Origin of the sequence: Clostridioides sp. ZZV15-6597 (genome assembly GCF_020657815.1) — a bacterium.
Lineage (GTDB): Bacteria > Bacillota > Clostridia > Peptostreptococcales > Peptostreptococcaceae > Clostridioides.
Window position 1 is genome coordinate 1 of record NZ_JAGWCT010000019.1, and the last position, 53,444, is coordinate 53,444.

The following is a 53,444-nucleotide window of genomic DNA, read 5'->3' on the forward strand; positions in this document are numbered from 1 at the left end:
TCTGTAAAGATAATATTTAGTTTTTCAATGTAATTATCACTATTTTTATTAGAGTATTCAATTCGCCTTATCAATAAATCCCATTCTGATTTTGTAATATATTCTATTATTTCTCGTTTTGATTTGAAGTAATTATATACTGTACCTGCACTTATACCACACCTTTGAGCTATTTTTCTTATACTAATATTTGAGTAATCTTCTTCCAAAATCATATCTCGAGACACTTTTAGTATATCTTCCTTTACGTTTTCTAAAATCTTAGGCATATGACCACCTCTTCTATTAAAATTATTATGAACACTGTTTATTATAAACCTTTAAAATTTATTAATCAATATGAAAGCTATAATGTATAATATTAATATATAGATATGGTGTAAAATAAATGTCTTATTATATAAGTATTTAATCTAATTAAATTTATATTTTTTATATTTAAACAGGAATATGTACTAAAATTATGTAATATTAGATTTTTCTTTTTAATAAGTTAATAATATTATTATATGATAAGGAGAGTAAAATGATGGAAAAGAAGTATGTAATGGCACTAGACCAAGGAACAACTAGTTCAAGAGCTATATTATTTAATAAAAAAGGTGAAATAGTAAAAATTGCGCAAAAGGAATTTAAACAGATTTATCCAAAAGCTGGCTGGGTAGAACATGACCCTATGGAAATATGGGGTTCACAAAGTGGGGTAATGAGAGAGGTCATAGAAACAGCAGGTATAAGACCAGAAGAAATTGCTTCAATAGGTATAACTAATCAAAGAGAGACTACCATTGTTTGGAGTAGGTATACTGGGAAACCGATTTATAACGCAATAGTATGGCAATGTAGAAGAACATCAGAAATCTGTGATGTACTCAAAAGTAAAGGATTAGAGGAATCGATAAAGGAAAAAACGGGTCTTTTGATAGATGCATACTTTTCAGCAACAAAGATAAAGTGGATACTAGATAATGTAGAAGGTGCTAGAGAAAAAGCAGAACAAGGCGAATTATTATTTGGTACTATAGATACATGGTTAATATGGAACTTAACGCGTGGAAAAGTACATATAACAGATTATTCAAATGCATCTAGAACGATGATGTACAATATAAATAACTTAGAGTGGGATAAAGACATACTACGAGAACTAGATATACCAATAAGTATGTTACCAGTAGTAAAACCTTCTAGCTATGTCTATGGTCATACAGATGAACGTATGCTATCAGGAGCTAAAATACCTATTGCTGGATGCGCAGGAGACCAACAAGCAGCCTTGTTTGGTCAAAATTGTATTGAAGAAGGTACTGCAAAAAATACTTATGGAACAGGTTGCTTTCTACTTATGAACACAGGTAACAATATAGTTAAATCTAAACATGGTTTGCTTACAACAATTGCTTGGGGTGTTGATGGAAAAGTAACTTATGCATTAGAAGGAAGTATATTTATTGGAGGGGCATCTATCCAATGGCTTAGAGATGAACTTAAAATGATTGAATCTGCAAGCGATAGTGAAATTTATGCAAATAGAGTAGAAGATACTAATGGTGTGTATGTAGTACCTGCATTTACAGGTCTTGGTGCTCCATATTGGGATATGTATGCTAGAGGGTCAATATTGGGTATTACAAGAGGTGCAAAAAAAGAGCATATAATTAGAGCAACATTGGAATCAATTGCGTACCAAACAAAAGATGTATTAGAAGCAATGCAACACGATTCAAAATTAAAATTAAAGTCATTAAAGGTTGATGGAGGAGCAAGTAATAATAATTTCTTAATGCAATTCCAGTCAGATATACTAAATGTAGATATAGATAGACCTAAAATAGTAGAAACTACAGCTTTGGGAGCTGCTTATTTAGCAGGATTGTGTGTAGGATTCTATATTGGAAGAAATGAAATTACATCAAAATGGTCAGTCGAAAAAGAGTTTAATCCAAATATGAGTGAAGAGAAGAGAAGTAGATTATATAAAGGTTGGAAGAAAGCTGTGTCAAGAGCTTTAAGTTGGGAAAAAGAAGATGAGCAAGACCTTTAAAGGTTAGATGCATTTGAATTTAAAAGTAGGGCTTTTGTAAAGCTCTACTTTTTTATTTTTACTTTTTTATTCTCAAATTTATATTTTTGTATAGTTGTAACCAAGTAGTATAATCTATTTTTCATTTTCGTATAAAAACATTGGTATAGAATTATAAATATGCTGGTCCCCAACAACCAAAAGAATATCTCCCTCTAAAAATTCAATATATGGACCAGGAGAGATTATAAGTTCCTCACCTCTTTTAATTGCAACGATTGTAGCCCCTGTATTTTGCCAAAACTTAGTTTGTGCAGCTGTTTGGCCAATGTACTTACAATTAGAATTTATTGTGAACTGAACGGGCACTAAGGGGTTTATTATTTCGAGTCTATTAGAATAATCTATAATTTTATTTATAGTATCTAAGATTTCATTTTCTAGATTTGATTTAGTATCTATTAAATTGTAAAGTGTTGATTTATATGATGATATATTTGTAATGTCTCTATATTTTTTTATAAAAGAAGAAGCTTTGCCTGGTGATAATACAATAACACCTTTACCTTTTATGCTTTTAACAACACCAATATCTTCTAAAATTTTAACAGCTCTCCTTATAGTTTCTGGTGATACGTTGTATTTACCAGCCAAAACAGAGCGTCCAAACAATACTGAATCTTCCTGTATTTCACCTGTATATATTTTATTTGCAATATCCAAAGCTATCTTTTGGTATATTGGCATAGTATAGTTTTTTTCCATTGTTTTTCCTCCAATATAAAATTTATGTTAAAAAATATATAATCTTAATAATACTATTGTATAATTTATAAATTTATATGTCTACATTATGTACAAATATTGTCGTTTTTTTAAAATAATATTTTAACATGCATTTAGTATACATATTTTTATTTTGCTCTTCAAAGTATGTAATGAAGTATTTAAGGGAATTTAAAGACATTCTATGGAGAAAAATAAATAATTATATAGATGAAATAAACAAATGAATGAAAAAAAACACTTCTGTCTTGCATATAAAGTTATTAAAATTGAAAAATGCTTTAAAAATGAAAGTCAAAAGCTATAATTTATCTATAAATAATTAATTATTAACTAAAAAATAGGAAAAATGTTTTTTGAAAAAGAACTACAAATGAATGTCGATTTAAAATAATTGCAAAAAAATTCCTTAAATGGTAAAATTATATTAATTAAATGTATTGAAATAGTTGGAAAAATAAAAATGCATACAAGTAATAAAATATTTCATGCAATATATATAATAAACAAAATTTAAAAATTAAAACTACTTATTCTATCAAAATGTTAGCAAGGGGGGTCATAAATTGTATAAAGTAGATTTAAATAGCGATTTAGGAGAAAGTTTTGGAACATATAAGATTGGTTTAGATGAAGAAGTCTTAAAATATATTTCATCAGCTAATATAGCCTGTGGATTTCATGCAGGAGATCCTAGTCACATGGATAAAACAGTAAAACTTGCCAAAGAAAATGGAGTTAAAATAGGAGCACATCCAGGTTTTTTAGATTTAATAGGATTTGGAAGACGTGAGATAAAAATAACAAAACAAGAAGCTAAAGATTATACAAAGTATCAATTGGGAGCATTAATGGCATTTGCAAGTTCAAATGGATGTAATATACAGCATGTAAAGCCACATGGAGCTTTATATAATATGGCTGCAAAAGACAAAAATTTGGCCATGGCTATTTGTGAAGCTATATATGAAGTTAATAAAGATATTACTTTGTTAGGGCTATATAATAGTGAAATGATAAGTTCAGCTAAAGAGATTGGACTTAAGTTTGCAAATGAAGTATTTGCAGATAGAGCCTATGATAGCAACGGTTTTTTGGTTCCAAGAAATGTAGAAGGAGCCGTTATACATGATACAGAAACTGCAATAGATAGAGTTGTTAAGATGGTAAAAGAAGGAACAGTGGAAACCATAACTGGTGAAATTATACATATTAAAGCAGACTCTATATGTGTGCATGGAGACAATCCAAAAGCAATAGAGTTTGTTAAAGAAATAAGAAAACGTTTTGAATTAGAAAGTATAGAAGTTTGTCCATTAGAAAATATGGAAGTTTGTTCATCAGAGGACATATTGTAAGGTTGATAATATGAGGGGGAAATAAAATATGAGTACAAAAAATATTACTGATAACGAAAAAGGTAAAAAAGACGTTGGGGCACTTATAGGAGCCGCATTTATAATGGCAACATCAGCAATTGGGCCAGGGTTTTTAACTCAGACAGCACAGTTTACTCAAGATTTTGGGCCAAGTTTTTCATTTGTAGTATTAATTACAACTATCCTTTTTATAGGAGCTCAAGTAAATGTATGGAGAGTAATTGGTGTATCAGGGCTTAGAGGTCAAGATATAGCAAATAAAATAGTACCTGGATTGGGTTACTTTGTAGCTTTTTTAGTAGGTCTTGGTGGATTAGCTTTTAATATAGGAAATGTTGGTGGAGCTGCACTTGGTATGAATGTAATGTTTAATATGAATATGACATTAGGAACTATATTAAGTGGATTAATAGCAATATTTGTATTTATGTCAAAGAATTCAAATTCTTTAGTAGATAAGATAACTAAGTTTTTAGCATTAGGCATGATAATTATAGTTGGATATGTAGCAATATCAAATCATCCTCCTGTTGGAGAAGCAGTTTATAGAATGGTAAAACCAGAAAATCCAAAGATATTGATATTTCCAATAATAACTCTACTTGGAGGAAGTGTTGGAGGATATATAACATTTGCTGGAGGACATAGATTAATAGATGCTGGAATAACAGGTGAAGAAAATATAAAAGAAATAACTAAATCATCTCTTTTAGGGATATTAGTTGCAACTATGATGAGGGTACTTCTATTTTTAGCAATATTAGCAGTAGTTTCAAAAGGGCTTCAACTTGACCCAGAAAATCCAGCAGCTTCAGCTTTCAAGTTTAGTGCAGGAGCGATAGGATATAAATTCTTTGGGCTTGTATTATGGTCTGCTGCAATTACATCAGTTATAGGAGCTGCTTATACATCAGTTTCTTTCTTAAAGACGCTAAATCCTTTTATAGCAAAAAATGAAAAGTACTTTATAATAGCATTTATAGCTATATCAACACTTATAATGGCATTTATAGGTAAACCAGCAACTTTATTAATTTTAGCAGGTGCTTTAAATGGTTTAATACTTCCAATAACTTTAGGAATAATGCTTATAGCATCTAAGAGAAAAGATATTGTTGGTGATTATAAACATCCTACATGGCTTTTGATATTTGGATTAATAGTAGTTTTAATATCTGCTTATGCAGGAATAACTTCTCTTAGTAGTCTAAGTACTTTATTTGCTTAATTTAGAAGAGGTGACATTTATGGAAATTAGATACTTGCTATCAGGAGACAAAGCAGTAGTTGCTGAATTTGGAAATGAGATATCAGAAGATATAAATAAAAAAGTAATTTCGTTTATGAGAGCGATAGAAATATCCAATCTTAAAGGTATTGTCACAGAAATGGTGCCAACATACAGGTCACTTATGATAAGTTACAATCCCTTGAAAATAGATTTTGATAGTTTAATTGAGAGTTTAAAAAAAATAGAAAATAATTTAGAAAGTATAGAGCTACCAAAACCTAAAATACATGAAATTCCAGTATGTTATGATAAGGTATTTGGTATAGATATTGAAACTGTTGCAAGCTACAATAATCTGACTGTAGATGAAGTCATAAATATACACACAGGCAGAGAGTATTTAATATATATGTTAGGATTTACTCCTGGATTTCCATATCTAGGTGGAATGGATGAAAGAATAGCTACACCTAGATTAGAAGTACCAAGAACTAAAATTTACGGTGGAAGTGTGGGAATAGCTGGTTCTCAGACAGGCGTATATCCTATAGATAGCCCTGGTGGATGGCAAATAATTGGTAGAACACCTTTAAAACTATATGATGAAAATAGAGAAGAGCAAATTTTACTTCGAGCTGGAGATTTTATAAAGTTTGTTCCAATAACTTTAGATGAATTTATAGAAATTGAAAAAAATAATTTAAGTGTTTAAAAATAGTGATAATGCAGGGAGTGGTATATATGGGATTTAAAGTAGAATTAGGAGGTTTCCAAACATTAATACAAGACAGAGGTAGAGTTGGATATGGACAATATGGTGTATCTGGGTGTGGAGCAATGGACGAATATGCACATAGAGTAGGAAATATATTAGTTGGAAATTCTGAAGATGAAGCTTCTTTGGAGGTTCTAATGTTAGGTCCTACAATTACCTTTGATGAATATACACAAATAGCAGTAACTGGCGGAGATTTAGGAGCTAGAATAAATGGAAAAGAGATTCAAAATTGGAGGTCATATCAAATAAATCCTGGTGACATATTATCATTTAGAGGTGTAAAATCAGGAGCTAGAGCATATGTATCAATAGCTGGTGGAATAGATGTGCCGCTTGCAATGGGAAGTAAATCAACTTATACAAGAGCTAAGATTGGTGGATTTGAAGGTAGAGCACTTAAAAAAGGTGATTATATAAATACTTTTGCTCAGGAAAAAGATTTTACAATAAATAAAAAATTAAATTCAAAATATATTCCAAATTATAGTTCAGAAATAGTACTGAGAATTGTAAAAGGTCCTCAATTTGATGCTTTTTCTAAAGATGAAGTAGAAAAATTCTTATCAAATGAATACAAAGTTACAAATGAAATAGATAGAATGGGTTGTAGACTAGATGGAGAGAGTATAAAGCACCTTAATGGAGCAGATATTATCTCTGATGGTATTTCTTATGGAGCTATACAAGTACCTGGACATGGGAAACCTATTATAATGCTATCAGATAGACAGACTAGTGGTGGATATACTAAAATAGGGAATGTTATAAGTGTAGATTTATATAAGTTGGCACAAGCAAAACCAAATGATGTAGTAAAGTTTGAATTTGTAGATATATATGAAGCTCATAGATTATTGAGAGAACAAGAAGATAAGATTCAAGATATATATAAAAGTATGAAAAATATAAGAGTTGTTAAAGCCAAAGTATTAAATGATATAGCGGTTTAATTTAAATTTAATTAATATTAATTTTTGTTACAATTTAAAATACAATTTAGAAATAGCTATTTACTATTTGCCATTATTAAAATGGTTTGAATTAGTCAAATAGCTATTTTTGTTTGAGTAGATACATTAATTTTAAAAGAGCTTACGTTTTGGTTTTATGTATTAAACATTTTAAGTATTAAACAATTGTATTATAGATATTTACTTGGACTTTATCGGCCAAATGGGAGGTGATATAACACCATATCCACGAGCTATTGTATCTTTACTTGGATTGATGATTTTATGAGGTACATTGGCTTTTATAAATGTTGAGTCTCCTGGATTTAATCTTACTATCTTTTCACCCATACAAATATCAACCACACCACTTGTTACTACCATGATTTCCTCTGATGCATGATAGATACAATCTTTAGCATCTTCACTTTCTGGATTAAGTTCAAATTCTACAAGTAAAATTGAAGGTGCAAAATCAGCTGTTGGCATTGGAGATACTATCTCATAAAACATTTCACTTTTTGGAAACTTCATCATAACTCTATCTTCTTTTCTGATGACTAAATCATCAGTATTATTATCATCCATAAACATATATAAAGGAGTATCTAAAACTTCAGCGATTTTTCTTAATGAAGACAAGGATGGTTCGATAGCATCTCTTTCGATTTGAGATATATAACTTATAGATAAGTCTGTCAATTTGGAAACATCACTTAGTGTTTTTTTCTTGTTTTTTCTTATATTTCTCATCTTTTCCCCTAGCATAAGAACCTCCAAATAATAAAATTTATACAAAATATTCGATTAAAACAAAGTAATTATAGCATAACATAGAAGTAGTAGCAAGAAAGATGTATTGAAGATTTTAAGAATTAGCAATTAGTGAGATGCAAATAAAATCTTATAAAAATAAATTATTGATGAATTAATATAATGCAGAAGAATTTAATATATGATTATTAATTTAAAGGGTGTTATTGTAGAATATTTTAGAAAAAAGTAAATTTTCAGTAAATTATATTGACAGAAGTATTGAAGTAATAATATAATTTAAAGTATAAAAGTAAAAAAATTAAATTATTACTTCAAAAATAAGGAGGTTAACATGAAAATAACAGATATTAAATTTGAGAAATTAAGAATCAAATTAAGAAAGCCTGTTGTAGTTTCGTTTGGAACAATTGAATATGGAGAGAGCATAATCTTAAAAATTGAGACTGATGAAGGTTACTATGGATTTGGAGAAGCTGCTCCTCTTGCAGCAGTTACAGGTGAAGTTTTAGATACTGTACTTTCTATATTAATTATGTTTAAGAAGGAACTTATAGGTAAAGACCCATTAGATATTGAAACTATACATACAATTATGGATGGAATCATAATAGGTAATACTTCTGCTAAAGCAGCAATTGATATAGCTTTGTATGACCTTAAAGGTAAAATTATGAATGTACCTCTTTATAAGGTTCTTGGAGGATATGATAACAAAGTTCAAACAGATGTAACTATAGGTATAGATAAACCAGAGAAAATGGCAGAAGAAGCACTGGGAAGAGTTAGAGAAGGTTTTAGAATATTGAAGCTTAAAGCTGGAATAAGACCTGAAGAAGATATTGAAGCCGTAAAATTAATTAGAGAAGCTGTTGGAGATAATATAAGAATTAGAATAGATGCAAATCAAGGTTGGAATGTAAATAGTAGTATAAATACTATCAAAAAACTAGAAGAATTTGGTGTTGATGCGATTGAACAAGCACTTCCACATTGGGATTTAGATGGAACTTCCTACATAAGAAATAAGAGTAATACCAAGATTATGATAGATGAGTCATTGCATTCACCAATAGATGCAATTAAAGCTATAAAGAAAAATGCAGTTGATACATTTAATATCAAGTTAATGAAATCTGGCGGAATTTATCCTGCAATAAAAATCAACAATATAGCTGAAGCAAGTGGGGTTAATTGTATGTTAGGATGTATGCTTGAAACAAGGATTGGTATAACAGCAGCAGCAAATTTAATAGCATCTAAGAAGAATATAACAGAAGCTGACCTTGATAGTTTTATGTTTTGTGAAGAATTAGAAAGTATATCTGGAGGATTTGAAATGGATGGAGATATTATGAATCTTGTCAATAAACCAGGTTTAGGAATAGAAGTGAACTTATGATGAAATTAGGGGGGTAAATATGAATACACTTTTTTCAAGTACAGGCAGTATACTTGCAATAATGACAGCTATGATTGCATTTGGACTTTACTTACAAAAATATAAAGTAACTAAAAGTTTAGGGCCAGCACTTACAATAATCATAATGGGAATAATACTTTCAAATTTAAAAGTAGTTCCAGTAAGTACAGAATTATATGGAACTATTTCTACATATGCTATACCAGTTTCCATGACTATAATGTTGATGAGTGTTGACTTAAAAGAAATGACAAAACTATCAAGAGAGCCTTTAATAGCAATTTTTGTGGCAGTATTGACAGTAAGTATAATGGCGTTTTTATTTGGATTGGTATTTGCAGGCGAAATATCAGAAGGATGGAAAGTCGCAGGGATGTTTGTAGGTACATATACTGGAGGAAGCGCTAATCTTACAGCTATTGGAACTGGTCTTAATGTAAGTAGGCAGACTCTAGCAGCAGCAAATGCAGCAGATTATGTAATTGGAGTTCCAACATTAATATTTATGTTTGCACTTCCAGCAGTATTAAAAAATTCAAAGAAATTTCAAAAGCTTTGGCCATATCATGTAGAAGAATCGGAATTAGAAGATTGCCAGAACGAAGAATTTATGCAATCAAAAGAGTGGAGTATAAAAGATATTGCTTGGATGTTGGCTATAGGTTTTGTTGTTACAGAGATTGCAACAATACTTTCAGGATATTTTAGTTCAAGTTTTAGTAGTGCAGCAAGAATTCTTTTAGTTACAACAATTTCGATTATAATTGCTCAGTTAAAACCAGTAAAAAAATTAAAGGGTAATTTAGATTTAGGATTATTTGTTGCATTATTCTTTTTATGTACAATAGGATTTTCAGTAGATATAAAAGAGTTTTTAGGTTCAACTTTTACTATAACGTTTTACTGCTTTAGCATAATATTTGCTTCATTTGCCTTCCATCTATTTGTAACTAGAATGTTAAAGATAAAGTACCAATATGTAATACTTTCTATAGTAGGAGCAATTGCTGATGGTCCAACATCAGCTTTAGTAGCTGCTTCAGCAAAATGGAATTCGCTTGTAAGTGTAGCTGTAGTTATGGGGGTAATTGGTGGAGTATTAGGAAATTATGCAGGCATATCGGTGGCATATGCAATAAAAATGTTTCTTGGTCTATAGGAGGTGACTTTATTGAGAAAGTTTAAGTTATATATATCTGGTTTATATAGTGGTAATGTAGTATTTGACGAAGTTTTACTTATTGAAAAGCTGAATCCTTTTACAAATGAAATAGAAGAAATAAAACCTATGAGTAAAGAGGAAGGCACATATTATTTAAATCTTACAAAAATAGATTTGAAATTTTTATTTGAAAATTTCAATGTTTATAGCAATAGTTTAATAAACACAGACAAAAGTATAGTTGTAAATGAGTTAGGAGAAACATATTCTAAGTTTAATGACTATATCTGGGTTCAAAGAAATAAAAAATTTCCTTTAGATGTAATTGTTTTGGATAATAAAGTAGTTGGATTTATATGTTTGTCTAGGGAAACTTGTACTATATTAATTATGGATGGATATGAGGATTATACGATATTAAAAGAGTGGAAAAAAACACATGAAAATGAAGAGATATATCCTATAAAATTTGATGGAAATTACATGATTGATATGAAAGATGAAATAAAACTTTCTACAGATGTATATCTTCCTAAGTTTGAAGACTCTACTAAAAAAGTACCCACAATTCTTATGAGAACTCCATATGGAAAAGAAAGTGATAAAGAAATATATTATAAGTATGTACAAAGGGGATATGCTGTTGTCATACAAGATGTCAGGGGAAGAAATGAATCAGAAGGTAAGTGGGAGCCTATGATATATGAAAGAGAAGATGGAGATAGTACTATAAATTGGATAGTAGCACAAGAATGGTCAAATGAAGTTGTTGGAATGCTGGGAGCATCATACCTTGGTTATGTTCAATGGGCAGCTGCATCTTCAGGAAACAAACACCTAAAAGCTTTAATTAGTATAGTTACAGCAGGTAGCCCTTTCATTGATATACCAAGAAAAGGTGGAGCTTTTGTATCTGGAATGCTTGCATGGGCATTTATGGTATCAAGAAATAAAGTTGATAGAAGTAAAATGATAAGAGATGACTGGGATGATGTTTTAAATATAAGACCGATACAAAATATACCTATTGAAGCACTTGGATATAGAATAGAATTTTTAGAAGAGTGGATAAAAAGAGTAGAAAAGGATGAATATTGGGATAGGATGGATTGGCATCTAAAAAAAGATAAAATAAATGTGCCTGCATTAGTCATATCTGGATGGTATGATGATAACGGTATGGGTACTACAGAAGCTTTGGATGTAATAAAAAATTATGAAAGAGGAAAGAGAAAGGCTATATTAGGTCCCTGGATGCATAATTCAAACACTATAAGGGATATAAATGATATTCCTTTTGGAGATAATTCATTGAGGTATGATGTAGACTATAACTATCTATTATGGTTTGATAAATACTTAAAAGGAATAGAAAATGATATAGATAAGACTGCTCCAATAGAGTATTATTCAGTAGGTTCGAATGAATGGAAGATGGCAGAAAATTGGCCAATAGAAAATAAAATAGATAAAAGTATCTATTTAATAAGTGGTGGAAATGCTAATACATCTTTAGGGGATGGAAAACTATCTTTTGAAGAATGTTCAAAATATAGTTATGATAGCTACATATATAATCCAAAAGACCCTTCAATACAGTTGATTGATATGTCAGAAAATGAAGTGGGAGTTCCAAATAATTATAAAGATTTGGAGAAAAGAAGTGATATGTTGTGTTATACATCAGATGCTTTTAGTGAAGAATTTACTATAACAGGTGATATAAAGTTGGAATTCTTTGCATCAAGTTCTGCAAGAGATACTGATTGGGTTATAAAAATTATGGATGTGGATTCAGATGGAAACTCAATTAAATTAGCTGATGGTATACTAAGTGCTAGATTCAGAAATAGTTTTTATAAGTCAGAATTTATGGAAGAAGGAGAAATTTATAAGTTCACAATAACAACTTCAAAAATATCAAATACATTTAAAATTGGACATCGAATTAGGTTAGATATAACATCTAGTGCAAAAAACTTTATATTCCCAAATAGTAACACTAAAGATGGTTATAACAGTATTGAGTATACAAAAGCAAAAAATACAATTTATCATGGAGGTAAATACCCATCTAGATTGATATTGCCAATAGAAAATAATTAAATTAATAAATTAAATAATAAGGAGATATAGTATAAATCAATACTATATCTCTTTATAGGTTAAAGTGATTATATTTACTTATTAAAGTTAAAGAAATTATTTTGTAGCTGCAACAACGCTCATTTCAACTAATAAGTGCTCTCTAGCAAGTCTAGCTTCAACACAAGCTCTAGCAGGTTCAAATCCTTTTTCAACCCAAGCATCCCATACAGAGTTCATAGCTTCAAAGTCTTTCATATCTCTTAAATAAATAGTAACAGATAGTAAATGTTGTTTGTCTGAACCGTATTTGTTTAATAAATCTTCTATTTTATTTAAAACTTCAGTAGTTTGCTCAACTACTCCTCCTTCAGCATGAGTTTGTCCACATAAATAAACTGTATTGTTGTGAACTACAGCTCTACTCATTCTTCCAGTTCCTTCATATCTTTTTATTTCCATATTTTAAATACCTCCATAATTAAAAAATCCACTAAAAATCTAAATAATAAATTAAAAAAAGTCTATACTATATAGAATTATATTATATATTTGGAGAATAATCTATAAAAAGATATAACTTTTTACTTATAATTATTATTGTTATTAATTGAAAAGATTTATTAGTTACTTGACATAATTTATACTTTTAATTATAGTATAAATTGGAATATTTAGATAATTATTATTTCAATTTATAAATTTTAGTTTTTAAGTGGTTTTTAAATATAGGTTTATGTATTTGTATAGAAAAGAGGTAAATATGAGTAGTACAATCAAATCAAATCGAATAAAAGGTATAATGTTTATAATGGCATCAGCTCTTGGTTTTGCAATGATGTCTGCATTTGTAAAACTGGCAGGCGATTTGCCAAGTTTTCAAAAAGTATTTTTTAGAAACTTGGTATCGGCTATAATAGCGTTTTGGCTTATTATAAAACATAAAGGAAGTTTAACAGGTAAAAAAGAAAATATGAAGGTTCTTTTATATAGGTCAATCTTTGGAACTTTAGGAGTTATATTTAATTATTATGCAATTGATAAGTTGATGCTTTCAGATGCTAATATGCTAAATAAAATGAGTCCTTTTCTCGTAGTTATATTTTGTGCAATTATTCTAAAAGAAAAAATAAACATAAAACAGATAGGGGCAATTATAATTGCATTTATAGGAGCTTTATTTATAATAAAACCAACATTTAGTGTTGAAGTAATTCCATATCTAGGAGGAGTCGCAGGAGCTGTATTTGCAGCAATGGCATATACTTGTTTAAGAATTCTTGGAGATAGAGAAGATTATTATACAATTGTGTTTTTCTTTTCAGTTTTTTCATTAGTTACTGTAGGACCAATAGCTTTTGCAGTGTATGAACCAATGACTCTTATGCAACTTGTGTATTTGTTATTGGGTGGAGTATTTGCAAGTTTAGGTCAATTTGGTATAACTTTAGCATATAAGTATGCGCCAGCCAAAGAAATTTCTATATTTGACTATAGTAATATAATATTTTCAGCAATCTTGAGTATATTCTTGTTTAATGTTTATCCAGATACACTAAGTATTGTGGGATATGTAATAGTATTTTCAGCAGCATTTTATATGTTTTTATACAATAAAAAATTAGACAAATTGGATAAAGAAATTGACAAGCAAAATAAATGAACAAATAGTATCAAAGTTTATATTAAAAATAAATAATATTAAGCTAAAAAGGTATAGCATATTAAGTCAAAACAGCAGTTAAAAGTAAAAAACTATAACTGCTGTTTCTTTTATCAAAAATATCCAAATATATATAAAAATAGAATATAATAAAGTAGTAGAAATAATATAAAGGGGATAATTTAAAGTATGGAAAAAGTAAAAGTTGCTGTGATTGGAGCAGGTAATAGAGGTACATATGCGTATGCTCCATATGTTTATGAAAATTCTGATATATGTGAGATAGTTGCTGTAGCAGAACCTAAAGAAGGAAGACGTGAATTGTTTGCACAAAAGTATAACTTAAATAGCAAAAATGTATTTGAAAGTCTAGAAGAATTCTTTAAACAGGATAAAATGGCAGATGCAGTCATAATAGCTACAAATGATGATAGACATTATGACGTAGCAAGTTTAGCTCTTCAAAAGGGTTATCATATATTATTGGAAAAACCAATGTCTAATAGTTTAGATGGATTAGTACATATAAATGACCTGTGTGATAAATATAAAGATAAGATTTTTATGATTTGTCATGTACTTAGATACTCTCCATTTTACAATAAATTAAGAGAAATTGTAGAAAGCAAAAAATTAGGAGAGTTAGTTAGTATACAATATAATGAGAATATAGGATATTGGCATTTTGCTCATAGTTTTACTAGAGGAAATTGGAGAAATAGTAATGAGACAAGCCCTTTGATTTTGGCGAAGAGTTGTCATGATATGGATATTCTATTATATTTGGTAGGTAGTAGATGTAAAAAAATCTCTGCATTTGGAAGTTTAAAGCATCTTAATAATGAAAATGCTGGGGGAGAAATGGCACAGAATTGCCTTCAATGTTTAGTAGAAAAGAAATGTCCATATTCTGCAAAACAAATTTACCTAGAAAATGACAGAAATATAAATAGAGCTGTACATATAAATCCTACAAAAGAGAATCTTTTAAAGATACTTGAAACAAGCCCATATGGAAGATGTGTTTACAGATGTGATAATAATGTTGTAGATAACATGGTAAATATATTACAATTTGAAAATGGAGTAACAGCTACTTTTAATCTATGTGCATTTACTAAAGAAAATGGAAGAACTATAAAGATGATGTTTAGTCATGGAGAAGTTGGTGGAGATTTAAATAAAAATGAGATAAGAATTAAAGAATTTGGAAAAAATGAAGAAGTAGTTATAAATCCATCAAATAAGAAAAATATGGTAGAAGAATATGATAGAAATCTCATAGCTGAGTTCATTAAATTAGTTTCAAGTAAAAACTTAGAAAAAGGAAAAGTATCAGCAAAAGATGCTATAGAAAGTCATATAATGGCATTTGCAGCAGAGTATTCAAGAGTGAGTGATGAAGTGGTGCATATAGATAAATTTTTCGATGATGCTATAAAGATGACTAAAGAAATAGAAGAAACTATATTTTAAATATAAAAGATTACACAAATAAAGATAGATTAGATAATAGGAATATATAAATCTTCTATTAAGTAATCTATCTTTTTATTAAGATTTTTTCTTATCTTTATCAAAAAAATCCATGCATTCAGATAAGAGATAAGAAAGTAAGGCAAATAAAATTTCTGTACTTAAAGGAATCGTTATTGAACCCATAAATGTATCAATTATGTTCATAGCTAAAAAAGTTAGTATAAAATCAATTATAAATTCGCAAAATTTGTAAATTGAATACGGCAATTTGTTTACGTATCTAAATATATCTAAAATGGTAGTGCATAGAAAATCAATTGGCATAGTTATACAAAAATATATCAAAAAGAAAATTAGTACAGACCCAAGAGATTTATATTCAAAACCTAAGAATGATAAGAAGCCAATTCCTATAACAGTGAAAATACAAAAAGTTATACCAAAAAAAACAGCAAAAAATAAAAATACAGAAATAAATTCGCCTAAAGGAATCCTTCTTTTATTACTTATCTCAATCAACTCCTTATGTATAACATGAAATTTATATAAATAACAACATTCTTAAAAATTCATAATAATCTTCTGTTTCAAATAGTATTGTTTGAGAATCTATTTTCTTCATATTTGGGTAGAAAGAAGCTTTAAAAGCCTTGTAATGTTCTCTAAACTTTATTTCAATTTTAAACTTGTTTGGTAATTTTATTAAATGTCTAGATAAATCTCCAGATAAAGATTCTCTAACACCTTCTTCTATTTTTTTTAGTGCAAGATTTGGATGAATTGAAATTGAGCCATTTCCAATTCCTTTTGAAACAGGAACAGTGATTATATTTGGGTTTAGTTTTTTTGCACTTTCACAAAGCATTTCATCTCCACTTAAAAATGCCACAGGAACATTATAGTATGCAGCAGCATAAGCATTTATAGTAAATTCAGATGCTATCTCATCATTTATTTTAAAGTAGTCATAGTCAATATCCATAGTATGAGAAAGTGGATTACCATTACAAGTAGCTCCAGAATGATAACCAGTAAATACACATGCATCAAAACTTTCATCAATCCCAGCCATCATAACTAGTGGGTCTTTAGTCCATCCTCTAAGTATTTTGACATTTTCAGGCAAAATATCTGGATTAATATTTCTGCCACTATCATGTGCATCTTTAACAAGTATTTCATGCATACCAGACTGAGTAGCTCCATTACATGCAGAAGCTATTTCTTTGCTCATTTGTGTTCTATAGTGCTCTGAAAATTCGCATTCAAGCTTTGTTTCATCCCAATTTACAATGCCACAAGTACCTTCTATATCGGCACTTAAATATAACTTCATAATATAATCCCCCTTAAATTTATTATTAATGATAACAATAGATAACAGTAAATATACAATTAATAAAAGGCAGAAAAATATTATGTCTCATTATTAATTATTATTAAATCTGTAACTGAAAAATAACTGATATTAAAAATATAACGCTATTAGTATCTATTAGACCAGTTTCGCTATATACAATATTTATATAAGATTGTAACATAGAAGTAGTTACATTTACTAGTTTAACATACTTAAAACATTGATAGATATTATTTTTAAGTTTGTTTAATGATTGTAGCGTTTTAACATTAGTAGAAAGAGTTGAGTTATAGAATTATTCTATAGAATTAGTAAAAAGAAGATATTTAGGGGGTTATAATAAACTAATAATATATACTCAAGTATATCTTGTAGTTATCAAATAACCCTTAATAAAATATTTTGTTCTAATTATATTTTTTGTTTTTTATAAAAAATACAATGATTATTGCTAAAATAGGATTTATTGAAAATCCTACTAATGTCCAAAAACTACTGTTGAGATTTTTATTTGTAGAAACTTTATTGCATGCAATTAAAACTATTATATAAATGATACAATTTACTATTCTAAATATATGTGATGTAAAACTTTGGGCAAGTGCAAATAAAGTAAATGCATAGAATAAGCCCATAAAAGCAAAGAAAATATAGTTTAAGTTCTTAAATTTTGGCAAATGCTTTTTACTATCATTAATTGACATAATAACGCCAAGAACCATAGCTATCCATCCAAATAAATTTGCTGCTTGTAGACTAAATATTGTCATGAGTATTCTCCTTTATAATTATTTACATTAAGTATACAAGATAATTTGCCAATATGAAAGTGGATAAAAGCAATTATATAATTCAAGAAAATTAAATACAACGAATACTTTATAGAATTAAAATATAATAAAGTAGAGTATTAAATTAAAATCTCTTAATTTAATACTCTACTTTAAATAAACTAAAATTCAAATTCATTTTCCCAATCAAATTCTTCTGATTTTTCTACACATTTAGGCCAATGATTACACCATTCAGGAACTGATGGATTTTCAATTCTATCAATACTTGGAGTATATGGTTTTAAGTCGATAACAGGGCTATTATCATTAGCATCAATATATGGAATTTTTATTGTACCATGCTCATGGTCGATGCTAATAATTTGTACAGTAGTTAATGCTATTGGATTAGGTCTAATAGGTGACCTTGTTGCAAATATTCCCATAACATCAGGTGCTTTTTTATAAGGTTTTGGAGTTTCTAAGATACTTCTTGCTTCAACGTTATCAAATCCATCAAACCACCAGATTACATTTAAATGACTAAATTCATCAAGCTCTTTTAATGCAGGTATATACTTTTTATCCAATTCGATAGAAATTTCTTCACCTTGAACACGTATTTTTCCTATAGGATTTACTAAAATTTGTTTCATAATATTACCTCCAATTATTTGGTTTGTCATTTGTAATTTTAGAGTAAACCCTAACACCATGTGAGAGTCAATATAAAAAGGAGACAGAAGTATATGATTAAAAGGATAATACATTTTTAGCATGAAGCATAACGCCAGTGATAAGACAATCTTCATCAATATCAAAGGTAGCTGTATGAAGAGGAGAATTAATATTTTTTTCCTGATTTGCACAACCAAGGTGATAAAAAGCACCTTCACAATACTTCAAAAAATATGAAAAATCTTCAGCACCAAGAGTAGGTGTATCTTTAATCAAAATATTTTCTTTTCCAAATAATTCTACTGCATTTTGTTTAACATAATCCACAAGAGAATTTGAATTTATAAGGGCAGGATAACCTTCTTCAATTTCAACATCAATCTTTCCTCCAAATGTTTTGCAAGTAAAATAACAAACTTCTTTGATTCGTTTTTTTGAAAAGTCCCTGGTTTCTTGGGTTAAAGTTCTTAAGGTTCCTTTTATAATAACTTTATCACAAACTATATTTTCTTTAATTCCGCCTTCAATTTTTCCTAAAGAAATAACTACAGAATCAGTAGGGTTTGTATTTCGGCTAACAATTGTTTGCAAAGCAGTTATGATATGAGCAGAGATAACTATAGCATCAACACCTTGATGTGGATAAGCTCCATGACATTTTGAGCCATATACAGTTATACAAAGTGTATCTGTTGATGCATTTAAAGTATTGTATTTTAGTTCAATTAAACTTTTATCAATATTGGGATTTACATGAAGACCAAATATATAATTTACATCTGGATTTTTCATACATCCATCTTCTATCATAAGTTTGGCACCACCAATAGTTTCTTCAGCAGGTTGGAAAAAAAACTTTACATTTACATTTAAATAATACTTTAATTTAAATAGTATATTACAAGTACCGAGTAAAATAGCAGTATGTGCATCATGGCCACATGCGTGCATTTTACCTAGATTAATGGATTTATAAGGTGGATTGAGTTCTTCTGTTATAGGTAAAGCATCTATATCAGCTCTTATAGCAACTGTCTCAAAGTTTGGATTTACATTTATATATGCAGTTATTCCTGTGTGATTTTCATATTCAATATAATTTATACCTATTTCATCCAAATACTTAATAATTTTTTTCTTAGTTTGAAATTCTTCTAATCCAAGTTCTGGAGTTTTGTGTAAATCTCTTCTAATATCTATAACCCAATCATTTATATCATGGCAAAGAGCTTTAATATTAATCATAAAACACATCCTAACTATATTAAAAATTTATTTTTCTTCATTATTATAATTATATTATTCTATATAAATAATTATTCTGTATCAAGTATAAATAAAATGTCTTATAATTATAGTAGAGAGGTTTAGCATAAATTAGAATATATCATTTTAGAATAAGAGGTGTTTAGATGTTAGGAGTAATTGCGCCTTCTGGACCATTGAGAAATACAAGTCTAGAAGAAATAAAATTTAACTTAGAGAAGTATGGTTATGAAGTTAAATTTTCTGAAAGTTGTGGACTAAATTATAAAGGTTATTTAGCTGGGAATGATGATATTAGAGTAAGAGATATAGAAGAGATGTTCCTAGATGAAGAAGTAGATATGATTATGTGTTTAAGAGGAGGTTATGGAACAACAAGAATACTAGATAAAATAAATTATGAAATAATAAAACAAAATCCTAAACCATTTATAGGTTTTTCTGATATAACAGGTTTAAATCTAGCTTTTTATAAAAATTGTGGTCTTTTACCATATCATGGAATAATGGCAGCAGATGTAGCAAAATGGGATGAATTTACTTATAAATCTCTAGTAGATGCTTTAGAATTTAAAGATGAACTATATTTAGAAAATCCAAAAGAAGAAAAGATTTATACTGTATGTGAAGGCAAAGCAGAGGGAATAATAATGGGAGGAAACTTATCTCTAATAATTTCTACAATAGGAACTAAATATGAAATAGATGCAAAGGATAAAATTTTATTTATTGAAGAAATTGGAGAATGTCAATATAAATTAGACAGGATGTTAACTCAATTGTATTCTTTAGGAAAACTGGATGAATGTAATGGTATAATTTTTGGAGATTTTAAAAACTGTATCAAAGAAGATGATTTAATAGAACTATTGGAAGAATTTGCACAGAAGGTTAATAAGCCAGCTATATATAATCTACAATCTGGGCACTGTATACCAATGATAACTATTCCTTTAGGAAGAATGTGTGAATTAGATGCAACAGAAAAAATGGTTAAATTAAAAAAATAGTGTGTATATAAATATATTAGAAGTATGGTATAATCTTATACAAGTAAAAATTTAGCTAGGAGGATAAAAAATGTCTGATGATAGAATAATTGACTTTAACGAATTAAAAAACAAAGTTAAAGATTCTGATGTAGATAAATTTGAGCAATACATATATAACTTATATTTTTCTGTTATGGATGGAAAGATGTCGATGGCTGAATTTTCAAGAAAAATATTTGATTATATGAAAGATAATGACATATCTCAAGAAAAGTTTATGAAAATACAAAAACAGTTCATGGAAAGATATGGTATGGACACTGAAGAAGTAGAAAAACAACTTAGAAACTTTGGAATCGACCCTTCTACAGCAGGTTTTATGAGTAATAATACTTCCAGCAAAGTATCTACAGAAGATTTAGAATCGTTTAAAAAGAGTGCAGGATTTTATGAGAAATATGGTGAGAAAATTCAACCGAAGAGTTGTATAACAACATTCATAAAAAATGATTTAAATGATATTAATGTAATAATAGATCAAGAAAAAATAATGCTTTGTAGTGATAAAAAAATAAATCTTATGGACTCAGAATTAAATGAGTTTTTATTAGAATATAAGAATATGTTTAATAAAAAGATAAAAGTAGTTATGTGTGAAACTACAAATAAATACGATTATTAAAAAATAAATTTAACTATTGAAGCAGTATAGTTGATTAGTATTATGTAAAAAATAGAAATCGCAATTTAATTTCTCTTACAGAAGATGTGTAGAAGAATATTTAAATTGCGATTTTTATATTTACATACTTTAGTTATGTTAAATTAATTGTATTAAGTAATATTTGTATAGAATAATCTTATTATCAAAACTGTATCTCTATACAAATATATAAAGTATTTATTATAAACGAATTTCTTTTAATACATTAACTCCATTTTGAAGCATACTATTAAAAAATACTAGGTTTAAAATCTCCGCAGGATGAACATTGGGAATGTCATAAGTGTCTACTAAATTCATAGGAACAACTATATTTTTTTTCATATCATATTGATTAAAATAAGATTTTAGTGTTATTGCAAATTGATATATACATATATCTGTGCAATCACCAACTATAATTATATTATCTATACCATCAAAGTTCAGATTTTCTAGTGCGAAAAATCCGTTAGTAGAGTTTTTAGGTAGAACTTGTAGATTTTCTATAGATTTAAGTTCATCAACCAATTCACTTTCCACATCATTTTCTAAACAGTGAACTGGATAACTTAAAAGTTCTATAGATTTGGGGGTATGACAATCAGTAAATGCAATTACTTTATTTAGTTTATTTGATATTTCTTTTGTGAAAATTTCAATTGGCTTTATCAAAGATTCTACTCTAGGGGAGTATAAGGCACCTTGTTTTGCAAAACCATTATTTACATCAATTATAAATAAAGCTGTCTTACACAAATCGTAATTTTCTATTTTTTCTATTGGTAAATTATCTAAATTACTTTTTAAAGCTTCAAATTCATTTAATAAGTTATCCATAAGTATACCTCCAAGCTAAATTTAATAAAATTGTACATATTAATCATATAAAAGTCAAGGAGTATAAACTACTATATAACTAGCTGTATTGCTTTGATTGTAAAAGTTTTAAAGCTATATCTGGATAGTTAGTAAAAATACCATCTACATTAAGGGCTAGGCAGTGTAGCATATCTTCTTCTTCGTTTACAGTATATACATTGACACCTAGTAAGTTTTTGTGACAAAGTTCAACTAGAGATTCATTTACTAGAATTAAAGGAGGATGAAGATAGCTATTTCCTAGAAATTTAGCAAATTCAACTACATTGTTTATGGGCAAGTAGCACAATAAAGCTGTTTTTATACTGGGGTCTAATTTATGAAAATTTTTTAAGCTATTACTATTAAAACTAGATATAAGAACTCTATTTTTCATATTGTATTTTAAAATAAGTTTCAAAACATCCTTTTCTATGTTAGTGTAATTTACTTTGTCAGTTTTTAGTTCTATATTTAAGATTAAGTCTGTAGGCGAAATTAAAATTAATACTTCTTCTAAAGTTGGAATTTTACATTCTTTATTGTTTTGGTAACCTTCAAAGGATGAGTTTAAGGTTTTTAGTTTTCTTAAAGTAAGGTCTTTTACAAAACCATGTCCATTAAAAGTTCTATCGACTGTTTCATCATGAATAACTACAACTTTTCCATCTTTAGTCTTGTGAACATCAAGTTCTATTCCGTATATATCCATATCTAAGCATTTTTTAAAAGCGAGAATAGTGTTTTCTGGATATTTTCCACTAAAACCTCTGTGAGCATAAATGTTCATTTGTAAAACTCCTTTCAATAAATATAACTTCTTCTTATAAAATTTTAATTAATATAATATATCATATTCTAAACAATATAATTATGCATTAATTAAATAACAATTTATAATTTATATATTATATAAATGTAAGAAAATAAAATCATATATGTGTTATAATATATTTTAAACATTATAAATATTACGAATTTAATAGTCATAATATATAAGTATAAGTTTATGCAAGCTCATGTGTTTAGAGCTTGCATATGTATTATTAATATATTTCTGTACTTAAAAAAATAAAATTCCAAAAGAATTTTTTCTATAGATTTAGTAGTAAGGGGGAATTTTGATATGTATGAAGTTAATTTAGAACGAGCTATGAATTATTGGATGGATTTGCTAGATGATTATACCAATCTAGCAAAAATTCCAAATGATTTTTTTTATAAAGATTGTTCTGACGAAGTTGTAGATGAAATTTTTAAGATTGATATTGAAAAACATGAAAAATTAATTCAGTATTCTAAAATGAATAATATAAGCATAAGTTCTATTATAGAAACTATCTATGGACTGATATTACAAAAGTATACATATGAAGATGATGTAGTTTTTGGAAAAACAATAAATATAATTCCAATAAGAGTTAAGGTTAGACAAAGCGAAAAATTTATAGATGTTGTAAAAAAATTGAAAAGGCAATGGAGTAGGTCTTTAGAATATGGATATTATTTACTATCAGATATAGAGAATAAAAATCATTTGAACACTAAACTTATAAATACAATATTTGTAGCTAAAAGTTTTGATTTATCATATGACTATGACATAGAAAAAAAAGGATATGATTTATCTGTAATAGTTTATACTAAAAGGGCATTAAAAATAAAAATAAAATATAAGCCATCTATATATAAAAGAGAAACTATTAGAAGAATATTAAATCAATTTGATTATATAATAGAACAGATAATAAGGAATAACAATATTTTAATAGAAGATTTGGAATTTGTATGTAAAAAAGAAGAAAGAATATTATTGAAAGATTTTAATGATAATAAATGTGAGATACCATATGACAGAAGTTATATTGATTTATTTAGGGAACAAGTTGAGAGAACAGCTAATAATGTAGGTGCTAGAGATGAAAATAGAAATTTGACATATAGAGAACTTGATGAATTAACTGATAGACTTGCAGGTTATTTAAATCATATAGGGGTAAAAAGTGAAGATATAGTAGCTGTAATGTTGCCAAGAGACATTAATATAATTGTTACAGCCATAGGAATTATGAAATCAGGAGGAGCATTCTTTCCGATAGACACAAGTAATCCAGAAGAAAGATTAAATTACCTTCTTGAAGACAGTAATGCAAAAGTAGTAATAACTACAGACGAACTTAGATGTAAGGTTATAAATGAAAACACAATAGTAATTGATATAAATGATGAAGACATATTTAAAAACAGATATGACTTAACTGAAAAAATAACACCATCAAACTGTGCATATACAATATCTACATCAGGGTCAACTGGTAGGCCAAAGACTATAGCTATAGAGCATAAGAGTTTAGTAAACATGTGTTATTATAGTATAGAAGCTATAAGTGCTACAGAAAATGATAGATGTGGAATATATTTAAGTTTTAGTTTTGATGCTGTAATGAAACAACTATTTCCATATCTATTGATGGGTGCTTCAATAAACATTATGCCAGAAGAAGCAAAATTTGATGAATATACAGTAAATGAGTATTGTGAGGAAAATGATATAACTATATTAGCATTACCAACAGCGTTTGCAAGATTATTTATACAAAACTGTAACAATAGTTCACTTAGGGTTGTGCAGACTGGAGGAGAAAGATTAAAAGGATATAGAAAACGTAACTATGAGTTATATAATGAGTATGGACCAACAGAATTTACTGTTGTATCAACTTCTTTTTATGTGGATAAAGAGTATGGGAAAATACCAATAGGTAAGCCAATCTTTAATACTTATGCATATGTATTAGATAAAAAAAATAAACTATGTCCAATTGGAGTTCCAGGAGAACTCTGTTTATCAGGAATCCAAATATCAAGAGGCTATTTAAATAAAAAAGGGTTAACAGAGCAAGTATTTGTAGAAAATCCTTACAAAACTTGTGAACATAATAAATTAATGTATAGAACTGGTGATTTGGTAAGATGGTTAGATGATGGAAATTTAGATTATATTGGTAGGATGGATAATCAAGTAAAAATTGATGAATTTAGAATAGAGTTGTATGAGATTGAAAACATAATAAACAATATTGCAGAAATTAAAAGTGTTGTCTGTATATCAAGAACAAATGAGGACGGAGATATGTATATATGTGCATATTATGTGATTGATGATGATGATAGCGAAAAAATAAATGACATAACAGTTAGAGAATATTTAAATGAGCATTTACCTCCATATATGATTCCAACGATAATAATGAGGATAGATAAAATACCAGTTACCCCAATTGGAAAAGTAAATAAAAGGGCATTGCCAGAGTGATTTTGTATTATGACAGGTGTTATAAAGGTACTATAAAAGTTTCTTTATGACACCTATTTTTAAGAATTAATCAATTGACATAAAAGAAAGAATTTTCTGTACATTTTTACTGTGGTGAAAATATGTTTATAAGGATGATTATTGTATTTTTTATACTTTTCCGTGTTTTAAAGTGTTTTTATAACAAATTTAATTTTAACATAAAATTTTTTTTTACTTTTTATCTTAATCATTTTTAGTATAATCGAAAAATAAAAAGAAAATTAGCATAAAAATATCTAAAAGTAGAAATTAATAATATGAGATTAAATTTTAGTAGTTTTTACTCGCTATTTGTAAAATAATAAAAAGTTAAGTTTTATATGTATATATGTTATAATATATACAAACTGAAAAGGGGTGAAAATTTTATGAACAAAAAATTACCTAAGGGAGCTTATGGTGAGGTTAGTGGAAAAGATTACGTTCCATACATCACAGATAAGTCCAGAACCGGTGGAAATGTAGCTGTACTGATTATCGGTATTATTTTAGCTGCCATTTTTGCCGCATCTACAACTTATTCTGGAATGAAAGCTGGTCTTACAGTTGCAGCAGGTATTCCAGGAGCTATAATAGGTTCTGCTTTTGTTGGAGCATTTGCTCGTCAAAAGGGTATTCTTGGTAAGAATTTAATCCAAGGTATGTCAAGTGGTGGAGAATCTGTTGCAAGTGGATTCATTTTCGTATTACCAGCAGTTATCTTAATTGGAAGCCAAATTACATTTTTAGAAGGCTTAGCTGTTGGAGTTGGTGGTGTTTTATTTGGTATAGGAGTTGCAGCAATAGTTCACAATTATTTAATAGTTGAAGAACATGGTAAACTTATGTACCCAGAATCAATGGCTATATCTGAAACACTTGTTGCTTCAGAGGCTGGTGGAGACTCAATTAAATACATGGGAATTGGATTTGTAATAAGTGGATTTATCACTGTATTAACTGGTTCATTTTTAAATGTAGCAAACAACGTAATGAGTCTTGTAGGAAGTAAATTCTACAAATGGAAATTTGATATTGAAGTAAACCCTCTACTTTTAGGAATTGGGTTTATAGTAGGGCTTGAAGTTTCTTTAACAATGTTTGCAGGAAGTATCTTATCAAACTTTGGTATTGCGCCTTTAATAGGTTACTTTACTGATATGGCTAAAGATGGAGCTATGGTATGGAATAATACTGCAATGCCTCTTAACCAAATGGATGTTGGAGCTATATCTAGTAGTTATGTAAAATATATAGGTGCTGGGATGATGCTTTGTGGAGGTATTATTGGTGCAATAAAACTTATCCCAACTATAATCGCTTCTATAAAAGAAACACTTAAAGCTAAATCAAGTACTGGAGATGCAGAAGAAGGTTCATCTATACAAATGATACTTTTATTAGGTGGAGTAGTAGTTGGATTCTTAGCAGCGTTCTTAATTTCTGGTAACATTGCTATGGCAATTATTGGAGCTATCATATCTCTTTTATTATCTTTATTATTCGTCATAGTAGCTGGACGTTTAACAGGAACAATAGGAACATCAAATCTTCCAGTTTCTGGTATGACTATAGCTTCTTTAGTTATTGTAACATTAGTATTTGTTGTAATGGGATGGACTGATTTAGAAGCTAATAAATCATTACTTTTATTTGGGTCATTTATAGTTGTTGCTATTGCTATAGCTGGAGGATATACTCAATCTCAAAAAGTAACTTACATCATTGGTGGTAGCAAAAATGAAATGCAACGTTACTTCACAATTGCAAGTATAGTTGGTGTTATAGTTGTTGTAGGAGTAATCTTATTACTTTCTGACCAACTTAAAGCTACTGGTGATAATGTACAATTTGCACTACCACAAGCAAACTTAATGTCAACATTAACTTCTGGTATTATGTCAGGTAGTTTACCTTGGGTTATGATTATTGTTGGAGTATTTATGGCAATTGTGTTATATGCATTAAAATTACCAATAATGACTATAGCTATAGGATTCTATTTACCAATAGCAACAACTTCTATAATATTAGTTGGAGCGTTAATTCGTCTATTTGTTGAATTAGTATCTAAATCTGAAAAAGAAAAAGAAGCTAAAGTTTCTAATGGTATAAGTTTATCTTCTGGTCTTGTTGCAGGTGGATCTATCATTGGTTTAATAGGTATAATATTACAAGTAACTGGAGTTATAACTCCAAAAGTACCAAGTGGATTTGCTGCGACAAATTCAATGGCAATTGCTTTACTAGTAGTTCTAGTTGTACTTACAGCATTACCTATTATTTTATCTAAAGTAAAAAATAATGAGCAAGAGTAATGATGTTTTAGATATTGTATTTAAAATTACTGATGGACTTGAATATGAAGTAGATGAAAATAGTATTGTAACTATACTTGAAAAACAGGACCATAAGATTCAAAGATTTTTTAGAAAGTTAAAAGCTAGAATACCTAAATATAAAAAAATAGAGCTAGATGAATATTCTAGTTTCGTATTTTTACAAATTGATGGTCAAAAGACTGTTAGAGAAATAGGTGAAAACTTAGAATCTAAATATGGAGAAGAATCTCATCCACTTTATGAAAGGTTGTTGGTTTTTTTAAATCATATTGATGTCAATTGTCACTATGTTGAAAGAATGGATATAGACATATAAGAAAGAATTATTATAGGATATATCTGAATATAAAAATTAGAAGATAGTTATAAAAGAGCTATATGTTTTTAAAAACATATAGCTCTTTTAAATATTTATAACTTATAAACTTAAAGTAAAGGTCACTAAACTTAGATGTTTTAATATTATTTATTATTAGCTATTTCGTCAGCTAAATTATTTAGATATTCCCATCTTTCATATTTGCACTCAAGTTCTTTTTCCAGTTTTGATTTTTCATCTAAAATTTCTTGAAGTTTAGTAAAATCAGTTGCAAATTTTGAAGTACTTTCATCAAGTTTTGCAATTTTAGATTCAAGTTTTTCTATGTCAGAATCAATATTTTCAAACTCTCTTTGCTCATTATATGAGAATTTAAGTTTTTTATCATTTTTAGGCTTTTCTTTTTTTGGAGCAGTTGAATCATCATTTTTAAGTGATTCTTTTTTAGATTCTTCAAATTCAATTCCTTGAATTTCTCTATAAATAAGATAGTCACTATAATTACCTGTATAAATATGAATTTTTCCATTTCCTTCATATGCGAATATTTTATTACAGATTCTATCTAGGAAGTATCTATCATGTGATACTGTAATTACTACACCTTTAAATTCATCAAGATATTCCTCTAATATTTTTAGTGTTTCAATATCTAAGTCGTTTGTAGGCTCATCCAAAAGAAGTACATTAGGAGCTGTCATAAGAATTCTAAGAAGGTGTAGTCTTCTTCTTTCACCACCAGATAGTTTACCTATCAAAGTATACTGCATAGTACCATTAAAAAGGAATCTTTCACACATTTGAGAAGCTGTAATCCTAGTACCATCAGAAGTTTCTATATAATCGCTAGCTTCTTTTACATAGTCTATAGCCCTTATATTAATGTCCATATGAGAATCATCTTGAGAAAAGCAACCTATTTTTACAGTTTCTCCAATTGAGATATATCCACTATCAGGGTCCAATTTCCCATTTATTATGTTTATTAGAGTTGATTTACCCATACCATTTTTACCTATTATACCAATTCTATCTGTACGTGCTAAAGTATATTCTAAATTATCTATAACTATATTTTCTTCAAAAGATTTAGATATATTGTGTATTTCTATTATTTTATTTCCAAGTCTACTTGAGGCAACAGATATATCGATATTTTCATCAAGTTTGAAAGAGTCTCTATTTACGAGTTCATCAAATCTTTGTAGACGAGCTTTTTGTTTTGTACTACGAGCTTGAGCTCCACGTCTAACCCAAGCAAGCTCTGTTCTAATTAAATTTTGTCGTTTATCTTCCATACTTGATTCTAATGTAAGTCTTTCCATTTTCTTTTCTAAAAATATTGAATAATTACCATCATAGCTAAATAATCTACCTTTATCTAATTCAACTATTCTATTTGTAACACGGTCTAAAAAATATCTATCATGAGTTATCATAAGCAATGAACCTTTTCTTGAATTTAGATATTCTTCAAGCCAATCGATGGTATCGTTATCTAGATGGTTTGTTGGTTCATCTAGTATTAAAAGTTCACAAGGAGTAATAAGAGCTGAGGCTAGAGAAACTCTTTTTCTTTGACCACCAGAAAGCTCTATTATTTTTTGATTAAAATCATTTATACCAAGCTTAGTAAGTACAGATTTGGCTTCACTTTCTAAATCCCAAAGATTTAAAGCATCTATCTTCTCATGCATAGATAATAATTTTTTATTTAGTTCATCTGTAAAATTAGAATTAAGTTTTTCTAAAGTTTCTTGATACTTACCAAGTAGTTTTAATTCTTCTGAAGTTCCATTAAATACTTGTTCTAGAACAGTTGAATTTTCATTATAAGTTGGGTTTTGAGGAAGGTATTCTACTCTAGTACCATTAGCCTTTGTTATATTGCCAGTTTCACTTTCTTCAGCTCCTGCAATGATTTTAAGTAAAGTAGATTTACCAGTACCATTTACACCAATAAGTCCTATTTTTTCTCCATCATTGATACCAAGAGATATATTTTCAAGTAATTTTTTTTCAGAATAGCTTTTACTTATGTTTTCCAATGTCATTAAATTCATATAATTCACCTTTATTTCTAATCTATTATTTTTCGAAATGTTGGTAATCTGGGTTTTTCCAATATCCACCCCAACTCCAACCTCTGCTTACAAAAGCATTATAACAATCATCACCCTTTTTTATCATTCCAAATTTTAAAGCAGACCTATCTGCATAAACAGTGCTTACCTTAGGGCTAACATTGTCTCCAGAAACATGTGGGTTTTGCAATGGATTTATATCTATAGCACGTCCTTTACCATGATTTGAGACAGTATTTGTACCAGCTATAGTTCTATAACAAAATGCAGATGTATTATTATCAGACATAGATTTTTCATCTACAGCGTCATAATCATCTATTAATTTAATTTTTTCAATTGGATATTTTTTTTCATATAATTCTTTAAAAATATCGACAACTTCTGGAGCTAGTTCACTATTTACTATCATCTCACCTTGATGAGTTTTTTCATCAAATCCGTAGTAGGTAAGTTTCAAGTAAGATAAACTATCAAAACTTATAGGTTCATCAGAAGGCATAGATTTACCAATCATTTTGTTTTTTATATTATCTGGTATTGAAGAAGATGAAAAAGTAGGCTTAATATTGTTATCTTCCTGCTTTTTGATAGAGTTTTGATTATTTTTAGAATCATCTGTTGTATTATTTTTATCTTGCATAGTTTCTTGACTTTTTATATTATCTTCTTTGTTGGATTTAGAGAAAAATATCTCATATATAGATAGTAAGGCAAGAAATAATACAGTTATTACAATTGTTAGTTTTAATTTATTAATCTTCTTTCGTTTTGACTTTTTACTCATATTATCCCCCATGTTAGATTCATATAAACTATATATATTATACATCATAAAAATAAACTAGGCTAACAATATTTAGTTAACCTAGGACATTTCATCTATAGTTTCTCCTATTATTTTTATACCAGTTTCAATATCCTCAAAAGAGAGTCTCGAAAATCCAAGTCTTAAAGTGTCAGAACCAGAGCCATCTGTAAAGAATAAATCTCCAGGCATGAAGATAACATTTTTTTTATAACATTTTTCTAGTAACTTTCTAGTATCTATATTCTTAAGCTTTATAAATATATGCAAGCCACCATCACCTAAGATATATTCCGTTTGTATATATTTTTTTACACATTCATAGGCGAAGTTAAATTTATCCCCATAGAATTTACGTATTTTTTTTACGTATTTTTCAAATCCCCCATTACTTAAATAATCAAATAAAATACCTTGGTCTAAAAAAGATACATGTATATTTCTGCACCTTTTTACACTTTCTAACTTATCTATAACTTTTTTATCTGCAAATATCCATCCAATCCTCATTCCAGGAAATAAAATTTTTGAAAAACTACCAATATACACAACGCCATTATTCATATTATCAAGAGAGCAGATGGGAAATATATGAGAACTATTGTAGAGTAACTCTTCATTAAAGCCATCTTCTATAATTGCTATATTGTATTTTTTCATAAGATTATAGAATCTATATCTATTTTCAGGAGTCATTACAATTCCCGTTGGATTGTGATAAGAAGGCGTAATATATGCAAATTTTATTTTATTTTTGTACTCAATTAAACGATTTTCGAGAATATTGAAATCTAAACCATTTTCACATATATCCACACCTAAAATATTGAGATTGTGTGACTTCATAATTTTTATAGCTGTGTTGTGAGTAGGATTTTCACAGATTATATAGTCTTTTTCTTGAGTGAAAGAGGACATAATAATATCAAAGCCTTCTGTAAATCCATTTGTAATTAATATATCTTTGTTATTAATATCAACCCCCTTATTTGTCATATATTCCAGCAAATAGTCAATAAGAGGTTTATAACCTTGTGCATATCCATAGTTAAGTAGTTTGTGACCTTCTAATGAGATTCTATTTAAAAAAGATTTTTTTAATTCCTCCATATCAAATAAATCTCCATCGGGAGATATACTTTTAAATGATATTAGGTTAGAGCTCCAAGGTATTTCGCTTTTTATAATATCTAATTCATTAGCTTTTTTAGAGTATGTATTCTCTAAACAATCCCAATTTAAAGACCATGTAGTGTTTGAAGATTTATTTTTTGAATTAACAAATGTACCTTTTCCTGAAACAGAGTAGATTAAGCCTTCTGATTTTAGTTCTTCATAAGTTAAGACTATGGAATTTCTACTAACTTGTAAAAGCTGACTAAGCTCCCTTGTAGAAGGGAGCTTACTATTGTCTGGAATTAATCCTTTTGATATCATATCACTTATATAATTTTTAATTTGTATATAAATTGGTTCACTATCATTTAATCTTAGATTTGAAAATATCAAATTACCACCTCAAATTGTATTATCTAATTTAAAGAGTATTCTATAAGTTTATCTAATAATTGGCTATACTCAAGACCTTTAGCAGCAGCACTTCTAGGTATTAAACTAGTTTTAGTCATGCCAGGAAGAGTATTTAGCTCAAGAACATAAGGAATACCTTCACTTATAATCATATCAACTCTTACATATGCTTTGCAATTAAAAATTTTCCAACAAGTTTCAGAAATCTCATTTACTCTTTTTTGGAGTTCATCATCTAAATAAACAACTTCTTCTTTTGCTCCTTTTTCAAGTGAGTATTTAGCTTCGTAATCAAAGAATCCTGAGTCTGATTTTATAGATATAGTAGGAAATACTTCGCCATTTAATATAAATGAAGTATATTCTCCACCTGGTATATATTTTTCAATCATTACAAACTCATCAACTTCTAAACCTTTACGAACTGCTTCTTCAACTTCATCTTTGGAATGAATAAAGAATGTAGCAACACTTGAACCTCCTGAATTTGGTTTTATAAATACTGGATATCCTATTTTATCTATCTCATCATAATTTATTTCATCAACTGATTTTACTAAAGCCCATGGAGCAGTAGGAAGGTCTGAATCTCTAAGCATTTTTTTAGTGATATTTTTGTCCATACACATTCCACTACAAAGAGGTCCGCATCCAGAATATGGTATATCCATAGTCTCAAGTACTGATTGAATGCATCCATCTTCACCAAATTTTCCATGTAGTGCTAGTACTGCAAAATCTGTATCTTCTGGTATTTTTGTAAATATATCTCTTTTATCATCTATTATTACCTTTACAACATCGTATTTACTTTTATCAAGGTTATTATATATTTCTTTTCCTGAATTTAGAGAAACTTCTCTCTCTGATGATATTCCACCCATTATAACTGCTATTTTCATATTATACACTCCTATTTTAAATTTTATTATTTTTAAATTAAATTTTTTAATTTACTTACTTAATTATATGAATTAATGGTTGATGATGAAAGTACCACTATATGCTAAGTTTATATTATGTGTGGTTTTAGAGTGATAATCTAACTTACAGATAGAGTTGAATGATTTTTTAACTTTATTTATGTTCTTATTTTTGCTAAAATTAGTGGTATGAACTTAAGACTAGTCTTAATGGCTATAAATCAAGGAGTGATAAAATTTGAAAGCAGAAATAATAAGTGTAGGAACAGAGATATTGTTGGGAGATATAGTAAATACTAACTCTCAATTTTTAGCTAAAGAACTTGCAGCATTGGGAATAGAAGTATATCATCAAAGTACAGTTGGAGACAATAAGCAGAGACTCTTAGAATGTTTTGATGAAAGCTTAAAAAGAAGTGATTTAGTAATTACTACAGGAGGTCTTGGACCAACTGGTGATGATATGACAAAAGAAACTGCAGCAGAGTATTTTGGACAAGAATTAGAATTACATAAACCATCATTAGAAGTCTTAGAATCATTCTTTGTTAAAACAGGAAAGACAATGGCTGAAAATAATATGAAACAGGTATATTTTCCAAAGGATGCTATAGTATTAAAAAATAATAATGGAACAGCACCAGGAGCAATTTTAAAGAAAGATGATAAAAGTATAATAGTACTACCTGGACCTCCAAGAGAAATGAAGGCAATGTTTAATGAGAGTGTCAAACCTTACCTACAACAATTTACAAAGGAAATGCTAGTATCAAAAACTTTAAGATTGTATGGAATAGGTGAGTCAAATCTAGAATTGGAAATTTTAGATATAATTGATGAGCAAACTAATCCAACAGTTGCTTTGTATGCAAAGGAATTAGAAGTTACAATAAGAATAACTGCAAAAGCTGAAAATGAAGAACTAGCTTTTGAATTGATAAAACCAGTAGAAGAAAAGATAAAAGACAGAGTAGGGAAATATGTATATACTGAAGGCGATATTTCAGTATCTGAAGGAGAGTCTGCATTAGAGGATGCTGTTTCTAAGCTTCTTGTAGAAAAAAACTTAACAATAGCAGTGGCTGAATCTTGTACTGGAGGTTTGCTATCTTCATCTCTTATAAACTATCCAGGAATATCTTCTGTATTTCTTGAAGGATGTGTAACATATTCTAATGAAGCCAAAATGAAAAGATTGGGAGTAAAAAAAGAAACTTTAGAAGACTTTGGAGCAGTAAGTGAGCAAACAGCAATAGAAATGGCTGAGGGCATTGCTAAAGGGCTTGGAGCTAATATAGGCATATCTACAACTGGAGTAGCTGGACCTGGTGGAGGGACTGAGGAAAAGCCTGTAGGACTGGTTTATACTGCAATATATATAAATGGAAAGATAATAGTGAAAAAAAATATATTTAATGGAGATAGAAGAAAGATAAGATTAAGAGCTACTAGAGATTTACTTAATGAACTGAGAATACAATTAGAAAAACTTTAAATTATTATGATATTGGGCATATTTAAAGTATTGGTATAATATAAAATCATTTTTGGAGGCTTTTAATTTATGATAAAACATATATTTTGTGATTTAGATGGAACTTTATATGAAAATGGAGCTATAACAAAAGAGGACATAACAGCAATTGAGGAAATAGAAAAAAGCGGAGTACAGTTTAATGTTGCTACAGGTAGGGTTTTTAAGCAAGCTCGTGATATTATTGAAGGGAGCTTAGATATGAATGGCTATTATATATGTGAAAATGGCGCATTTATACATGATAAAGATTATAATGTGATTTTTAAGCAAACTATAGATGATAAATTAGTAAAAAAAGTTATTGATAGATTTGAATCAACTGATGCACAATTGTATTTTAAATATAAAGGAGATGTAATTGTAGATAGTGATACGACAGCTTTTAGACATTATTCTAGTGATTTTATAGTGGACCCTGATTTTGAGAAAAGAGATAGTTTTGATAATCTTATAGGTAATATTGGTATATGCTCTGAAAATTTAGAAGAGTTGTCTAGAATAGAGTTATATTTAAAAAGTGAGTTTAGCGAAGTGTTGGAAATATATTTTTCTAGTACTTATACTTTAAACATAGTTCCTAAAAGTGTATCAAAAAGAGGTAGTATAGAACATGTAATAAAAACTCTGAATGTAAGTCCAGATGAAGTTGCTACTATTGGAGATTCTCCAAATGATATTTGTATGTTAGAAGGCTTTAAATACAGTTTTGTAATGTCAAAGGCAAGAGAAGAAGTAAAACAAAGTGCAAATTATGTAGTAGATAGTGTAAAAAGTGCTATAGATGCTATAATAAAAATAAATAATTAGATATAAGATTGATGTTAAGTAATAAAAAACTAGTAAGTTATTTTTGTATGTTGATTTACTAAGTAATCAATTTTATAAGGTATTACCTATTCAGTATAAAAAAATGACTGTTCAAGAGAATTATAAAACTAGATTTTATATTCTGTAGAGCAGTCATTTTGATTGTATTAATTGTCAGTTTAAAATTCTTAAGTTAACCACAATTTGCTATATGGTATGATTTTATTGTATTAGCTAAAATAGAATCTAATATATAATTTATAACACTATTGCAAGTATATGCTGAAAATTTTAAATCATTCATATAGTCGCTTTTATTTTTGTATTCATTGTAAAGTTTAACAAAAAATTTTTCAAATCCGTTATTTATAGTACTACCTTTAATTTTAGATAAATCAACATCCTTTGCAAATGCTCCAAGTTCTCTTTCATAAGTGACATGTTTGTTCAAACTATGCTTAAATTCCCAGCGCTCACTATGAGCTAAGCAGAAAAAATCGCATAAAAAGTGGCAGATAACACCAAGTTCTTGACTAAGTCTACTTACTGAAAAATATTTAGAAACGCTGTCTATAGTAAGACTGCACAGATATTTTATTTTAGAAGCAACCATATTAAATGATTCATCCATATAATGTTTTTTTAATTTGTATTTAGAAAAAGCATCTGGTTTTATATTGCCATATATAAAATTTTTTTCGCTTATAAAGAATGTTTTATTTTCATCTATATTATTAAGTATCGATTTTGCCATAATAAAATGGGTATTCATTAACATATTTACACCTCGTATAGTTTATTAGACTTATTAAATATATTATTATGATATGATATTTATGATAAAAGTTTAATGGTAAATATATGAAATTAAGTCAATCACATTTATTTAAATAATTTCAACCATATTCATAATACCAGTAATTGGCGAAATTTACAATATGTAAATAATGTTAAGTTTTTATTTATCAAATTTAAAATTAAGTATTAGTATACTTTCTAATTAGTCTATTAGCTTTAGATTGAGAAATTTCAAGGAGTCTAGCTACTTTATAAGAACTGCCCAATTTTTCATAAGCATCCAAAATTACATTTTTTTCATACTCCATAATTAAAGTGTTAAAGTTTTTGTTTTTATAATCAATAGGTAGAGAATTATCTACATCAGTTGTATATGTTGGAGAATTATTTCCACTATTGACAGTGTTTACATTTTTAGTGAGTATACTTGGTAAATCGTCTGTTGTTATATGATTATCTCTACAAGTAAGTAAGATTTTTTGAATTATATTCTGTAACTCTCTTATATTACCTGGAAATCTGTAGTTTGCAATAATACTTATAGCTTCTTTTGAAATTGTCTTGTTTAGATTAAAGTCACTTGAATATCTATTAAAATAATATTTTATAATCTCTACTAAATTATCTTTTCTTTCTCTAAGTGGAGGGAGTTTTATTTCTATAACATTTAATCTATAATATAAATCTTCTCTAAATTTTTTTTCTTTTACTTTAGAAATTAAGTCAGCATTTATAGCAGATATAATTCTTATGTCAACTTTTTTATTTTTTAAACTTCCAACAGGAGTAAAAGTCCTATCTTGTATCAATTGTAAAAATTTTGCCTGTAGATTTTGTGGTATATCACCTATTTCATCTAAAAAAAGAGTTCCTCCATTAGCCAATTCCACAAGACCAACTTTACCTTTGGTACTTGCACCTGTAAAAGCACCTGAAGTATATCCAAAAAGTTCAGATTCAAGTAGTTGTGGAGATATGGTTGCACAGTTTATAGTTATAAATGAACCACTTGCCCTGTTGCTGTTGTGATGTATATATCTAGCAAGTGAACTCTTTCCTGTTCCAGATTCTCCTAATAATAGTACGCTTACATCAGTTTTAGAAACATGGTTAACTGTATTCATAATAGGTCTCATAACTACACCATACATAATTACTGTATCTTCAATCCTAAGAGCTGTTCTATATAGTGTTTCCACCTCAGATTTGTATCTTTTTACTTGTTTTTTTGTGTCTTCAAGTTTATTTTTTATATTATTAAGCTCGGTTATATCTCTACAATTTTCAACAGTGAATTCTAGCTCGCCATTTTCATCAAATACAGGGCTTGCAGTTATAATAAGTTTTTTTCCTGTTTGAGTATCCTGTTCAAGTGAAAATTTAGACTTTGTTCTCAATACCACTGGTATGGGGCTTTTTGTTGAATATCCAGATTCTTCTAAGAAAGAAACGTTTTTTCCTAAAATATCTTCTTTTTTTAGACCATAATTTTCTTCAAATGCCTTATTACAATATATTATTATACCTTTATCATCAGATGCACATATTTCATCATGAGAAGCCTCTAATATTTTTTTATAAAACTCTAAATCTAAATCCATTTTCCCTATTTACCCCCTAAATTTTTACTGATATATTAAAATAGGTTTAATTTATTAAATATAATTAAAAGTATAATCTTTATATAATACATAAATTTCAGTCTATTTTAACTTTAAATAAGTTATATATAACTTATTTTACAGTTAAAACGAGTCTAAATCAACTTAAAATATACTTGAAATTACTATAGAAAAGTTGAAAAACTAGTAATATTGTTGCAAATTCTAAGTTTTTAGTGTCGATATAAATAAAATAAAATTGGCATGTTTTTTGCTTGATAAAAATGATGTGTATTGACTAAATAATAGTAGAGGGGTATTTAAGATGGGAGAAAAAAGTAAAGGGTATGTATTTATAGCAACAGCAGGAATCTTATGGGCTACACTTGGGTTGTTTGGAAAGTTTTTGATGGGAAATGGACTGACATCAGAACAAGTAGCATTTACAAGATTATTTTTTGGATTTATAGTTTTAGGTGTTTATTCAGCTATAAGAACACCACATATTTTAAAAATAAACAAAAAAGGAATTATTTATTCAGTAATAATAGGAATTATATGTCAAGCTATGTTTAATTTATGTTACTTTAAAGCTATTGATACTGTAGGTGTATCTGTATCAGCAGTTTTATTGTATACATCGCCATTGTTTTTAGCTGTATTTTCAAAATTTTTTTATAAAGAGAGTATTACTAAAAGTAAAATATTTTCGCTGATTTTTTGCTTTATTGGTGCTATTATGGCAGTAACTGGTGGAAGTTTGAATTTTCAAAACTTAAGTACTATGGGCTTGTTACTTGGAATATTATCTGCAATAGCGTATGCACTTATGCCAACTATTAGTAAGAATGCTTTAAAGGAATTTTCAAGTTCAACAATATTAGTTTACAGCTTTTTATTTGGAGCGATATTTATGATTCCTTCTGCTAGACCATGGGAAATATTAAATTATGCTAAAGATTTAAATATTTTATCTTGTATGTTGATGTTAGGAGTTGTTCCAGCAGCACTTGCATATATTTTTTATGCAGCAGGCATATCTAAAGGTGTAGAGCTATCTGTTGCAGGTGTTGTAGCATCAGTAGAATTAGTTGGTTCTGTTATAATTGGATGCACTATGTTAGGAGAAAGTTTTTCTATAGGAAAGCTGTTTGGAGTGATGCTAATGTTGATATCAGCTGTAACATCACTTAATCTTTCTTATGATGGAATAAAAATGTTTTATAAGTCTAATAAATTAAAACAAACTGAAAAAACAGAAAGTATTTAAGACTATATATTTTGCCCTTGTACATTTGTATAGGGGTATTTTTTATTGTAATTTTTAACATGAAATTTGATTTGTGAACAATAAAATAACTATAGAATAAAATAACTATAGATAGATTTATATTTTCTATAAATATATCTATAGTTATTATGTTATCTTTAATCACTATTTAATATGTTAATCATTATTTAATCTTGAATAAATTTACATCCCTGATAGGACTTTCGAGATTTTAATGTATCATCAATTTGATTTAAAATCTCCCATTTTTTTAAACTCCATAAAGGTCCAACAAGTTCATCTCTTTTACCGTCACCAGTAAGTCTATGAATTATCATAGTTTCAGGTAATATTTCTAGTTGGTCACAAACAAGATTGATGTATTCATCTTGGCTCATAAGAGTTAACATCCCATTTTGAAGCATTTTCTCCATCGGAGTATCTTTTATAACATGTAATAGATGTATTTTTATACCATCTACATTCATTTTTCCGACTGCCTTAGCAGTTTCCATCATCATATTATAATCTTCACCAGGTAGACCATTTATAATGTGTACAACTACTTTTATATTTTTAGCCTTTAATTTTTCCACACCTTCAACAAATGCTTTATAATCATGTCCTCTATTTATAATTTTAGATGTAGAATCATGAATTGTCTGAAGTCCAAGTTCAACCCATAGATTAGTTCTTTCATTAAGTTCAGATAGATAATCGACTACATCATCTGGCAAACAGTCAGGCCTTGTTGAGATTGAAAGACCTATAACATCATCAAGAGATAGTATAGTTTCATATTTCTCTTTTAAAATCTCAAGAGGTGCATAAGTATTTGTATAAGCTTGAAAATAGCCAATATATTTAGCATGAGGCCATTTTTTTAACATCATTTCTCTTATATTATAAAATTGATTAATAAGATTATCCTTAGGATTTCCAGCAAAGTCGCCTGAACCTTCTTTACTGCAATAAGTACAACCACCATAGCCAATACTTCCGTCAATATTTGGGCAAGTAAATCCTGCATTTATTGATACTTTAAAGACTTTTTCTCCAAATGTATTTCTAAGGTAGTAATTCCAAGTATGATATCTTTTATTATCAAAAGCATATTTAAATTTATCCAAAGTAATCACCTATTTCTAATAAAATTGTACATTAAATTTGTACAAAAAACATATTACCACAAATAGGTGACTTAAACAAATTCTATTTTAAGTAAGGCAAAATAAAGCAATAAAATAATTAATATTTTCTAGATTTGTTTCCAGAAAAAAATAGAGCAAGTCCAAATAATATTATGAAAAATGACATTATTAAGACTATAAATCTAGATAAAAATAGTGGTGACAATATAAGGCATATACCAAATAAAGTTTTAACTATATTCCAAGTTGTAAACTTAGAATATGGATTATTTTTACTATTTACAAATACTACAAGCTGATTAAAAATTAAATAAAATCCCAAAAGTAATGAGAAAATACTTTGTATTTTTTGAGGAAATACAAAAAGTAGTATACATGTAACTATTAGAATCCATTGAACATTGGTAGATGGTTTAATCTCTTCTTTAGTAGCATATCTTTTTAACTCATTGATGTTTTTAAGATTTAAATATGCAAAGAATAAAAGTGCAACCCCAAAAGTCCAAGAGATTAATTTTATACCTAGAGTCTTAAACGTAAGGCACAAGAATCCCAATATAACAAGTAACACTCCCATTATCATAAATTTAGTAGCATTTTCTTTTTTATTAAAGTTATCAAAATTGATATTAAAATTTGTATACATAAAATCACCTCCAAAATCAATAGAACAATTATAACAGAAATTCATATTCAAATAAAGCCACATAGTATAAAAATAAAACTCTACTTAGTAATTAATTAATAGGTTGTATCATAAACTCTTATTAATAGAATTATACAGGAGGAGGTTTGTCCATGACAAAATTATGGGCAATAATATTTGCATTATTGGCAGGTGGGTCTACTGCTCTTGAAGCTTTTATAAATGGAGAACTAGGTAAGAGTACAACAGCATTGGTTGCCACCTTTATAAGTTTGACTGTAGGAGCAATATTTTTTTTAGCAAGCATAATAGTTGCTGGGGATTTAAAATGTTTAGTATCTTTAAATGATTTTAATTATAAGTTATTGTTAGGAGGAGTATTTGGAGGACTAATAATATATTTTACAGTAAAAGCAATTCCAAACTTAGGGGTATCAAATACACTTATATTAACACTTGTGTCTCAGGTTCTAATCGGCTTTTTTATTGATAGCGTGATTTTGGGACAAGAAACAATGCATTTATACAAATACATAGGGGTTATACTTTTAATTTTAGGTACATTCTTTATAGTAAACTAATGATTTAAAATACCATATAATTTGCTATATAACTTAAAAATTTGGTATAATTAGGATAGCAAGTAAAGTTAAAAGAAAGAGGTGTTAGGAATGGCTGATGAAAAATTTGTAATGTCATTTAGTGGTGGTAAAGATAGTATATTAGCATTAAATAGAATGTTGGAAAAAGGATATAAGCCTGTGGCACTCTTGACAACTATAAGTGAAGAACATGGAAAATCATGGACTCATAACTTAGAGCATAAGATGCTTAAACAAGTAAGTGATAGTATCGGACTACCTCTGTTAGTTGCTGAATGTGGAGTAGAAGGGTATGAAGAGAGTTTTGAGAGAGCTTTAATAAAAGCTAAAAACATGGGAGCAACAATATGTGCATATGGAGATATAGATATAGAAAGTCACAAAAAATGGGACTCTGACAGATGTGATGCAGTTGGTATGAAGGTAGAACTACCATTGTGGCAAGAAAGCAGAGAGGAATTGGTATATGAATTTATAGATAGTGGATTTTGTAGTGTCATAACAAAAGTAAACTTAAAGCATTTAGGAGAGGAATTTTTAGGAAAAAAATTAACTAGAGAACTTGTGAAAAAGATAAAAGAAACAGGGTCAGACCCATGTGGAGAGCATGGAGAATATCATACATTTGTAGTAGATGGACCAGTATTTAGAACTCCTGTAGAATATGAAGTAAAAGGAAATGTAATAAAAGATGGTTATGGCTATTTAGAAATAAAATAAGTACATAAATAAAATACCTATTATACAATCTTAATGTATGCAAAGTATCGATATTTGCATACATTAAGATTGTATAATAGGTATTCTTTATTTTATATATTATTATTACTTTTGTTTAAGCTATTTTTTTTAGACTAGAATCTAGTGTAGAAAAATTCTTTTTTAGGAAAATCATTGATGCAATAAGACATATAAATTCAGAAACAATAGTAGTCATCCATATTCCTTGACCACCAAACATTAGTATCATTACAATTAAACTTAGAGAGACAATTACAAGTCCTCTACCAAGAGATATAACTGTAGAAATTGATGGTTTTTCTACTGAAACAAAGAATCCTGAAATTATTACATTAAATCCAACTAATAAGAATGATATGGAGAATATTTTAAATACACGAACTCCTTCATTGAATAATAGAGTCTCTTCTGGGTGAATAAACAGAGAAACTATTGATTCTGAAAAAGTCATACAGATTGCAAATACAGCTATTGAAGCTATTATTGTAGCTTTTACTCCCATCTTCAATAATTTCTTTACATTATCGATGTTGCCTGCACCATAATAAAAACTAGTAAGTGGTTGCATACCCTGAGTTATACCCATCATAGTCATAAGAACCAATGTGTTTATATAGTTTATAACACTATAATAAATAAGAGCATTTTCTCCTATATATTTAGTAAGGCTCAAGTTAAAAAGTAAAACAACTATACCACAACTTAATTCAGTAGTTGAATCAGGGAAACCTATAAATAGAATTTTTCTAAGTGTCTTAAAATTAACCTTAAATTTAGAAAAATTCAAAGTTGAGTTTTTTCTCAAAAAGTGTATTAAGAAAAAAACAGTAGAAAAAACTTGAGACAAACCAGTCGCAATCCCAGCACCCTTTACGCCCCATCCAAACTCTATTACAAATAAATAATCTAGTATGATGTTTGTAAGGGCTGATATTATAACACCAACAGTAGCCAATATTGGGAATCCATCAGTTTTTATTATAACTTCTAAAGAATAGGAAACTATAAAGAAACCATTAAAAAATATTATTATTCCTAGGTAGTCTTTAACCATACCGATTGTAGATTCTGTGGCACCTAAAAATAGTGCCAATCTATCTAAGTTAAAAAAGGTTACTGCCAATATAATTAATGATAGTATAATTATTGATACTAAGTTAAATGAAAAAACTTCATTTGCAGATTTGATATCTTTTTTACCCAGATAAATTGCAATTATAGTAGAGGCACCAGTTGAAAATAACAAAGAAACTGCAAATATAAAATTAATAAAAGGCATAGATATATTAACAGCAGCTAAGGCTAATTCTCCAACTCCTTTACTTACAAATATTCCATCAACCATTGTATACAATGAGAAAACCCACATTGCAACTACAGATGGAGCTAAGTATTTAAAAAACCTTTTGCCCAAACTTATGTTTTCGTCTATAGATATTTTTGTATCCATTTATTATCACTCCTTGTAAAGCTATTATAAAAATTATGAAACTATTAATTAATAATTTTATTTATTACTAATATAGATGATAAACTATGGTATAGTACCAATGTCAACAGCAAATAGTAAATAATTATAAATTTTATTAAATAATAGTAATTTCAAAGGTTTTATAAAAGTAAAAGGAGATGATTCAAATTTTCATTTTGAGATAACCCCTTTTTGTTATTTGAGATTATTATAATTATATTATCATTTTCAAAAAAATAATAAAAAAATATAATTATAATAGAATAGTTTATAATGTAATATTGTAATAAAAATAGTTAGGTTTATATTAATATGGAATATACTAAATAAATATATTATTCACATATTCTGTAACAATTTTTACCACTTGCTTTAGCTAAGTACAAAGCTTCATCTGCTTTAGAAAATAAGCTTTTATATGATTTACTTGAATCTGTAGCAAAAGCAATGCCAATACTCAATGTTATTTGATGATTGTTTTTTGCCTTTATTTTACTTACATCAGTTAAAATATCATTAATGCTTTTTATTACAGAATCATTTGATAGCGATTTCATAAATATCATAAACTCATCTCCGCCGATACGAGCAACTATATCCTTATCATCTGTATTTTGCATTAATATTTTTGAAACAGCAACTAAAACTTCATTTCCTTCTAAATGTCCAAAAGTATCATTTACAGTTTTAAAGTCATCAATGTCAATAACCATTAAAGCTTCACTATTTTTTTGTTCAGTATTGATGAGATACTCATCTATAAAATTTTCTGATGCTTTTTGATTATAAAGCTGTGTTAATGGATCTCGTTGAGTTTGAGCAATTAATTTTTCTAATTTAGATTTATCTTCAGTTATATCTTTCAAAACACCAATTGTTTTGATTGGATTATGATCACCATCATAAATAACTGAACATTGAACACGAATCCATCTCCACTCATCTCTAATTAATGATTCTAACTTTCGTATTTCAATTGTTTCATGAAGGTTTCCACGAAGTACTTCTAATAATTTACCAATATCATCAAGATGAATACTTTGCCCATCTTTTAATATGTTGGAATAATTTCTTGTTTCAAAATTTTCTAGTTCAATTTTTCGGTCTATTTCAACTCGTTGATATATTACAAAATTATCATTTTCAATATCATATTCAAACATAATATCTGTAATATTTTGTAAAGCAATACGATATCGTTCTCTCTCTAACTTTAATTCAGATTCTATATTTTTTAGTTGAGTGATATCTGTAATAATGCTATTGATTTTTACAATACCATCACTATTTAATGATTTCATTCCAGAATCTAATACCCACATTAATGTTCCATCTTTTTTACGTATTCTATATTCAGATGAATAGGTAGAGCCTTTTGCAAAACATCGTTCACAATCTTCTAGTGCTTTAGGTAAATCTGGTGGGTATACAGCACCTACTGCAGAGCCACCACTCATTTCCATAAACTCATCATATGTATATCCTAATATTTTAGGTAATCCCTCATTGACATAGAAAAATGAATATGTATCATCATCATTGCTTCCTTTTAATCCACCATTGATATTATTGGTAATCATTTCGATTACTTCTGTCTTTTCCTTTAGTAATCTTTGCAAATAATCATAACTTTGTGTTCCTATTTTATTAGGGAAGAATTCATCAACTTGCATTTCACTGTATGGGTTTGATATGTGCATATGTCTCACCAATAATTGTCCATTGTTTTCAATTATTTCAAATGTACAACGCTGACATACCTCTAAAATCATTTGGTCATTTTCTTTAGTACGAATAGTATATTTTCCTACTACGATACATCTATATTTATCTTCACTTACAACTTCAAATATTTCATTATTCATATCACAAGAAGGAACTTCGTTTTGACCAGCATAAAAATAGTCTTTTATTTCATTAAAAGAAGTGAGAAATTCTTGTTCTCCTGGACCAATCCAAGTAATATCTTTTGACATATATTTTAATACCTCATTAATATCTCGATTTACATAAAAACTCATTAAAATATGTCTTACCAATTCTGGTGCTTTTTTTGAGAGTGTGCTCATGATATTCTCCTTTCTTACTATTATATAAATTAATTATATTATACATTAATACTTTTAAATTAGAAAACTTTGTTGAACTATGACCTTTTTATGAAATAAGAAAATTTTATGCAATATTTTAAGTAAAAGTAGGTTTTTATATAAAAACTTAATTTATCTGTGTTAACTCTGATTTATAGAATCAAATGATTTTATTATAAAAACACAAATAAATTAAAAGTAGTTACTCTAAATAGCTTAGTGCCCTAAAATTAAATTAATTTTATTGCATTATATATTAACTTATAGCACATAGTGGGAATTTTATCATTAATTTGTCGAACGATTGTGATTAATTATATAGTAGAATGCTTGTTATTAATTATACATAAACTGGAGTTTTAATTTAATAAATCTATAAAGGTACTTATAATTTATTTATAGTTGAGACATTTTAAATTAAATATCTATTAAATTTTTTATTTTATCAACATCTATATACATACCTTGTGCAATAGACCTTCCATCAATTGCAGAAAGATTACATTGTTTATACATAACTGTAACAATCTGACCATTACGCTTTATAAATCTGTATAAAAAAGATTCAATCTTATTTGTATCAATCATTTCTAAGCTTTTTTTATAAACGAAGTCTAAATCATCTGGATGAACAATTGCTCTTAAGTTGCCACTCATTTCACCAAAAAATTGTTCTTTTGTATAACCTATAATATCAAACATTTCTTCGTTCATATATGTAATAATCATATCACCAAATAAATCATAGCGAATGATACCTACAGGTAGCATTGAATAAAATTGTGATAAAGTACTACTTTCATCTAGATGAGTATTTGTCATTTTAGGTATTGAATATGATTCAAATTCATTTATATAGCCAGCAGTTTTAATTAAATCTAAATGTATTTTTGTTAAGATTAATTTATTTTCTGAAATAATACAATTTGCACTAAAATAGAAATTACTATAATTTTGACAACCTGTAGTTTCATCAGATAAAACAGCTTCTCCACTAATTAGTAATGAATCTGAACTAACATCATGTGGAGTTATACTTTTATAAAGAATAGAAAATTTTTTACCTTTGATATGTTTTTCAAAGTATTCTATTACCTCAGGAAAAGATGTAAGTTCTTTTTTGTTATAAAAGTCAAACCATTTAATATTTTCAATAACATTTGCTCTTAGTTTTTGCATATCTTGCATAATAAAAAATGCATCAAAGATTTTTTCTATTAAAGATTTTCCTATATCAGAATATTCAATAGACATTTTGCCTGAAGTATTTTTTTTAGATAGTAACTTTTCAAATTGCTTACATTCCATAGGCTTTGCATAATAAAAACCTTGAGCAATGTCACAGTTTATGCTTTTGATAAACTCTACTTGTTGTTTTGTTTCAACACCTTCACACACTGTAAGTATACCAAGAGCTCTTGAAATATTTATTATAGAATACAAAATTGTTGTATTTTTAAAATCGTTTAAGTTATGAGATAAAAATATTTTATCAATTTTTATTACATCAAAAGGAAGGTTTTGTAACATACCAAAAGATGAATATCCAGAGCCAAAATCATCCATTGATACAGAAAAACCAAAAGAACGTAATTCATTTAGTTGTTGAATAATTGTATTTGTATTTTCTATCAATATATTTTCTGTAATTTCAATGCTAAAATTTGATGTAGCTACATTATATTTCTCAGCAATACTTTTTAAAGTGCTTGGAAAATTAGGGCTAAAAAAATGAAGACGAGAAAAATTACAACAAATTGGAACAAACACATCATTGCTATCAATCCATCTTCTTATATTTCTACAGTTCTGTTCGAATAAATATAAATCTAATTCTATTATCAATCCAGATTGTTCAAATAAAGATATAAATTTATCTGGAGTGAGAAGCCCTTTAAGAGGGTGTCTCCAGCGTGTAAGTGCTTCACATCCAACTATAGTATTACTTTTTATATTATAAAGTGGTTGGTAAAATACCTCAATTTGTTTATCCAATAAAGCGTATGATATTTCTGATAAAAATTCTTTATCATTTTCTAATTTATTATAAAAATTATTATCCTTAAAATCAAATGAAATGTATCTATTCTTACCTTCACTTTTAGCTTTTTTTAAACCGCTATATACTTGATTTAAAAGTATTAAAGTACTTATATCTGATTTACCATCCCAAATTGCACTACCAATGCTAAATGTAACATTAGAATAGATTTCTTTTTCATTAGGAAGTTGTATTTTTAATTCCCTAGCGCATTTTATAATAGATGTTCCCATGTCATCTAATTCTTCCTTCGATACATTTGGGATAGCAATTAAAAATCCTTCTCCTTTTAAATGGCCAACTATTCCTTTAGATTCTGGAACATAATACAATAGTTTTTGAGTAAGATTAATTAATAAATTTTCTCCAACTATGTATCCATATATATCATTGAATAATTTAAAGTTATCAATATTTAATAACATAATTCCAATAGAAGTATTTTTTGAAATACAATTATCAATATATTGATATATAAATTTTCTATTTGGTATTTTAGTAAAAAAATCTATTTCGTTTGAGATTTTTAATTTACAATTTCTTTTCTCTAAATCTTTAGACAATAGTTCTACTTTTTTATTTAACATTTTTATATAATTATAATTTGGCATAGTATTCCCCCATAAGATACTTTGATTTTTTGATAATAACTGTGTTTATACTAAAAATATTTAAATGTTAATTAATATTTGAACAATATACTGAAATAATATATTAATATCATTAAATTTATAAAGCGATATTTCGGAAATAAAAAATAGTGTATAAAAATATAATGGCATAGGTGTAAATATAAAGTCAAATATATCTTTTAAAAAGCTTAAAGTCAGAAATGTCATAATCAATATTATAATAGAATAATGAACAAAGTATAGATATATTTAGATAGTTAACTAAATACAATTTATTTTTGAAACCTTGTTTTAGAAAATTTTTTAGTATATTCTAAAATAGACTTAGGAAAATAGACGAGTTATTTATTTTTAAGAAAAAATATAATTATGGAGGACTTTATTATATAAATGAAAGATTATTATAAAATAGGAGAAATATCTAAAATATATGGTATAGGTAGAGATTCTTTAATGTACTATGAAGAAATAGGAATTCTAAAACCATTTAGAGATACTAATGGATATAGAATGTATAATATATCTGATATATGGAAATTGAATTTGATAAAAGAATTTAGAAGTTTGAATTTTCCAATGAAAAAGATAAAAGAATATTTAGATGATAGAAGTATAGAATCTACAAAAACTATATTAAATGAAGAACTTGATTTAATTGACAAAAAGATGCTTGAGCTTGTAAGTCACAAGGAAAATATCATAACAAGATTAAGTTCAATTGAAAGTGTGATTCAAAATACTAAAATAGACGAGATAGAAGTTGTATATATAGAAAAAAGGAAAGCCTTAGAATTAAATGCTGATATAGAAAGAGATGAAGATTTTGATTTCTTAATTCAAAAGCTTCAAAAAGAATATGAAGACAGATTTAATATACTTGGAAATAATAATATTGGTTCTGCTTTTTCTATTGAAGCAATCAATAATGGTATCTTTAATGAGTTTAAGTCGGTATTTTGTTTTTTGGAAGATAATGAGGAGATATATAATATAGTTTTTGATGAAGGATATTATGTAACATTAAATTATACTGGAAGTAACTCCAATAATAAAATATATATGGAAAAAGTATTTAGATTTATAGAAGAAAATAATTATAAAATAAATGCGGCACCAATAGAGATATATAAAATAGATATACATGAAACTGGAATTGTAGATGAATTTGTAACTGAAATTCAAGTTCCTATAACTAAATAGCTAAATTTTAATGGATTAGACAATAAATAATATAAAAAAATGTAAATTTACCACTAATTTGCCACCGTATTATAAAATCGGTGGCAAATTATATTTTAAGACCTTCTAAAATATTTACTGTTTCATTTTTCATTTTATGTGTGACATAAGAGTAAGTCTTAATTATATTTTATATTAGTTAAAGTATAAGTATATAGTGCTTAGATTGAAAATTAGTAATAATTATCTTTATATTTATATCCAGTTAAGAATATATAATTTTGATTTTCGACAACATTTATTATTTGTTTACTATATAATTTAATTAGTAATGTATAAAGAGGGGGATATAGGATGAAAATTAAGGAATTATTAAAAATTAATATCAACATTTATCAGACATAAATCTTATTAGATTAATAGTTATGGATGATAAAGTAGTTAACTTAATGTTTTGGAGGGGAATTTATGTTTGAGAAGTTTAAAGTATTAAAAAGTTGGCAAAAGATATTAATTGTTATTATAGGAATTTTATTATTACCATTAACATTATTATTATTTTCTATTTTATTTTTAGTAAAAAGTATAAATAAAAATAGTAATAAATTAGTAAAAACATTAAAAGTTGTTATAAGCTTATTTGTGGTATTTATACTCTTAATGTTCAATTGGGTATGGTGGGGAGCAACGCTCAAAGTAGCAACAGAACCTAATTTGAATGAGCAACAAGAAATAAAAAGAAAAGAAGAAGAACAGGATATAAAAGACAATGAAGTAAAAGAAAAACAAGAATTAAAAGCAAAAGAAGAAAAAGATAAATTAGAGCAACAAAAGAAAAAAGAGTTAGAAGAAAAGAAAAAACAAGAGGATTTAGAGTTAGCTCAGAATAAAAAGGAAGAAAAGGAAAAAGCAGAAAAACTTGCTAAAGAAAATGCTGACAAGTCAACAGAAAACGCTCAAGCTCCAAATCCTAAGACTGAAGAATCAAATCCAACCAACCAAAAAACATCTGAAACTGTATATGCAAATGGAGGAAAATCTAAATCAAATAAATATCATTCTTCTCCTACTGCACATAATATGGAAGGTGCAATTTCAATGAGTAGAGAAGAAGCAGAAGCAAATGGATATGTAGCTTGTAAAACATGTTATTAGTAACAAAGAAATAGACTAGTGTTTAGCTAGTCTATTTCTTATATTATATCTCTAAAGATTCTATAAGAGGATTATCACTAAACAACTTTAACAGATTCGTCTTTTTATATCCTTTAGGTAATTTAGTATAGATAATTACTTCTAGCCAATCTCCATCAATGCGTTTAATATTCATATTTATAATTTCAATTTTAGACTGTTTAAATTTTTCTTCAATATATGAGATTGAATCCGTGCTGTTAGAAATTTTAAGAGAAACCTGTTCTGCTGTAGGGAGTTTCATCCATTTCCTATCTCTATGAAGTAGTATTTGAGTGATAACGATAATAATGCTTGAAACAATACCAAGTAAGTATAATCCACAACCAATTGCAAGTCCTGTACCTGCTGTCGCCCATATACCAGCAGCTGTAGTAAGTCCGCTTACTGATTGATTTCTGATAAATATTAATCCTGCTCCTAAAAAACCTATTCCACTGACAACCTGTGCTGCAACACGGGCAGGGTCTAAACCAATACCTGGAGTACCTACTACATCATCAAATCCATATTTGGAAACAATGATTATAAGTGCTGATCCTAGTGCTACTATAAAATGAGTTCGGATTCCAGCTTCTTTTAGCCTATTCTTTCTTTCATATCCAATCAAAGCTCCACATAAACCAGCAATAATGATTCTTGCTATATATTCAAATTGAATAAGTATATGATTATTCATCTATCTAGCACCCCCTTTTATGTAATATTATATATACTATAACACTACATTTTTTATGTGGATATAGTAACATTTGAAAATTATATGATTGTTGCATCTAAATCTAAAATATGAAAAAGTATTTTATGTATATAAAAATGGTATAAGGGATATATAAGATTATATAATTAAAGAGCAAACTTAAATTAATTAAGATTACTCTTTATAATGGTAAATATTTTTATTTACAATAATTAGACAAAAAAATGTCTGTATTTTTTATATCTGCAAAACTATGTTGTAAAGATGCCATAAATACTTGATGTACAGTTTCAGCAGAAATCTCTTTGTCATCCCAAAATAAATTTTTTGTTGTGCAAGCATCGCTTATAAGAGTAATATCGTATCCAAGTTTCTTTGCTGTCCTTACACTTGTATCAATACACATATGACTCATCATTCCACAAATCACTAATTTATCTATGTTTTTTTCTTCAAGACAACTTTGTAAACACGTTTTAAAAAAACTATCTGGTGTATGTTTAATGATAATTTCTTCATTCTTAAGTGGAAAAACAATTTTATTTATCTTTGAACCATAAGTGTCAGGTAGAAAGAATGATGTAGTTGAACTCATTGATATATGCTGTACATGAATAATTGGTAAGTTATTTTTTCTAAAGAGTGTCAGTATTTTTTTAGCATTTTCAGCAGTTTTTTCTGTATTAAATAATTCACATTTCCCATTTTTAAAATAATCATTTTGAATATCAATTAAAATTAAAGCTATAGACATATTTATACCTCCTTTTATATTTTTATTATAATACTGTTAAATGAAATGTAAATTACTTACTTTTTGGTATGTATAGAACTATTTATTATAATAGATTCCTTTATTGTCTAAAAATTCTTGTTGTCCATGTTCAAGCATATATTCTATACCTATTTCTTGCATTATCTCTACAGCTTGTAACATTTTTTTGCCACGATTAGTAAGAAAATATTCAGTATGTAATGGATATCCAGTTGAACTGATTTTATCAACAATACCAAATTCTCGAAGTTCTTTTAACTGTTGGATTAACATTTTTTGACTTATTCCATCTATACTATGCTCTAAGTCAGAGAATGTTTTATTACATTGTCTCAATTTAAATACAATTATAGTCTTCCATTTTCCTTTAATGATATCATGTACAATTTCAAGAGGGCATGTATATTCATCTCTTATTTTCATAATATATCACCTCCATAAAATGATAATAAATTATATCACTGCTTTTATAATATGACAAATCTATATGAAGTATATAT

Annotated in this window: 47 protein-coding genes; 22 read left to right on the plus strand and 25 right to left on the minus strand. The window is 27.7% G+C overall.

The genetic code is table 11. From position 1 onward, the window contains the following. On the minus strand, positions 1-269 hold a 269-nt coding region (locus KGF52_RS06515), incomplete at its 3' end, for a TetR/AcrR family transcriptional regulator (RefSeq protein WP_227839534.1). A 260-nt stretch (positions 270-529) separates the two neighbouring features. On the opposite strand from KGF52_RS06515, the gene glpK reads away from it, so the two are divergent. Further along, positions 530-2,044 carry a glycerol kinase GlpK gene (gene glpK, locus KGF52_RS06520; protein WP_227839535.1) on the plus strand — a complete coding sequence of 505 codons (1,515 nt, stop codon included), beginning with the start codon at positions 530-532 and terminating at the stop codon, positions 2,042-2,044. A gap of 114 nt (positions 2,045-2,158) precedes the next feature. On the opposite strand, the gene KGF52_RS06525 is transcribed toward glpK, so the two are convergent. Then, positions 2,159-2,788 carry a TrkA C-terminal domain-containing protein gene (locus KGF52_RS06525; RefSeq protein WP_227827254.1) on the minus strand — a complete coding sequence of 210 codons (630 nt, stop codon included), beginning with the start codon at positions 2,786-2,788 and terminating at the stop codon, positions 2,159-2,161. 587 nt (positions 2,789-3,375) lie between these two features. Here KGF52_RS06525 and KGF52_RS06530 point away from each other — a divergent pair. The 4 genes from KGF52_RS06530 to KGF52_RS06545 are packed head-to-tail and all read left to right on the plus strand — an operon-like array spanning position 3,376 to position 7,147. Beyond that, positions 3,376-4,167, plus strand: a complete 792-nt coding sequence (locus KGF52_RS06530) for a 5-oxoprolinase subunit PxpA (RefSeq protein WP_227839536.1) — start codon at positions 3,376-3,378, stop codon at positions 4,165-4,167. A gap of 28 nt (positions 4,168-4,195) precedes the next feature. Then, complete coding sequence (locus KGF52_RS06535; RefSeq protein ID WP_227839537.1) at positions 4,196-5,416, plus strand: NRAMP family divalent metal transporter; 1,221 nt, start codon at positions 4,196-4,198, stop codon at positions 5,414-5,416. Between the two features lie 19 nt (positions 5,417-5,435). Continuing rightward, positions 5,436-6,131 carry a 5-oxoprolinase subunit PxpB gene (gene pxpB, locus KGF52_RS06540; protein ID WP_227827257.1) on the plus strand — a complete coding sequence of 232 codons (696 nt, stop codon included), beginning with the start codon at positions 5,436-5,438 and terminating at the stop codon, positions 6,129-6,131. Positions 6,132-6,160: 29 nt separating this feature from the next. Beyond that, a complete protein-coding gene (locus KGF52_RS06545) occupies positions 6,161-7,147 on the plus strand; it encodes a biotin-dependent carboxyltransferase family protein (RefSeq protein WP_227827258.1) in 987 nt (328 codons plus the stop codon). Positions 7,148-7,348: 201 nt separating this feature from the next. Here the strand turns inward: KGF52_RS06545 and KGF52_RS06550 are convergent, their stop codons facing one another. Further along, on the minus strand, positions 7,349-7,915 hold the full coding sequence (locus KGF52_RS06550) for an XRE family transcriptional regulator (RefSeq protein ID WP_227827259.1): 567 nt from the start codon (positions 7,913-7,915) through the stop codon (positions 7,349-7,351). 340 nt (positions 7,916-8,255) lie between these two features. Here KGF52_RS06550 and KGF52_RS06555 point away from each other — a divergent pair, with 340 nt between their 5' ends. Genes KGF52_RS06555 through KGF52_RS06565 form a run of 3 tightly spaced genes read left to right on the plus strand, consistent with a single transcriptional unit; the run spans position 8,256 to position 12,612 of the window. Beyond that, on the plus strand, positions 8,256-9,323 hold the full coding sequence (locus tag KGF52_RS06555; protein WP_227839538.1) for a dipeptide epimerase: 1,068 nt from the start codon (positions 8,256-8,258) through the stop codon (positions 9,321-9,323). A 19-nt stretch (positions 9,324-9,342) separates the two neighbouring features. Further along, a complete protein-coding gene (locus KGF52_RS06560) occupies positions 9,343-10,503 on the plus strand; it encodes a DUF819 domain-containing protein (RefSeq protein ID WP_227827261.1) in 1,161 nt (386 codons plus the stop codon). A 3-nt stretch (positions 10,504-10,506) separates the two neighbouring features. Continuing rightward, positions 10,507-12,612, plus strand: coding sequence for a CocE/NonD family hydrolase (locus tag KGF52_RS06565; RefSeq protein WP_413927389.1), 2,106 nt, complete (start codon positions 10,507-10,509; stop codon positions 12,610-12,612). A 96-nt stretch (positions 12,613-12,708) separates the two neighbouring features. On the opposite strand, the gene KGF52_RS06570 is transcribed toward KGF52_RS06565, so the two are convergent. Beyond that, entirely contained in the window at positions 12,709-13,053 is a 345-nt protein-coding gene (locus tag KGF52_RS06570; RefSeq protein ID WP_227434296.1) for a RidA family protein, read from the minus strand. Between the two features lie 301 nt (positions 13,054-13,354). On the opposite strand from KGF52_RS06570, the gene KGF52_RS06575 reads away from it, so the two are divergent. Both KGF52_RS06575 and KGF52_RS06580 read left to right on the plus strand, forming a co-directional pair. Continuing rightward, positions 13,355-14,254 (plus strand): DMT family transporter, encoded by a 900-nt coding sequence (locus KGF52_RS06575; protein WP_227827263.1) that lies wholly within the window; start codon positions 13,355-13,357, stop codon positions 14,252-14,254. Positions 14,255-14,443: 189 nt separating this feature from the next. Continuing rightward, a complete protein-coding gene (locus KGF52_RS06580) occupies positions 14,444-15,730 on the plus strand; it encodes a Gfo/Idh/MocA family protein (protein ID WP_227839540.1) in 1,287 nt (428 codons plus the stop codon). Between the two features lie 78 nt (positions 15,731-15,808). Here the strand turns inward: KGF52_RS06580 and KGF52_RS06585 are convergent, their stop codons facing one another. The 5 genes from KGF52_RS06585 to KGF52_RS06605 all read right to left on the minus strand — a co-directional run bounded on the left by KGF52_RS06585 (position 15,809) and on the right by KGF52_RS06605 (position 19,789). After that, positions 15,809-16,252, minus strand: coding sequence for a regulatory YrvL family protein (locus KGF52_RS06585; protein WP_227839541.1), 444 nt, complete (start codon positions 16,250-16,252; stop codon positions 15,809-15,811). Positions 16,253-16,274: 22 nt separating this feature from the next. Next, positions 16,275-17,069 carry a M55 family metallopeptidase gene (locus KGF52_RS06590; protein WP_227839542.1) on the minus strand — a complete coding sequence of 265 codons (795 nt, stop codon included), beginning with the start codon at positions 17,067-17,069 and terminating at the stop codon, positions 16,275-16,277. Between the two features lie 431 nt (positions 17,070-17,500). Then, on the minus strand, positions 17,501-17,863 hold the full coding sequence (locus KGF52_RS06595; RefSeq protein WP_227827267.1) for a hypothetical protein: 363 nt from the start codon (positions 17,861-17,863) through the stop codon (positions 17,501-17,503). Positions 17,864-18,045: 182 nt separating this feature from the next. Further along, positions 18,046-18,522, minus strand: a complete 477-nt coding sequence (locus KGF52_RS06600; RefSeq protein WP_227839543.1) for an SAM-dependent methyltransferase — start codon at positions 18,520-18,522, stop codon at positions 18,046-18,048. A 97-nt stretch (positions 18,523-18,619) separates the two neighbouring features. Continuing rightward, positions 18,620-19,789: a M20 family metallopeptidase gene (locus KGF52_RS06605; protein WP_227839544.1), complete on the minus strand. Its 1,170-nt coding sequence runs from the start codon at positions 19,787-19,789 to the stop codon at positions 18,620-18,622. A 167-nt stretch (positions 19,790-19,956) separates the two neighbouring features. Between KGF52_RS06605 and KGF52_RS06610 the strand changes: the two genes are divergently transcribed. Continuing rightward, positions 19,957-20,820 carry a S66 peptidase family protein gene (locus tag KGF52_RS06610; protein WP_227827270.1) on the plus strand — a complete coding sequence of 288 codons (864 nt, stop codon included), beginning with the start codon at positions 19,957-19,959 and terminating at the stop codon, positions 20,818-20,820. Positions 20,821-20,890: 70 nt separating this feature from the next. Then, positions 20,891-21,484 (plus strand): DUF3867 domain-containing protein, encoded by a 594-nt coding sequence (locus KGF52_RS06615; RefSeq protein WP_227434304.1) that lies wholly within the window; start codon positions 20,891-20,893, stop codon positions 21,482-21,484. 222 nt (positions 21,485-21,706) lie between these two features. Here the strand turns inward: KGF52_RS06615 and KGF52_RS06620 are convergent, their stop codons facing one another. Both KGF52_RS06620 and KGF52_RS06625 read right to left on the minus strand, forming a co-directional pair. Then, the gene (locus tag KGF52_RS06620; protein WP_227839545.1) at positions 21,707-22,345 is read right to left on the minus strand and encodes an isochorismatase family cysteine hydrolase; all 639 of its coding nucleotides are present in this window, start codon (positions 22,343-22,345) and stop codon (positions 21,707-21,709) included. Positions 22,346-22,424: 79 nt separating this feature from the next. Then, positions 22,425-23,156 (minus strand): glycerophosphodiester phosphodiesterase, encoded by a 732-nt coding sequence (locus KGF52_RS06625; RefSeq protein ID WP_227827272.1) that lies wholly within the window; start codon positions 23,154-23,156, stop codon positions 22,425-22,427. 336 nt (positions 23,157-23,492) lie between these two features. On the opposite strand from KGF52_RS06625, the gene KGF52_RS06630 reads away from it, so the two are divergent. From KGF52_RS06630 to KGF52_RS06640, 3 genes are all read left to right on the plus strand, one after another. Continuing rightward, entirely contained in the window at positions 23,493-25,682 is a 2,190-nt protein-coding gene (locus tag KGF52_RS06630; protein WP_227839546.1) for an amino acid adenylation domain-containing protein, read from the plus strand. Positions 25,683-26,092: 410 nt separating this feature from the next. Then, entirely contained in the window at positions 26,093-28,021 is a 1,929-nt protein-coding gene (locus KGF52_RS06635) for an OPT family oligopeptide transporter (RefSeq protein WP_227839547.1), read from the plus strand. Continuing rightward, positions 28,008-28,361, plus strand: coding sequence for a PqqD family protein (locus tag KGF52_RS06640; protein WP_227827275.1), 354 nt, complete (start codon positions 28,008-28,010; stop codon positions 28,359-28,361). Before KGF52_RS06635 ends, KGF52_RS06640 begins: the two co-directional genes overlap by 14 nt. Before the next feature lie 146 nt (positions 28,362-28,507). On the opposite strand, the gene KGF52_RS06645 is transcribed toward KGF52_RS06640, so the two are convergent. From KGF52_RS06645 to KGF52_RS06660, 4 genes are all read right to left on the minus strand, one after another. Beyond that, positions 28,508-30,427, minus strand: a complete 1,920-nt coding sequence (locus KGF52_RS06645) for an ABC-F family ATP-binding cassette domain-containing protein (protein WP_227839548.1) — start codon at positions 30,425-30,427, stop codon at positions 28,508-28,510. A gap of 25 nt (positions 30,428-30,452) precedes the next feature. Continuing rightward, the gene (locus tag KGF52_RS06650) at positions 30,453-31,235 is read right to left on the minus strand and encodes a M15 family metallopeptidase (RefSeq protein ID WP_227839549.1); all 783 of its coding nucleotides are present in this window, start codon (positions 31,233-31,235) and stop codon (positions 30,453-30,455) included. A gap of 81 nt (positions 31,236-31,316) precedes the next feature. Beyond that, the gene (gene ddlR / locus KGF52_RS06655) at positions 31,317-32,765 is read right to left on the minus strand and encodes a transcriptional regulator DdlR (protein WP_227839550.1); all 1,449 of its coding nucleotides are present in this window, start codon (positions 32,763-32,765) and stop codon (positions 31,317-31,319) included. Positions 32,766-32,788: 23 nt separating this feature from the next. Further along, entirely contained in the window at positions 32,789-33,688 is a 900-nt protein-coding gene (locus tag KGF52_RS06660; RefSeq protein WP_227839551.1) for a D-alanine--D-alanine ligase, read from the minus strand. A 259-nt stretch (positions 33,689-33,947) separates the two neighbouring features. On the opposite strand from KGF52_RS06660, the gene KGF52_RS06665 reads away from it, so the two are divergent. Both KGF52_RS06665 and KGF52_RS06670 read left to right on the plus strand, forming a co-directional pair. Next, a complete protein-coding gene (locus KGF52_RS06665; RefSeq protein ID WP_227839552.1) occupies positions 33,948-35,204 on the plus strand; it encodes a competence/damage-inducible protein A in 1,257 nt (418 codons plus the stop codon). A gap of 69 nt (positions 35,205-35,273) precedes the next feature. Then, positions 35,274-36,053, plus strand: coding sequence for an HAD family hydrolase (locus KGF52_RS06670; RefSeq protein ID WP_227839553.1), 780 nt, complete (start codon positions 35,274-35,276; stop codon positions 36,051-36,053). A 193-nt stretch (positions 36,054-36,246) separates the two neighbouring features. Here KGF52_RS06670 and KGF52_RS06675 read toward each other — a convergent pair whose 3' ends face one another. Continuing rightward, positions 36,247-36,831 (minus strand): zinc dependent phospholipase C family protein, encoded by a 585-nt coding sequence (locus KGF52_RS06675; protein ID WP_227827281.1) that lies wholly within the window; start codon positions 36,829-36,831, stop codon positions 36,247-36,249. Between the two features lie 199 nt (positions 36,832-37,030). After that, complete coding sequence (locus KGF52_RS06680; RefSeq protein WP_227839554.1) at positions 37,031-38,452, minus strand: sigma 54-interacting transcriptional regulator; 1,422 nt, start codon at positions 38,450-38,452, stop codon at positions 37,031-37,033. A gap of 325 nt (positions 38,453-38,777) precedes the next feature. Between KGF52_RS06680 and KGF52_RS06685 the strand changes: the two genes are divergently transcribed. Continuing rightward, the gene (locus KGF52_RS06685) at positions 38,778-39,722 is read left to right on the plus strand and encodes a DMT family transporter (protein WP_227839555.1); all 945 of its coding nucleotides are present in this window, start codon (positions 38,778-38,780) and stop codon (positions 39,720-39,722) included. 188 nt (positions 39,723-39,910) lie between these two features. On the opposite strand, the gene KGF52_RS06690 is transcribed toward KGF52_RS06685, so the two are convergent. Further along, the gene (locus KGF52_RS06690; RefSeq protein ID WP_227827284.1) at positions 39,911-40,852 is read right to left on the minus strand and encodes a TIGR01212 family radical SAM protein; all 942 of its coding nucleotides are present in this window, start codon (positions 40,850-40,852) and stop codon (positions 39,911-39,913) included. 118 nt (positions 40,853-40,970) lie between these two features. After that, the gene (locus tag KGF52_RS06695) at positions 40,971-41,519 is read right to left on the minus strand and encodes a DUF308 domain-containing protein (protein ID WP_227839556.1); all 549 of its coding nucleotides are present in this window, start codon (positions 41,517-41,519) and stop codon (positions 40,971-40,973) included. Positions 41,520-41,671: 152 nt separating this feature from the next. Here KGF52_RS06695 and KGF52_RS06700 point away from each other — a divergent pair, with 152 nt between their 5' ends. Then, a complete protein-coding gene (locus tag KGF52_RS06700) occupies positions 41,672-42,100 on the plus strand; it encodes a DMT family transporter (protein ID WP_227827286.1) in 429 nt (142 codons plus the stop codon). Between the two features lie 90 nt (positions 42,101-42,190). Continuing rightward, positions 42,191-42,841, plus strand: coding sequence for a diphthine--ammonia ligase (locus tag KGF52_RS06705; RefSeq protein ID WP_227434322.1), 651 nt, complete (start codon positions 42,191-42,193; stop codon positions 42,839-42,841). Positions 42,842-42,956: 115 nt separating this feature from the next. On the opposite strand, the gene KGF52_RS06710 is transcribed toward KGF52_RS06705, so the two are convergent. The 3 genes from KGF52_RS06710 to KGF52_RS06720 form a co-directional block, all read right to left on the minus strand. Beyond that, a complete protein-coding gene (locus tag KGF52_RS06710; protein ID WP_227839557.1) occupies positions 42,957-44,312 on the minus strand; it encodes an MATE family efflux transporter in 1,356 nt (451 codons plus the stop codon). A 356-nt stretch (positions 44,313-44,668) separates the two neighbouring features. Then, on the minus strand, positions 44,669-46,402 hold the full coding sequence (locus tag KGF52_RS06715; RefSeq protein WP_227839558.1) for a sensor domain-containing diguanylate cyclase: 1,734 nt from the start codon (positions 46,400-46,402) through the stop codon (positions 44,669-44,671). A gap of 438 nt (positions 46,403-46,840) precedes the next feature. Next, a complete protein-coding gene (locus tag KGF52_RS06720) occupies positions 46,841-49,075 on the minus strand; it encodes an EAL domain-containing protein (RefSeq protein ID WP_227839559.1) in 2,235 nt (744 codons plus the stop codon). A 411-nt stretch (positions 49,076-49,486) separates the two neighbouring features. On the opposite strand from KGF52_RS06720, the gene KGF52_RS06725 reads away from it, so the two are divergent. Both KGF52_RS06725 and KGF52_RS06730 read left to right on the plus strand, forming a co-directional pair. Beyond that, positions 49,487-50,296, plus strand: a complete 810-nt coding sequence (locus KGF52_RS06725; protein WP_227827291.1) for a MerR family transcriptional regulator — start codon at positions 49,487-49,489, stop codon at positions 50,294-50,296. 447 nt (positions 50,297-50,743) lie between these two features. After that, on the plus strand, positions 50,744-51,430 hold the full coding sequence (locus tag KGF52_RS06730) for a hypothetical protein (protein WP_227839560.1): 687 nt from the start codon (positions 50,744-50,746) through the stop codon (positions 51,428-51,430). A 43-nt stretch (positions 51,431-51,473) separates the two neighbouring features. Here KGF52_RS06730 and KGF52_RS06735 read toward each other — a convergent pair whose 3' ends face one another. The 3 genes from KGF52_RS06735 to KGF52_RS06745 all read right to left on the minus strand — a co-directional run bounded on the left by KGF52_RS06735 (position 51,474) and on the right by KGF52_RS06745 (position 53,367). Continuing rightward, positions 51,474-52,148: an MgtC/SapB family protein gene (locus KGF52_RS06735; RefSeq protein ID WP_227432770.1), complete on the minus strand. Its 675-nt coding sequence runs from the start codon at positions 52,146-52,148 to the stop codon at positions 51,474-51,476. 220 nt (positions 52,149-52,368) lie between these two features. Beyond that, entirely contained in the window at positions 52,369-52,923 is a 555-nt protein-coding gene (locus KGF52_RS06740; RefSeq protein WP_227839561.1) for a cysteine hydrolase family protein, read from the minus strand. A gap of 78 nt (positions 52,924-53,001) precedes the next feature. Continuing rightward, a complete protein-coding gene (locus tag KGF52_RS06745; protein ID WP_227839562.1) occupies positions 53,002-53,367 on the minus strand; it encodes a winged helix-turn-helix transcriptional regulator in 366 nt (121 codons plus the stop codon). Positions 53,368-53,444 lie beyond the last annotated feature (77 nt).

Excerpts from the sequence above, each read along its gene's own strand:
- KGF52_RS06680 (WP_227839554.1), bottom strand. The coding sequence starts at position 38,452 with ATGGATTTAGATTTAGAGTTTTATAAAAAAATATTAGAGGCTTCTCAT.
- KGF52_RS06570 (WP_227434296.1), bottom strand. The coding sequence starts at position 13,053 with ATGGAAATAAAAAGATATGAAGGAACTGGAAGAATGAGTAGAGCTGTA.
- KGF52_RS06600 (WP_227839543.1), bottom strand. The coding sequence starts at position 18,522 with ATGAAACAAATTTTAGTAAATCCTATAGGAAAAATACGTGTTCAAGGT.
- KGF52_RS06705 (WP_227434322.1), top strand. The coding sequence starts at position 42,191 with ATGGCTGATGAAAAATTTGTAATGTCATTTAGTGGTGGTAAAGATAGT.
- KGF52_RS06615 (WP_227434304.1), top strand. The coding sequence starts at position 20,891 with ATGTCTGATGATAGAATAATTGACTTTAACGAATTAAAAAACAAAGTT.
- KGF52_RS06710 (WP_227839557.1), bottom strand. The coding sequence starts at position 44,312 with ATGGATACAAAAATATCTATAGACGAAAACATAAGTTTGGGCAAAAGG.
- KGF52_RS06660 (WP_227839551.1), bottom strand. The coding sequence starts at position 33,688 with ATGAAAATAGCAGTTATAATGGGTGGAATATCATCAGAGAGAGAAGTT.
- KGF52_RS06740 (WP_227839561.1), bottom strand. The coding sequence starts at position 52,923 with ATGTCTATAGCTTTAATTTTAATTGATATTCAAAATGATTATTTTAAA.
- KGF52_RS06555 (WP_227839538.1), top strand. The coding sequence starts at position 8,256 with ATGAAAATAACAGATATTAAATTTGAGAAATTAAGAATCAAATTAAGA.
- glpK (WP_227839535.1), top strand. The coding sequence starts at position 530 with ATGGAAAAGAAGTATGTAATGGCACTAGACCAAGGAACAACTAGTTCA.
- KGF52_RS06550 (WP_227827259.1), bottom strand. The coding sequence starts at position 7,915 with ATGCTAGGGGAAAAGATGAGAAATATAAGAAAAAACAAGAAAAAAACA.
- KGF52_RS06720 (WP_227839559.1), bottom strand. The coding sequence starts at position 49,075 with ATGCCAAATTATAATTATATAAAAATGTTAAATAAAAAAGTAGAACTA.
- KGF52_RS06580 (WP_227839540.1), top strand. The coding sequence starts at position 14,444 with ATGGAAAAAGTAAAAGTTGCTGTGATTGGAGCAGGTAATAGAGGTACA.
- KGF52_RS06675 (WP_227827281.1), bottom strand. The coding sequence starts at position 36,831 with ATGTTAATGAATACCCATTTTATTATGGCAAAATCGATACTTAATAAT.
- KGF52_RS06605 (WP_227839544.1), bottom strand. The coding sequence starts at position 19,789 with ATGATTAATATTAAAGCTCTTTGCCATGATATAAATGATTGGGTTATA.
- KGF52_RS06610 (WP_227827270.1), top strand. The coding sequence starts at position 19,957 with ATGTTAGGAGTAATTGCGCCTTCTGGACCATTGAGAAATACAAGTCTA.
- KGF52_RS06725 (WP_227827291.1), top strand. The coding sequence starts at position 49,487 with ATGAAAGATTATTATAAAATAGGAGAAATATCTAAAATATATGGTATA.
- KGF52_RS06630 (WP_227839546.1), top strand. The coding sequence starts at position 23,493 with ATGTATGAAGTTAATTTAGAACGAGCTATGAATTATTGGATGGATTTG.
- KGF52_RS06640 (WP_227827275.1), top strand. The coding sequence starts at position 28,008 with ATGAGCAAGAGTAATGATGTTTTAGATATTGTATTTAAAATTACTGAT.
- KGF52_RS06700 (WP_227827286.1), top strand. The coding sequence starts at position 41,672 with ATGACAAAATTATGGGCAATAATATTTGCATTATTGGCAGGTGGGTCT.
- KGF52_RS06620 (WP_227839545.1), bottom strand. The coding sequence starts at position 22,345 with ATGGATAACTTATTAAATGAATTTGAAGCTTTAAAAAGTAATTTAGAT.
- KGF52_RS06560 (WP_227827261.1), top strand. The coding sequence starts at position 9,343 with ATGAATACACTTTTTTCAAGTACAGGCAGTATACTTGCAATAATGACA.
- KGF52_RS06650 (WP_227839549.1), bottom strand. The coding sequence starts at position 31,235 with ATGAGTAAAAAGTCAAAACGAAAGAAGATTAATAAATTAAAACTAACA.
- KGF52_RS06695 (WP_227839556.1), bottom strand. The coding sequence starts at position 41,519 with ATGTATACAAATTTTAATATCAATTTTGATAACTTTAATAAAAAAGAA.
- KGF52_RS06575 (WP_227827263.1), top strand. The coding sequence starts at position 13,355 with ATGAGTAGTACAATCAAATCAAATCGAATAAAAGGTATAATGTTTATA.
- KGF52_RS06535 (WP_227839537.1), top strand. The coding sequence starts at position 4,196 with ATGAGTACAAAAAATATTACTGATAACGAAAAAGGTAAAAAAGACGTT.
- KGF52_RS06715 (WP_227839558.1), bottom strand. The coding sequence starts at position 46,402 with ATGAGCACACTCTCAAAAAAAGCACCAGAATTGGTAAGACATATTTTA.
- KGF52_RS06730 (WP_227839560.1), top strand. The coding sequence starts at position 50,744 with ATGTTTGAGAAGTTTAAAGTATTAAAAAGTTGGCAAAAGATATTAATT.
- KGF52_RS06595 (WP_227827267.1), bottom strand. The coding sequence starts at position 17,863 with ATGACAATATTTAGTCTACAAGCAGCAAATTTATTTGGATGGATAGCT.
- KGF52_RS06645 (WP_227839548.1), bottom strand. The coding sequence starts at position 30,427 with ATGAATTTAATGACATTGGAAAACATAAGTAAAAGCTATTCTGAAAAA.
- KGF52_RS06545 (WP_227827258.1), top strand. The coding sequence starts at position 6,161 with ATGGGATTTAAAGTAGAATTAGGAGGTTTCCAAACATTAATACAAGAC.
- KGF52_RS06625 (WP_227827272.1), bottom strand. The coding sequence starts at position 23,156 with ATGAACATTTATGCTCACAGAGGTTTTAGTGGAAAATATCCAGAAAAC.
- KGF52_RS06670 (WP_227839553.1), top strand. The coding sequence starts at position 35,274 with ATGATAAAACATATATTTTGTGATTTAGATGGAACTTTATATGAAAAT.
- KGF52_RS06525 (WP_227827254.1), bottom strand. The coding sequence starts at position 2,788 with ATGGAAAAAAACTATACTATGCCAATATACCAAAAGATAGCTTTGGAT.
- KGF52_RS06635 (WP_227839547.1), top strand. The coding sequence starts at position 26,093 with ATGAACAAAAAATTACCTAAGGGAGCTTATGGTGAGGTTAGTGGAAAA.
- KGF52_RS06590 (WP_227839542.1), bottom strand. The coding sequence starts at position 17,069 with ATGAAGTTATATTTAAGTGCCGATATAGAAGGTACTTGTGGCATTGTA.
- KGF52_RS06735 (WP_227432770.1), bottom strand. The coding sequence starts at position 52,148 with ATGAATAATCATATACTTATTCAATTTGAATATATAGCAAGAATCATT.
- KGF52_RS06745 (WP_227839562.1), bottom strand. The coding sequence starts at position 53,367 with ATGAAAATAAGAGATGAATATACATGCCCTCTTGAAATTGTACATGAT.
- KGF52_RS06685 (WP_227839555.1), top strand. The coding sequence starts at position 38,778 with ATGGGAGAAAAAAGTAAAGGGTATGTATTTATAGCAACAGCAGGAATC.
- pxpB (WP_227827257.1), top strand. The coding sequence starts at position 5,436 with ATGGAAATTAGATACTTGCTATCAGGAGACAAAGCAGTAGTTGCTGAA.